Source organism: Glutamicibacter sp. Je.9.36 (assembly GCF_051129975.1).
Lineage (GTDB): Bacteria > Actinomycetota > Actinomycetes > Actinomycetales > Micrococcaceae > Glutamicibacter.
The window spans coordinates 1-57671 of sequence record NZ_JBCPSN010000005.1 but is presented as its reverse complement, the minus strand read 5'-3'; the positions used below and the strand labels follow the sequence as shown (position 1 = coordinate 57671).

Below are 57671 nucleotides of genomic sequence, written 5' to 3'. Positions count from 1 at the left end.
GGGAGTCGTGGACCTGTCGATCGGCACGCCGATCGATGGCACGCCGCAGCTGATCCAGCAGGCGCTGGCCGAGGCGGCGAACTCGCACGGATACCCGACCACGCACGGCACCATTGAAGTTCGCCAAGCCATCGTCGACTGGTTCGCCCGTCGCCGCAATGTCACCGGTTTGAGCACCGATGATGTCATGCCAACGGTCGGCTCCAAGGAAATGGTGGCATGGCTGCCGCTGTTCCTGGGCCTGGGTGCCGGCGACATCGTGGTCCGTCCAGAGATCGCCTACCCCACCTATGACATCGGCACCCAGCTGGTCGGCGCGACCCCCATCGCCACCGACGACCTTTCGGATTTGACTGCTGAGCAGCGTGAACGCGTGAAGCTCATCTGGGTCAACTCGCCAGGCAACCCGACCGGCAAGGTCCGTGCTACCGCCGAGCTGGCAAGCATCGTGGCCCAGGCCCGTGAAATGGGTGCCGTCGTGGCCTCTGATGAGTGCTACGCCGAACTGGGATGGGATGAATACGAGGGCCAGGTGCCAAGCATCCTGGACCCGGCGGTCAACGGAGGAAACCTCGATGACCTGTTCGCCCTGTACTCGCTGTCCAAGCAGTCGAACCTCGCCGGATACCGCGCCGCTTTCGTTGCCGGCGCCCCGAACCTGATGCCAACTCTGGTCAACAGCCGAAAGCATGCGGGCATGATCGTGCCCGGTCCAATCCAGCACGCCATGGTGGTGGCATTGAATGACGACGCGCATGTTGCGGCGCAGCGCGAGCTGTACCGGGCACGCCGGGCCATGCTGCGGCCAGCGCTGGAGAACTTCGGCTTGGCCATCGATGATTCGGTGGCAGGACTGTACCTGTGGTGCACCGATGGGCGGCCAAGCTTCGAAACCATCGGGGCGCTGGCGGAACTGGGCATCGTTGCCGGTCCTGGCGTCTTCTACGGCACCGCGGGGGAACGCCATGTACGCGTGGCCTTGACCGCCTCCGATGAGCGGATCGCTGCTGCCGTTGAACGGTTGAATTCTTCCGCCAACCGGTGAAGATGACACCCTAATTAGCTTGAATGGGTCAAATCGCGGTATGTTCTACGGTGACGACTGACCTTTCGGAACTACACGCTTTCCGGTTAGGAGATGCAATGACAGATACCACATCTGCACAGCTACACTTTGGAGAATCCAACCTCGAGCTGCCAGTAATTCAGGCAGCAGAGGGCAATGACGGATTTGGCGTAGCCCCACTTTTGAAGACTACCGGGAACGTGACCTACGATCCCGGCTTCATGAACACCGCGGCTACCAAGTCCGCGATTACCTACATCGACGGCGACGCGGGCATCCTGCGCTACCGCGGTTACCCAATCGAGCAGCTGGCCGAGAAGTCCAGCTTCATCGAGGTAACCTACCTGCTGATCTACGGCGAACTGCCGACTGCTGACCAGCTGGCCGAGTTCGACAATTCGCTGCGCCGCCACACCCTGCTGCACGAAGAGCTCAAGGGCTTCTTCGGCGGCTTCCCGCGCGACGCGCACCCGATGCCGGTATTGTCCTCGGCTGTTTCGGCCCTGTCGACCTGGTACCAGGATTCGCTGGATCCGAAGGATGACGCACAGGTTGAGCGTTCGACCCTGCGCCTGCTGGCAAAGCTGCCGGTATTGGCTGCGTACGCGCACAAGAAGTCCATCGGCCAGGCATTGCTGTACCCGGACAACTCGATGAACATGGTCGAGAACTTCCTGCGCCTGTGCTTCGGCACCGCTGCCGAGCCTTACCTTGCGGATCCGGATGTGGTCAAGGCCCTCGACTTGCTGCTGATCCTGCACGCTGACCACGAGCAGAACTGCTCCACCTCCACCGTGCGCCTGGTCGGTTCCTCCGAAGCCAACATGTTCGCTTCGGTTTCTGCAGGTATCCATGCACTGTCGGGCCCAGCCCACGGCGGCGCCAACGAAGCCGTGCTGAAGATGCTGCGCGAGATCCAGTCCTCCGGCATCTCCCCAGAAGACTTCATGCAGAAGGTCAAGAACAAGGAAGACGGCGTACGCCTGATGGGCTTCGGCCACCGTGTGTACAAGAACTACGATCCACGCGCCAAGATCATCAAGAAGACCGCTCACGACCTGCTGGCAAAGCAGGGCAAGAACGAGCTGCTTGAGATCGCGATGAAGCTGGAAGAGACTGCGCTGAACGATGAGTACTTCATCTCGCGCAAGCTCTACCCGAACGTGGACTTCTACACCGGCTTGATCTACACCGCCATGGGCTTCCCGGAGAAGATGTTCACCGTGCTGTTCGCCATCGGCCGTCTGCCAGGCTGGATCGCACAGTGGCGCGAAATGATCAAGGACCCTGAGCTGAAGATCGGCCGCCCACGCCAGCTGTACATGGGTGAAACCGCTCGCGACTATCCCGGCTACCAGGCCTAGGGCGAGTTTCCGGATCCCGGCGGAAGGACCTGTCTTCCCACGCAAGTGGGGCGACAGGTCCTTCCCTGTTTTAAGCGGTACTTCGGGAGTATCCTATGAGGCAGAGGGAACGACAAGTGTGCCGAAGAGTCAGGTGGTATGCATGTACCAACGTCGTGGAAATAATTGGTCGCTAGCCATAAATACCAATCAGAATATGCTGATGGCGTTGTACCTGCGCGAACTGTCAGGCGTCCACCCCGCGGAGGCCGGACCCAATAGCCGGCTGGCTTCCAATATCAAGAACCGCAACAAGATCGATGACTCGCATGGACAGCTCAAGCAGGAATGGAGCTCCTGGTGGGATTCGCTGACCGCAATAGCGCCGGCCAAGGAGCCGGCGGCCAGCGATGCACTGATTGAACGGCTTCAAGACGACGGCTACCCGGCACTGGCCCGGCTGGCCCGCGCGCACTACGGCCAGGCCACGGTTTTTGCCCAGCAGCATGCCCAGGACTTCGCAGAAAACAGTGGCAAGTACGTGCCGCACCGCATGGATGAGCTGGAAAGAATCCTCATCGACCACGGGGTGGAGCACGGCATGCAATCCACCCGCCAGGAAATCCAGCTCATTGACGTGCCCCTGGACGAGCCCAGGGCATGGCTGACCGGCACGGCTACCATCGTGGCCAGTACGTCGCTGCTACGCGACTCCAAGGCCTTCCACGGCTTCATCCAGCCGATGGTGACCATCATCTTCCCCGGCGGATAGCCGAGCAATAAAAAACTGGCAGATCACTTCCGTGATCTGCCAGTTGGATTGCAGGGCAAGAACTAGTTGGCGTGCAGTGCGCTGTTCAGCTCTACGGTCTGGCCGGCGCGCGGCAACGCCTCAACGGCGCCGGTGATGGAATTGCGGCGGAAGAGCAGGTTCGGCACGCCGGAAAGCTCCAGCGCCTTGACCTGCTTCTCGCCCAGAACCACTCGGGTGCCGGCGGTCACGTACAGGCCAGCTTCCACTACCGAGTCGTCACCGATGGAAATGCCTACACCGGCGTTGGCGCCCAGCAGTACGCGTTCGCCAATGACAATGCGCTCCTTGCCGCCACCGGAGAGGGTGCCCATGATCGAGGCGCCGCCGCCGACATCCGAACCATCGCCGACAACGACCGAAGCGGACACGCGGCCTTCCACCATCGAAGTGCCCAAGGTGCCGGCGTTGAAATTGACGAATCCTTCATGCATGACGGTGGTGCCTTCGGCCAGGTGGGCGCCGAGGCGCACGCGGCCAGCGTCGGCAATGCGCACGCCGGCTGGGACCACGTAGTCGACCATGCGCGGGAACTTGTCCACGCCGTACACGGTGACCGCTCCACGGGCGCGCAGCTTCAAGCGCGTCACCTCGAAGCCCTCTACCTGGCAAGGCCCGAAGTTGGTCCACACGACATTGGCGAGGTGGCCGAAGATGCCGTCGAGGTTGATGCTGTTCGGTTGGACCAGACGATGCGAGAGCAGGTGCAGGCGCAGCCACACATCGGCGGTGTCAGCTGGTGCTACATCAAGATTAATGGTCAGTGAAACGACCTTCTGGGTGGTGCCGCGGGCTGCATCGTCCTGCGCGGCGGCAGCGAGTTCACCGGAGAGCCCTTCAGCCTTGGCGAGTTCGCCCAAGACTGGAGCCGGGTACCAAACATCAAGGATCGTTCCATCGGATGCGACCGTTGCCAGGCCATGGGCTGAGGCTAAACGGACAGATGATTCGCTGGATGTCACAGATTCTGAAGTCATACACTGATCGTATCTTTGTTGCCCGGAGTAACGTTGATAAATGACAAAAAAGTGAAGCTAGAGACTCAGGACGTAGCCAGCCGTGAACGAATTGGACCTGCAGCAAGACGTTGCCCTGCTTACCGAGCAGATCATGAACATTGAATCCGTTTCCGGCAACGAGCAAGAGCTGGCCGACAAGGTGCACCAGGCGCTGCGGAAGCTGGCGCACCTTGAGGTGCACCGGGACCAGGACGCCATCGTAGCGCGCACCAACTTCGGCCGCGAACGCCGCGTCGTGCTGGCCGGGCACCTCGATACCGTGCCTTTGCCGCGCACCGAGGGCGCCAAGGGCACCGTGCCCGCAGAAGTCATCGACGGGGTGCTCTATGGCCGTGGTGCCACGGACATGAAAGGCGGGGTCGCCGTGCAGCTTGCGCTGGCTGCAGAACTGACCGAGGCCAAATACGATATCACCTACGTCTTCTACGACCACGAGGAAGTAGAAGCAGCCAAATCCGGTCTGGGCCGCCTGGCCAAGAACAGCCCGGAACTCCTGGAGGCCGACTTCGCGATCCTGCTGGAACCGACCGACGGCACCGTCGAAGGCGGCTGCAACGGAACCAGCCGCTTCGTCATCCGCACCCGCGGCAAGGCAGCCCACTCGGGACGTGCATGGATGGGGCATAACGCGATCCACGATGCGGGGGAGATCCTGCAGCGGTTGGCTGCCTACCAGCCCCGGACCATCACTGTTGAAGGCTTGGACTACCGTGAAGGCATGAACGCGGTCCGTGTCGCTGGCGGCATTGCCGGCAACGTGATTCCCGATTACTGCGAGGTGGAAGTGAACTACCGCTTCGCTCCGGACAAGACACTGGCCCAAGCTGAAGCCGTGGTCCTTGAGCTTTTCGACGGCTTCGACATTGAACGCACCGATGGCGCTGATGGCGCCAAACCCGGTTTGGACCAGGAGATCGCCGCAGACCTGATCAAGGTACTGGGCCAGGAACCGAAGCCGAAATACGGATGGACCGATGTTTCCCGCTTCTCTGCTCTGGGCATCTCTGCCGTGAACTTCGGCCCGGGCGATGCGTTGCTGGCGCACAGCGATGATGAGCATGTGCCGCAGCAGGCCATCCGCGATTGCCTGCAGACCCTGCGCACTTGGTTGGGCTAGCGCAGAGGCTGGGATGATCAGCCTTTGAAGAGACAAAAAATCTCCGTACCGCGTGAATCATGCGGTACGGAGATTTTTTTGTTTCAGCTGCTAGGCCTTGGGATCGGAAGGATCCTGTGGCGCTGGCACGTCGAGGCCGGCTGGGGCGCCGACTATGGCTGCGGCCGGGCCGGCCGGGGCATTCTTCTCCTTCTTCACCCGGCTGCTCAGCCGGCGCGAGACAATCACGGCAATCTTGCTCAAGGTGAAGTTGATGATGATGAAGATGGCTGCCGCCACAATCAGCGCCTGCAGGACGTTGCCGTTAGGCGAGGAGTAGGTGCGGGCGAAGAACAGCAACTCGTTGAAGCTGATGATGTAGCCCAAAGCCGAGTCCTTCAAGATCACAACGAACTGGCCGATCAACGCCGGCAGCATGGCGACCAGCGCCTGCGGGATCTCGATGTGGCGCAGCGACATGCCACGGGTCAGGCCGATCGCTATGCCTGCCTCGCGCTGTCCCTTGGGCAGATTGTGCACGCCGGAACGGACCAGCTCCGCTACGACCGAGCCGTTGTAGAAGATCAGCGCCGCGACCACGGCCCACATCGCCGTATCACCTGACAGCTGCAGGGAACGGGAGAAGAAGACGTTGAAGAACACGATCATCAGCAGCACTGGTACCGCGCGGAAGAATTCGACGATCACGGTGGAGATTCCGTTGATCAGCTTATTCTGCGCCAAGCGGCCGACACCGAAGATCAGGCCGAAGATCACCGAGCCGATGATGCCCAGGACTGCTGCCTTGGTGGTTTTCCACAAGCCCGGAAGCAGGTAGTTCTTCCAGGTGCTGCCTTCGATGAAGTCATCCCATTGCGAAGGCTGCATCTGGTCCTTGGCGGCCAGGCCGAGGACGATCCACGCCACGATGCCCAAGGCAATCAAGGCGCCGACTATGTTTACCGCCAAGATGCGGCGGCGGGCCTTTGGCCCGGGAGTATCAAAAAGAATCGACGCGCTCATCGTGCCACCGCCAGTTTCTTAGAAGCCCAAGTAGTCAGCAGGCCCACCGGAATGACGATGATCACGAAGCCCACCGCGAAGGTCAAGAAGATCGGGATCACGATATCTGCGCGGAACTCAATCATGGTCTTCATGACCGAGGAGGATTCCGTGGCAACCGAACCGACCGCTGCGACGGTGGAGTTCTTGATCAAGGCGATCAAGGTGTTGCCCAAGGGGACAATCGCGCCGCGGAAGGCCTGCGGCAGAATCACCAAGCGCGCTGCGGGCAAGAAGCTCAGGCCGATGGCGCGAGCAGCTTCTGCCTGTCCCAGGGGAACCGTGTTCACGCCAGAGCGGATCGCTTCGCACACGAACGCCGCGTGGTAAACCGCAAGGCCAAGGACGGCGAGGCGGAAGAAGTTTCCCTGGAAATCGCTGCTGAGCACGAATCCGAGCTGGCCGTAGAGGGCCAGCACGCAGAACAGGATGATGATGGTCAGCGGGGTATTGCGAATCAGGTTGACGTAGCTGGTGCCCAGGGCCTGGAAGCTCCCCACGGGGGAGATGCGCAGCAAGGCCAAGATGGTGCCCAGCACGAGGGCGCCAATGGCAGCCCAGAAAGTTAGTTGGATATTGACCCAGAAAGCTCCGGGAATGTCGTACTCAGTGAATATGGATAAGTAATTCTCCACTGCAAGCCTCTGTCTCGATGGCCGGAAAACCGGCCAAGCGGCTATGGGTCCGGTACCTGCATTAGCTGGTACCTGGGAAACGCAGATTGCAGATGGGGGCCAAACACGCTGCGTTTGGCCCCCATCGCATCAGATGCTGCTAGGCGCAGGAATCCGAAAGGGTTGGCGGGTTGGTTTCAGCGTTCGGCTTGTAACCGGTGCCTTCGGTGTTCTTGTCCAGGGCCTTCTGCCACTCGCCGGACTCGATCATCTTGGTGATTGCCGCATTGATGTCGCCGCACTTGTCGGTGCCATCAGGCAGGCCCACGCCGTAGTTCTCTTCGGTGAATGGCGCGCCGACAACCTTGAACTTGCCCTTGTAGGCAGGCTGCGCAGCCAGGCCGGCAAGGATGATGTCATCGGTGGTAACCGCGTCAATGGTGCCGCCACTCATCTGGGTGGTGCACTCTGCATAGCCCGGAAGTTCCTGCAGGTTGGTGTTCTGGGCGTAGTTGTCCTTGACCTTCTGGGCCGAGGTGGAACCGGTGACCGAGCACAGGTTCTTGCCATCGAGGTCTTCTGGGCCGGCGATATCCGAGTCGGATGGAACCAGCAGGTCCTGGCCGGCGACAAAGTATGGACCAGCGAAGTCGACAACCTTGTTGCGCTCATCGGTGATCGAGTAGGTTGCGAAGATCATGTCAACCTGGTTGTTCTGCAGCATGGTCTCGCGGTTGGCCGACGGTGCCGAAATGAATTCGATCTTGTCCTCGGTGTAGCCCAGTTCGCTGGCTACGTACTTGGCGACGTCAACGTCGAAACCGGTGTAGTTATCGCCGTCCTTGAAGCCGAGTCCCGGCTGGTCGTACTTGATGCCGATGCGGATCTTGTCGCCGTCGGCTTCGCTGTCGCCGGAGCCGCCACATGAAGTCAGGGCCAGGGCTGCGACGGCGGCCATTGCGGCTACAGTGCCGAAACGAGTCTTGCGCATTGTTCCTCCTATTGGATGCGTGATGATGAAATTAGTGGTTGGTGATCAACTTGCCAAGGAAATCCTTGGCACGGTCGGATTTGGGATTGGTGAAGAATTCCTCAGGAGTGGCCTGCTCGACGATCTGGCCGTCGGCCATGAAGATCACGCGGTCCGCCGCCTTGCGGGCGAAGCCCATCTCGTGGGTGACCACGAGCATGGTCATGCCTTCCTTGGCAAGACCCACCATGGTGTCCAGGACCTCGTTGATCATTTCCGGGTCCAGGGCACTGGTTGGCTCGTCGAAGAGCATCACCTTCGGCTTCATGGCCAGTGCGCGGGCGATCGCCACACGCTGCTGCTGGCCGCCAGAAAGCTGTGCGGGCAGTTTGCCGGCCTGGTTGGCCACGCCCACACGCTCCAGCAGCTGCATCGCCAATTTCTTGGCCTCCTCCTTCTTCATGCCCTTGACCTTCATCGGACCGAGGGTCACGTTCTCCAAGATCGACTTGTGGGCAAAGAGGTTGAAGGACTGGAAGACCATGCCGACATCGGCCCGGAGATTGGCCAGTGCCTTGCCCTCTTCGGGAAGGGTCTTGCCATCAATCTTGATGGTGCCTTCGTCGATGGTTTCCAGTCGGTTGATGGCGCGGCACAGCGTGGACTTGCCCGAGCCCGACGGGCCGAGGATCACAACGACCTCGCCCTTGGTCACTTCGAGATTGATGCCGTTGAGCACATGCAGCGCACCGTAGTGCTTATTGACCCCAGTCAGCTGGACGATAGGGCCTTCAGAAGAAGCTTGAGCCTGATGATCGCTTTTCATGTTGTAGACATTACTTGATGTGACGGCGACTACGCGACCCGTCGACCATGTCACACCTAGTTGTTATCAAACTGTTCTCCAATCAGCGGTAGGTCACATCCGAAGATGCGCAGGAGTAACCGATAGAGTGAAGTTATGGTTCATCAGCGTAAGAGTGAAGAAAATGCCCGGGTCGGGCAAAAGCGCCACATCGAAGCGAGCTGGCCAGGAAAGCAACCGGAAGATCAGCTTGACCACCATCTTCTGGAAAGCCCGCAGGTCGATGTCACGCATAGCGACGTGTGGCGCGTGTTGCGTATCCAATCGGAATTCGTCTCCGGCTTTGGAAATATGGCCGGCACCGGCCCTGCCATCGCGGTTTTCGGTTCCGCGCGCACGGATCCGGGCAGCCCGTACTATGCGATCGCCCAGCGTGTCGGCAGCCGCTTGGCCGAGGAAGGCATCACTACCATCACCGGTGGCGGCCCCGGCGCCATGGAAGCGGCCAACAAGGGAGCTGCTGACAAGGACGGCGTTTCCGTAGGCCTGGGCATTGAGCTGCCTTTTGAAACCGGGCTGAATGCCTGGGTCAACAAGGGCCTGAACTTCCGCTACTTCTTCGTGCGCAAGACGATGTTCGTGAAGTACTCGCAGGGCTTTATCGTGCTCCCCGGGGGTTTTGGCACTCTGGACGAACTGTTCGAAGCGTTGACCTTGGTCCAGACCAAGAAGATCACCAGCTTCCCGATTGTGCTCGTGGGCACCGAATACTGGGGCGGCTTGGTGGACTGGATGACCAAGACGCTCGTTGCTGAAGGCACCATTTCCCCCGGTGATCTGGACTTGTTCACTATCACCGATGATCCTGATGAAGCGGTGGATCTGGTGCTGCGTGCGCATGAAGAAAACCTGAAGGTCGGCGACCTGGCGAAGGGGCAGTAGGCGATGCCGTTCCTCCTTGTTGCCATCGCAGTATTGCTGGTGGGTGCTGTTGCGCTGCTGCTGTCCAGCCAGCGGAAGAATGTACCGGCAGGTCGCCACTTCGAATCCACTGGGGAGCCCATCACGGGATTGGTCGAGCACCAGGCTTCGTTGCCGCCGGTGCTGCTGGCCAAGAATCCGCGCGCTGAAGATGTGGAGAAAGTTCGCTTCTCCTTGGGCTTGCGCGGTTACCGCTGCGACCAGGTGGATGAGGTGCTCGATGTCCTCGCGGCAGAAATTACCGAGCTTGAGAATACGGTTCGTGACCTTGAGTCACGGCGTGTGATTAGCGACACGGGCGAAAATTAGTAATAATAAAAGATAAGTGTCCCAACTCAGCAGGGAATCCTTGCTGAGGATGGACTAGGCATTCGGTTGTATGCACGGCAAGCGCCAGTGCATGCGTTAGCCACAGACGAAGGGAACAGCTTAATGGCTGCTATGAAGCCACGCACCGGTGATGGACCAATGGAAGTCGCTAAGGAAGGCCGCAGCCTCATCTTGCGCCTGCCAATCGACGGAGGCGGACGACTGGTAGTCGAGTTGAACAACGACGAGGCAACCGAATTGCGTGAGTGCCTGCTCAAGGTAACTGAGTAAGCCTGCCCAAGTTCTAGCTTTGGCCGCACGGGTTGCTGGTGCGGCAATCGAGGACCGACAGAAATGTCGGTCCTTTGTCTTTCCCGAAATCAGCGGCTAGAGGCGGGTCGCGGCCTTGGCAGGAAGGACAGTGGCCACAAACAGGCCCTGCTCGGTAGGGAACAGGTGGGTCTGCAAGCGCGGGTCCTCGCGCAGCATGCGCAGCGCATCTCGGGTCGTGACGGTGGAGGGGCGGCGAACCGCGGGCTTGGCCAGGCGATGCTCGTCATAGGCGTTGTTCACTATGATCACCCCGCCGGTTCCGACCAGCCGCTTGGCCTCGGCCACGTACTCGAGCAGCAGCTCAGCGCCGGCGTCGATGAGTACCAGGTCGTAGGCGTGGTCGGCCAAGCGCGAGAGCACGTTCTCTGCGCGCTCATTGATAATGCGGGCGCGGGCCGTGGGGATGCCTGAATCGCGCAGGCCCTGGCGCATCGCGTTGGCGTGCTCCAGATCCGATTCAATCGCAGTCAACGTCATGGCGTTGCCCATGACCTCGAGCATCGCCAGCGATGCGACACCCACACCGGATCCGATCTCCACGATATTGCGCGGCTGGCGCAGGGTGCAGAGCATCTGCAGCATCGAGCGGCCGGCCTGATCGATGCAGCGCACGCCCAGGTCTTCCGCACGTTCGCGAACCGGGGCGACATGCTCTGGTTCGTTGACGTGGTTCTGGGTATAGGTCCAGCTCGCGAAGAGTTCTGGATTCATCGATGGCATCGGCGGAGGTCCTCAAGGGTTGAATTGGCGGGGCCAGTTCCCATCGTACCTACGTCGTTACCTGAAGTTGTTGAACTTGGAGGTTCTCGCGCAGGGTATTCTTAGCTTCAGCTCAGCTTCCCATTTCATACTTGGAGTGTGAACAATGCACGAAGTGAAACAGTTTCTTCTACGGTGACTGCCGAAACCACGACTCCGACATGGGATCAGATGGTCCAAGAACATGGGCAACGGGTCTTCCGTTTGTCCTACCGTTTGACTGGTAACCGCCAAGATGCCGAGGACCTCTCGCAGGAGGCATTCGTTCGCGCATTCAAAGCCTTGGAAAATTACACCCCCGGAACCATGGGCGGGTGGCTGCACCGCATTACCACCAACCTGTTCCTGGACCAGGCTCGGCGCAAGAGCAAGATCCGCTTCGACCGTTTCGCCGAGGGATCCGAAGACCGGATGCCCGGTACCGCGGTAACCCCGGAACGCTATTTCGAATTCAACAACTTGGATGTCGACGTGCAAGAAGCCTTGCGTGCGTTGTCGCCGGAGTTCCGTGCCGCTATTGTCCTGTGCGATATGGAAGGCTTCTCCTACGAGGAAGTCTCACGCATCCTGGATGTCAAGCTCGGGACCGTGCGTTCTCGCATCCACCGCGGCCGCGCCATGCTTCGTGATGCGCTCGCTCACCGCAATCCAGCCAACCGCCCTGCCAAGACCATGTCGTTGCCGCGCATCCCGCGAGGCTTGCGCGCCGCCAGCTAACCCCGTTCATCGCGTGTTCACCGTTGGCGTGGCGCGGTGACTTCGTTAGTGGCACCGGAACAAGGTAATCTTCTTACGTGGATCTTTTTGGTATTAATGGTGGCGAGTTTATCGTTCTCGCCGTGCTGGCGGTCGTTATTCTGGGCCCCGAAAAGCTTCCCGAGTACGCCAAAAAGCTAGCGAACCTGGTCAAGGAAGTGCGGCGCATGGCCAATGGCGCCAAGGAGCAGCTGCGCGAGGAAGTAGGCGACGAGGTTGCCGACATCGACTGGAAGAAGCTGGACCCGCGCCAGTATGATCCACGCCGAATCATCAAGGAGGCGCTTGTCGATGAATTCGACGACGCCGTGAATGCCGCAAAGGGTTCTCCAGCCAAAACTGTGGCCCCAGCCCCGGTGCGCACCGCGGTCCCTTCGGCTACCACGCAGCAGTTGCAGCTGGGCGCCAATGAACCGGCGCCCTTCGACTCCGAAGCCACCTAGGCCCAGAAGTCCTCAGAAAGACATCGGCAGCGATCGCCCGGCAAGCCCGCGCGGTCGCTGTTCCAACTTCCCGGCCAATTCACGCATCGCTGCCGCGGCCGGTGCCCCCGGGGTGCTGAGCACTACCGGCTGGCCCTGATCCGAACCCACGCGTACGGACTCTTCCAGCGGAATCTGGGCCAGCATCCCAACAGGGTAGCCCAGCTGCTGGCTCAGCGATTCGCTGAGCTTGGCACCGCCACCGGAACCGAAGACCTCCATGCGCGACCCGTCGGGCAGCTGCAGGAAGCTCATGTTCTCAACCACCCCGATCACCTTCTGATGGGTCTGCAAGGCGATGGTGCCGGCGCGTTCGGCAACCTCGGTAGCCGTGGACTGCGGGGTCGTGACCACCAGCAGCTCGCTATTGGGCAGCAGCTGGGACACGGAGATGGCCATGTCCCCGGTGCCTGGCGGCAGGTCCAGGAACAGATAGTCCAGGTCCCCGAAGTAGACATCCGAGAGGAACTGCTCCAGGGCCCGGTGCAGCATCGGGCCGCGCCAGATCACCGGCTGGTTGGAATCCAGGAACATGCCAATGGAAATGACCTTCACGCCGTGCGCCACCGGCGGCAGGATCATGTCATCAACCCGGGTGGGGTTCTGCGAAATACCCATCAGCGAGGGAATGGAGAAACCATGGACATCGGCGTCGATCAGGCCGACCTTCAAGCCCTGGGAGGCTAGCTGGCAGGCCAGATTCGCGGTAATCGACGACTTGCCCACGCCGCCCTTGCCGCTGGCCACAGCGATCACCCGGGTCAGGGAAGCAGGATCGGAGAACGGGGTGCGGCGGCTGGCCAGTGACTCGCGCAGCTCCGCGCGCTGCTGCGGATCCATAACGCCCAGGCTCACCTCAACGCGCTGCACCGCTGCTACGGTCAGCAAGGCCGCGGTGGCCTCTTCCTCGATGGTCGAGCGCATCGGGCAACCGGCGATGGTCAGCAAGATCTTGACCCTGGCGGTGCCATCGGCCAAGACAGCCGATTCCACCATGCCCAATTCGGTGATCGGCCGGCGAAGCTCCGGGTCGTTGACCTTTGCGAGGGCGGCTTGGAGTTCTGGCGTGGTGCTCAATGCTTATTTGCTCTTCCGGTGCTGGCCCTGCTGGGGCTTGACGGTTTCGATCATCCCGGTTTGCGGGTGCGAATTCTTATTGCCGCCCTTTTTCTTCGCGCGCAGGTGCAGCTCTTCGCCATCAGAGGTTTCCAGCAGCTCTTCAAGCACATTGCGCAGTTCGGAACGCACGTAGTCGCGGGTGGCAACATCGCGCAGTGCCAAGCGCAGGGAAGCCAGCTCGCGGGTCAGGTACTCGGTGTCGTACAGATTGCGTTCAGCGCGGGCGCGGTCCTCGGTCAGCGAGACGCGGTCGCGGTCATCCTGGCGGTTCTGCGCCAGCAGGAGCAGCGGAGCCGCGTAGGAGGCCTGCAAGGAGAGCATCAAGGTCAACGCGGTGAAGCCAATGGTGGCATCGTCAAAACGCCAATTGATCGGGGCGACCGAGTTCCAGATCAGCCAGAAGGCGCAGAACACCGTCATGTACAGCAGGAAGGTCGGGGTGCCCATGAAGCGGGCGAACTTCTCCGTGGCCGAACCAAAGAGGTCGGGGTTCGGGGAGAACCGGGGCCAGAAGCGTTGTCGTGCTGCAAGCGGGGTATCCAGGCCGTTACTCTTGCGCTGCTCAGCCATAGCTGGAACTCCTTTGCTGCTGATGGGTGGGTGGGGCGTTGGCTAGTCTTGGGAACGCCAGTCATCCGGGAGGATGTGGTCCAGCACGTCATCCACGGTGATGGCCCCTACAAGCCGGCCTTCCTTGTTGGTCACGCCTACGCTGGTGAGGTTGTAGGTGGCCAAATGGCGAACCACTTCGGTGATGTTGGACAGGTCCGACATCGGCTCCAGCTCCGTATCAAGGATATCGCCCAGCGGCTCCGGGGGAGCGGCACGCAGCAGCGCCTGGATGTGGACTTGGCCCAGGTAGCGTCCCGTGGGCGTCTCCAGCGGCGGGCGCACCACATATACGGTCGAAGCAAGCGCCGGGCTCAATTCCTCCAGGCGCACCGAGGCCAGGGCTTCAGCGACCGTGGATTCAGGGGTGAGAATCACCGGAACCGGGGTCATGATCGACCCGGCGGTACCTTCCGGGTAGGCGAGCAAGCGGCGGACATCCTTGGCCTCTTCCTCGTTCATCAGATCCAGCAGCTGGTGCTTGGTCTCTTCGCTGACTTCGGCCAGAAGGTCGGCCGCGTCATCCGGGTCCATTTCTTCAAGCACGTCCGCGGCACGTTCCAGGCCCAGGGCGGAAAGGATCTCCACCTGCTCGCGGTCCGGAAGTTCCTGGAGCACGTCGGCCAGGCGCTCATCTTGCAGATGGGCCGCGATTTCCAGGCGGCGCTTCTCATTCATTTCATGCAGGGCGTCAGCAAAGTCGGCAGGCTTCATCTCATCGTGGGCGGCCACGAAGGTGTCAGCGGACTGCGGTTCATTCTTCGAACCGTGGCTGACCTCGTCCCAGGAAACCAGCACCTTGTTGCGGCGGCGCGAACGCAGTCCCAGCAAATTGGCCGTTGGTTCTCCACGCTGGACATAGTATTCGTTGATTTCCCAGTCCCCGCGACGGGTCTGCGCCAAACCGATGTCCTCGATGACACCGCGACCGGAACCATCAACGAAGGTGATGGTCCGGTCGAACATTTCGGCGACAACCAGAATTTCCTGGCCGCGCTGCTGGAAACGGCGCATGTTCACCAGGCCGTTGCAGATCACCTGGTTGGCTTCCATGGACTGGATGCGGGTCATCGGAACGAACACCCGCCGTTTGCCGGGGACCTCGACGACCAAGCCCACGCAGGCGGCGGGTTTCTTGGGGCCGCGGGAGACCACCACGACATCGCGCAAGCGGCCTAAGCGGTCGCCCAAGGGGTCAAAGACATCAAGCCCGAGCAGCCGGGCGACGAAGATTTTAGACACTTGTGCGCTCACCCTCCTAGACTATCGCGTTTCAGCCCCGTTCCCGGTGTGCAAAGCCACAGGGCCAGTGCTGTTTCTTTCACCCTCAGCGATAGTTGCTTCACAACTAGGCAGGCTCACAGTAAACCTGTGCACAATATAGATATGACCTCGCCTCATGGAGTAAATTCGATTAGCACCAGCGGCCTGCCGCGCGGAGAACTGCTTGGACGTTACACCAGCTATCTCGACGCGCAGAAGCTCGTGGATTACCTGGCCGATAATGATTTCCCGGTCGCCGCGGTAAGCATCGTCGGCAATGACGTACGCACCGTGGAGCGAGTCACCGCGAAACTTTCCTACCCGCGCGTGGCGCTCGCTGGCGCCGCCCAGGGCGGCATGATGGGCCTGTTTGTCGGCCTGCTCCTGACCCTCTTCGGCGGTGGCGGCAACGGGCTGTACCAGATTCTCTCCGCCATCGGCCTGGGCATGGCTATTTGGATGATCGCTGGCGTGATCAGCTATTCGACCCGTCGCGGCAAGCGCGATTTCGCGTCCTCCAGCCAGTTCGTTGCCACCAGCTTTGACGTGGTGGTGGATTTCGAGCATGCGCAGTCGGCCCGCACGCTGGCCTCCAAGCTGCCCATGCGTCCGCAGCAGGCACCCGCGCAACCAGTTGCCCAGGCCGCCCCGCAGCAGCAGCCTGCCGCAGCTGCCGCACCGTCGGCCCAGGCAGCCGCTGCAGTACCGGCCACGCCTGCGCAGCCGGTTGCCGAGGAAGAGCGCAGCTCGCAGTTCCCCGACCTGCCAGACGGGCGTCCCCGCTATGGCGTGCGCGTCAACGAGGGCAAGCCAGCTGCGCCAGTCGAGCAGCCAGCCAATGACGAAGCGCAGGCACCGGCCGCCGAGGCCAAGGACACGCAGGACCTGTCGCAGGTAGAGCCGCGAGTGGATACCTCGCAGCAGCCTCAGGCCCCGGTCCAGGAACCAGCGCCTCGCAAGGATCCTGAAGCATAGGGACCAGCTAGGCCAAAGAAAGGCATGGGCGCAGTTACCTCGGTAACTGCGCCCATGCCTTTCGCTGGTTAACGCTGCGGGATGTCTTAGCCGCGCAACTTAGCCATCCACGCTTCAACTTCCTCAGGCTTGCGTGGCAGGGCAACGCTCAAGTTCTCGGCGCCATCGGCGGTGACCAGGATGTCATCCTCGATGCGCACGCCCAGGCCGCGGTACTCCTCGGGGATCGCCAGATCCTCGTCCTTGAAGTAGAGGCCCGGCTCGATAGTGAAGACCATGCCCTCCTCCAGCTCGGCATCCAGGTACAGCTCGGCGCGTGCCTGGGCGCAGTCGTGCACGTCCAGACCCAGGTGGTGGCTGGTGCCATGCGGCATCCAGCGGCGGTGATGCTGCCCCTCTGGATCCATGGCTTCTTCCACAGATACCGGCAAGATGCCCCACTCGGAGAGCCGCTCAGCCAAGACGCGGGTAGCCACCAGATGCAGGTCGCGGAACTTCAGGCCCGGCTTAGCCGCAGCGAAGGCGGCATCGGCGGCATCCAGCACGGCCTGGTAGACCTTGCGCTGCACTTCGGTGTACTTTCCGGACACCGGCAGCGAGCGGGTGATGTCTGCGGTGTACAGGGATTCGGCCTCGACACCTGCATCCAGCAGCAGCACCTCGCCCTGCTTGACGGTTCCGGTGTTGCGGATCCAGTGCAAGATGGTGGCGTTGTTGCCCGAGGCGGCGATGGTGTCGTAGCCCAGCTCGTTGCCCTCAAGCCGGGCGCGGGCGAAGAACGCGCCTTCGACAACGCGTTCGCCGCGTTCGTGCGCGACGGCCTTGTCCAGGTTGCGCACCACGTCTTCGAAGCCGTTGATGGTCGCGGCAACCGACTTGCGCAGTTCGGCGATTTCGTACGCGTCCTTGACCAGGCGGAGCTCGGAAACGAACTCGGACAGCTCGGTATCCAGGGCATCGCTGGCTTCCAGGTCCTGGCCGGTGTTGATGCGCGAGGTATCCACCAGCGCCTCGATGTTCAGGTCCACCTCGCGCACCAGGCGGATGCGGATGCCGCCCAGGGCCTGCGGGCCGGAATTCTTGGTGATCGCGATTTCCAGCTGTTCCAGCGAATCGGTGGGCATCCCGGTGCGCGCCGACAGCGAGGACAGGGTTGGGCGCGGGCCCACCCAGAATTCGCCGGAACGCGAGTCCAGGTAGAAATCGGTGGTGTCGCGGCCGGCCATCGGCGCGAAATACAGGGTGGAAACGTGGTTGGAGCCGTGCTCGCCCACGCCGTCATCGGTCGGTTCCATGACCAGTACGGCATCGGGCTCGTGGTCGACGCCCAGGCCGGTCAGGTGGGCGAACGCAGAATGCGGGCGGAAACGGTAGTCCGTGTCGTTGGAGCGGACCTTGAGCGGGCCTGCCGGAATGACGATGCGCTCACCGGGGAAATTCTCCGAGAGCTTGGCACGGCGAGCGGCTGCGTAGCTGGCCGCGGCATCTTGTTCTGGCAGATCAGAAGTGTCTTGCGCCCACGAGGAGGCCATGAAGTCCTGGAATGCCTTGGACGTTGGACGCTGGGAACGGTTGTTCACGCGGTCTTCCAACGGCTGATCAGTGCTTGGTGCAGATGAATCTTGATTGGTCATGTTCCAAGTGTGTCACCATCAGCTGTATCCCAGCAAAGAATCAGCGCAGGGGATAACCTAGGCATATGCGAATCGACCTGCACACCCACTCCAATGTGTCCGACGGAACTGAAACTCCGGCCGAGCTCATGCGCGCAGCTTCGGTTGCGGGCCTGGATGTCGTGGCGTTGACAGATCATGACCAGACCACAGGTTGGGCCGAAGCCGCGGCGCAAGCCGGGAAACTGGGACTGGGATTCATTCCGGGCATGGAAATCACCTGCCAGGATACCCACGGCATCAGCGTGCATCTGCTCAGCTACCTGCATGACCCCACCTACCAGCCGCTGCTCGATGAGCTGGATATTGCGCTGAACTCGCGGATCGTTCGTGCCCGCCGCATTGTCGACCTGCTGGCCGAGGACTATCCGATCAGCTGGGACCTGGTGGGGGAGCATTGCCTGCCGGGTTCAACCGTGGGCCGCCCGCATATTGCCGATGCGCTGGTGACCGCGGGGGTGGTGGACAACCGCAATGAAGCGTTCGCCAACATCCTCTCCTCGCGTTCGCGCTACTACGTTTCGCATCCAGCGGTGAATCCTGCCACCGCGGTGCAATTGGTGCGGGAAGCCGGCGGCGTTCCGGTGTTCGCGCATCCCAAGGCCTCTGCGCGCGGACGGGTAGTTCCCGATTCCACCTTCTACGAGATGATCGATGCCGGGCTAGCGGGGGTCGAAGTGCACCACCGGGACAATACCGCCGAGGGAAAGGCCTGGTTGCTCCAGCTGGCCGCCGATCGCGATCTGATTGTCACCGGATCTTCCGACTACCACGGCACCGGAAAGCTGAACCGGCTCGGCGAGAATCTCACCGAGCCGGAAATGCTGCATAGGATTATTGCCCAGGGGACCGGAACTCAGGCCTCGATATAGCTGGTGCTTCCAGGCAAACGAGCCTTCATCACCTCGATGGCCTCGGGGTTCTGGTCAATCAGCACATACTGGCGTCCCAGCTTCGCGGACACCGCACCGGTAGTGCCTGAGCCGGCAAAGAAGTCCAGCACCCAATCGCCCGGGCGCGACGACGCGGCCACAATCCGGCGCAGCACGCCTTCGGGCTTCTGCGTCGGGTAGCCGGTCTTTTCCTTGCCAGTAGGCGAGACGATGGTGTGCCACCAGACATCGGTCGGCAACTTGCCCAGGGCGCGCTTCTCCGGGGTGACCAGGCCGGGAGCCATGTACGGCTCGCGGTCCACCTCGGCCGAATCGAAGTGGTACTTCTTCGGATCCTTCACGTAGACCAGGATGGTGTCGTGCTTGGCCGGCCAGCGGCTCTTGGCGCGGGCACCATAGTCGTAGGCCCAGATCAGTTCGTTCAGGAAGCAGTCCCGGCCGAAAATCCCATCGAGCAGCACCTTCACGTAGTGCACCTCGCGATAATCGAGGTGCACATAGAGCGTGCCGTCCTCGGCCAGCAGGCGGTGGGCCTCGCGTAGCCGCGGCTCGATGAAGCTGAGGTAGTCGTCGAAGGTATCGTGATACGAACGGGCGATCCCCAGCTCGGTGTTGTACTCGCGTCCCTTGAATCCGGTGCGGTCGCCTTCGCCTTCGGCAGCGCGGACCATGGTGCGCTGGGCACGGGTCTGCTTGCGCCCGGTGTTGAACGGCGGGTCCACATAGATCAAGGTGAAGCTTTGATCGGGCAGGGTGCCAAGGATGGAGAGGTTATCACCGTGATACACGGTATTACCCGAGGCTGGAACGACGGACGCCGGGGCATCCTGCGTTCCAGCGTCGGGCAAAGCTGGTTCTTCGGGTAGAGCGAGCACCGCTGGTGTGGGTTCCTTTCGGAAAAGTTGGCTGACCGGTTGGACTGGGGATTAGTCCTGGCCGCCTGCTTCGGTGCTGCGGGTGCGGCGGCGCGGACGGCGTCGGCGGGCAGCGGATGCGCCCTCGGTCGCCGCCTGTTCCCCGCCGGAAGCATGGGTTTCGCGGTGGCGCTCGTTTTCGCGTGCCGGACGGTCCTGCTTGCCCTTGGAGTGGCCGTGGCGTGAGCCCTCCTGCTCGGCGCCGGAGTCCTGCGCACCGCGCTGCTGGGTCTGCTCGCCGTTCACGGTGCGGGTGCGGGTACGCGAATTGCTGCGGCGGCGCGGGGTGCGCGCCGAATCCTCGCGGCGTGGCGAGCCATCGCCCTCAGCTGCCGCGGTCTTCTTGGCACGCTGCAAGCGGCCCTTGGTGCCCTTGGGGATTCCCAAGTCGGCGAAGAAATGCGGCGAGGACGAGTAGGTCTCTACCGGCTCGGGAACGTTCAGGCCCAGCGCCTTGTTGATCAGCGACCAGCGGGGCACCGAATCCCAGTCCACGAAGGTGACCGCAATACCGGTGTTGCCGGCACGGCCGGTACGGCCTACGCGGTGCAGATAGGTGTTCTCATCATCCGGGCACTGCAGGTTGACCACGTGGGTGACGTCATCCACGTCGATGCCGCGGGCCGCGACATCGGTAGCTACCAGGATGTCGACCTTGCCGGCGCGGAAGGCCTTCAAGGCCTGCTCGCGGGCGCCCTGGCCCAGATCGCCGTGCAGCGAACCGGCGTTGAAGCCGCGGTCCACCAGCTCATCGGACAGCTTGGCAGCCGAGCGCTTGGTCTGGGTGAAGATGATGGTCTTGCCGCGGCCTTCTGCCTGCAGCAGGCGGGCCACCATCTCGTCCTTGTCCATGTTGTGCGCGCGGTAGACCAGCTGGCGGATGTTGCGCTTGGTCAGCGAGTCATCATCGCCGGGATCCTGGGCGCGGATGTGGGTGGGACGGGTCATGTAGCGGCGGGCCATGGTGATCACGGCGCCGGGCATGGTGGCCGAGAACAGCATCGCCTGGCGTACCGGCGGCAACGCGGCCAGAATGCGCTCGACATCGGGCAGGAAGCCCAGGTCCAGCATCTCGTCGGCCTCGTCCAGTACCACGGTGCGAACCTGCTTGAGGTTCAGCACGCGCTGGCGGTTCAGGTCGATCAAGCGGCCCGGGGTGCCGACAATCACGTCGGTGCCGGCCTTCAGGGCGTTGATCTGCTCTTCGTAGGGGCGGCCACCGTAGATCGTGGTGATCGAGATGTTCGAGTGCTTCGACGCCTGGGCCAGGTCGGCGCCGACCTGGATGGCCAGCTCGCGGGTCGGAGCGACGATCAGTGCCTGCGGGGCACCGGGGAATTCAAGATCCCCGTAGCCCTTGTCGCCCTCGCGGATCACGCGCTGCAGGGCAGGGATGCCGAAGCCCAGGGTCTTGCCGGTGCCGGTCTTGGCCTGGCCGATGATGTCGTTGCCGCCCAGGGCAACTGGCAGGGTCAGGGCCTGGATGGGGAACGGGTACTCGATCCCGGCTTCCGAAAGCGAAGCAACGATGTCTTCGCGAACCTTCAAATCGGCAAAGCTCTGCTTGACCGGCTCTGCGATGCTTGGCTCATTGTCTTGTGGTTCGGCCACTGGGGCCGAAAGCGTCGTGTCAGTCACGATGTCTTTGTTCTCGTTTCATGTGGGCACGGTACCTGCTCCATTCCGGCTTGCAACAAGCCAGGAGCATGCGGATACCGCACGAATCCAGCGGAGCCGATCGCTACTTTCACGTTAGGTGGCTTGGTCAAGCACCTGCGGGATGGCGGCCGCTGGGAAGTCGCCATAAAACTGTTTCATCTATCAGCCCATTGCGATCGGGCATCCTATTTACTAATAGGCCAAGCATAGCCGGTTTTGCCCGGAAACCCGGGTTTAGGAGTCTCAGGCCACGATTTCGAAGCTGATCTTGCGGGCCGCGGGATCAGCTTGGACCAGCTTTACGCGCACCAGGGTGCCCGGCTGGGCGGAACCGGAAAACTCTCCGGTGACCGGTTCATCGGCCAGCTGCAGCACTCCGGGACGAATCTTTCCATCTTCCTTATGCTCGGCTGACTTCAGCACGATGGCTTGGAATTCTTCCCCGACACGTGTTTTGAGCACATAGGCTTCGAGCAGGTCGACGGCCGCATTGTTCACCCGGTTGGCGGCAATGCTGCTGGTACGCATCAGCCCGGGCAGCTCTTCCAGGGCCGAGGCGAGCTGCTCGGGGATCGGCTGGCCGGTGGAAAGCAGGTGGCAGGTGAGCAGCACGAAGCGGTCCACGAGCCGGCGCAGCGGCGCGGTGGTGTGCGCGTAGGGTGCTGCCAGTGCCGCTTGGATCAGTTCCTCTTCAGGCTGCCCGGCGATGACCCGGTAGTCCGCACCGCGGAACAGGGCGGCGGCACGATGCATGATGACCAGTTGCTTCGGGTCGCTGACATCCAATGCATGCAGGTACTGCCCATAGCTTTGCGTTGCGTCCCACGGCGTGCCCAGCAACTGGGTCTGGGTGCGGAATTCCTGCTGGTCCGCTTCATCCGGTGCGGGCATGGTGCGCAGGATGCCCACACCGGCCTCGAGCATGATGCGGGCCGCGGCTATGCCGGTGAGCAGGGAAATCTGCGCGTTGTGCCCTTCCAGGGGCAGCGGGGTGCGGCTGGCCAGCTTGTAGCCGTCGCCTGCTTCTTCAATTTCCTGGTCCGGCAGGTTCAATGAGGCGCCGCCGCGCAGTTGCTCTTGCCGCAGGCGCGCAGCACCGATTTCGGCGAGCAATTCCAGCTGCTCATCGGGTTCCCCCGAATCCAGCCGGGCCTGGGCGGAGGCGTAGTCGAGCTGGGCGCGGGAACGGATGCGCGCGCGGTTCAGCTGGACCTCGCCCAGGGCGCCATCGGCATCCAGGGAAATTTTCCAGTGGAAGGCCGGCCGGTCCTGGTCTGGCAGCAGCGAGCCCTGGTCTTCTGAAATCAGGGGCGGGTGCAAGGTGATCTTGCGGTGCGGCAGGTAATAGGTCTGACCGCGTTGGCGGGCCACCTGGTCCAGCTGGCTGCCCAAGGTGACGAACGCTGGGACGTCCGCGATCGCATAGTGCACGGTATAGCCCTGGCCGTTTCGTTCAAGGAACATCGCCTGGTCGAGATCGGTGGCGCCGAGCGGGTCAATGGTGAAGAACGGGATGCCGGTGGCGTCTTCCTCCGGGTGCTGGACCTGGGCTACCGCCAGTTCCGCGGCTTTCAGGGTTTGCTCGTCGAAGGGTGCCGGTACCTCGAACTCTGCTTCAAGGCCAAGCAGTAGCTGGGCCAGCGAGTTGGCGGGAACCGGGCGGGGGCTGCGGATTCTTCGTTCAGTCACCCTTTAGCAATACCATGAATCGGTGAGTCAAATCACCATTTGGGCGAAGGAATAGCCGGTTTCGCTTCTAAGCGAAACCGGCCACTAGCTGCCGAGGCGATGCCTCGGCGCGCAACAAGCTCTACTGTGCGAAGCCGACGCGACGGACTTCTTCCGGGCCAACCTCAACGTAAGCGATGCCAGCAGCAGGCACCAGGACCTCGCGGCCCTTTGGATCCTTCAGTGCCAGAACGGTGCCGTCGGCGATCGCCTTCGAGACCAGCTCATTGACTTCGGCGTTGCTGAGCTCGGATTCAAGTACAACTTCGCGGGCTACATTCTGAATGCCAATGCGGATTTCCATGATTGTCGCAGATCCTCTCGAACGAAATAGGTGTCCCGTATGGGGCCTCTGAACACTAATTTATCTAGTTTTCTTTCGGGAACTGCGAAATTCCGCGCCAAGCTAAACGGGAGATGAGATCCACGGCGGCATTCTGGTCCACCGAGGAGCTGCTGGTGGCCCAGTAACGCGCCGAAACCTGGGAGAGGCCTGCCAGGGCACGGCCTGCCAGCAGGCCTTCCTCCTCGCTCATGTCGGTATCTTCAACCACGACGCGGGCGATGGAGGAAGCCAGTGAACTGTTGAACTGCTCGATGCGATGGGCGATCAGCGGGTCCGAGAGCACATCGGATTCAAAGATCAGGCGGTACGCCTGGGATTCGCCCTTGATGTAGCTGTAGTACGTGTTGATGGTGGCGAAGACGCGCTCGCGATTGTCGCTGGTGGAGCGGATCGCTTCATCCAGCTGCCGGCTGAAGTCGGCCAGGTGCGAATCCAGCAAGGCGAGGTAGAGTTCGCGTTTGCCGGGGAAATGCTGGTAGAGCACCGGCTTGGAAACCAGGGCGACTTCAGCGATTTCGTCCATGGACGCACCATGGTACCCATGGGCCACGAAAACCTGGTGCGCTGCCTGCAGCAGCTGGCGACGACGCGCTTCACGGGGCATCCGTTGCGGGCGGGTGCCTTTGATATTTTCGAGTTCCGTCATGTCGAATGGGGCCTTTCCAGCTGCAGAGTGATCAGCTCCCAAGTCATCAAAGGAATTCTCGGGTGGGTAATCTACTTGGAAGTAGTATTCCATGCTTCTGTGCGGAAAGTGGAAATATGCTGGGGGAAATCAGGTTTTCTACGCTGATTTGGCTTCCGGGGCGGCTGGACAGTTGCCCGGGGCCTGCGTAGTCTCCGATTTCCCGGGCTCCGGCTGCGAGAGCTCCAAGCCGTAGAGGGTTTCCAGGGCCGAGACGTATTCGCCGGTGCGGCCTTCGCCTGCCAGTTCGCGGGCACGCACGGTAGGCACATGCAAAAGCTGGCGCACCATGCGGCGCATGGCCAGCTCGACTTCCTCGGCCGCGGCGCTGCAGCCGTGCTGGGCACGGACCTTGGCGATCTCGGCATCCAGAACGGCTTTGGTGTGCTGGCGCAGCGCGACAATCGCGAAGTCGGCCTCGCGTTCACGCTGAGCGGCGGCAAATTCTGCGGTGGCGTTCTTGACGATGCGGCTAGCCGCGTGAACGGCCATGGCCTGCTCGGTCGGGGCGGCCATGCGCACCGATTCCAAGGTAATCAGTTCAACATCGGGCAGTTCGACCATGGTCGGATCGAAGTCGTGGGTGAGCGCCATGTCGATGGCGATCAGCGGGTGCTTCTTCACGCGCAGCGCTTCAAGCTCTGCACGGGCCAACTGGTGACCGCCGCCGGAGCAGCCAACGATGATGTCAGCTTCGCGCAGGGCCTGCGGCAGCAATTCGTCGCTGAGCGGGAAGCCGCCGCGCTTCGCGGTGAAATCTGCGGCGCGCCCGGAATGCGAGTAAACCGAAATGCGCTGGACGCCGCGTTCCTTGAGCAATGCCATGGTGGCGCCAGCGTAGGAACCGGTGCCAAAGAGCACAACATCCTGCTCGGACCAGTCGCGGCCTTCAGTGGCCAGTTCTTCGGCCAGATCGAGGGCCACCGAAACCACGGACTTGCCCTGGGTTCCAAGGTCGGTATTCGAACCGACATCCTTGGCCGCGCGGGTGGCGTTCTGGAACAGGCGGGTGAGGTTGCTGGTTGTGGTCTTCTCTTGCTGCGCCTGGGTCAGTGCTCGACGCACCTGGCCAGCGATTTCGCGTTCGCCGACAACGGCCGAGTCCAGTCCGGCGCCTACGGAGAAGAGGTGCTCAACTACCGGGTCGCCTTCCAGCGTGGTGAGGCGGCGGGCCAGGAATTCGGGGGAGAGGTCGGTGCTTGCTGCCAGCTCGTTGACCAGATGTTCTGCTGCGTCCTCCACGTGGTCCACGTCTGCGTAGACTTCGAAGCGGTTGCAGGTGGCCAGCACGACGGCGCCATTGATAGCCGCCGAACCGTTAACGGAGGCAGCTGCCAGCCCGTCGGCCGAAGCACTGATTTGTGCGACGGTCTCCAGATCGAGCTGGGAATGCGATGCGACAAGAGATAAGAAAACCACAGTGACCCCAGAATAGGCCGGAAAATACCGGCAGACAACGCAGGTGTGCCTAAATCCGCATGGTTCCAAGGGGTTAGTTTGCTCACCTTCCCCTGCGGGCGAACGCAGTAAATGGGCTTTTAATCTCAAGAGTTGGCAGAATTGGGGCATGACCCTGTCGCAGAACCATCCGTTGATTGATGGACGTACCCAAGATTCCGCTTTGATCCACGCTTTGACCGGCAAGAAGCCGTCGCATCACCCGGTGTGGTTCATGCGCCAGGCTGGCCGTTCGCTGCCTGAATACCTGAAGCTGCGTGAAGGGGTGAGCATGCTCGACTCCTGCCTTGACCCTGCCATGGCCAGCGAGATCACCTTGCAGCCGGTGCGCCGCCACAAGGTGGACGCCGGCATCTTCTTCTCGGACATCGTCATCCCGCTGCGCCTTGCAGGCATTGGCGTGGACATCGTGCCAGGCGTTGGCCCGGTGCTGGACACCCCGATTCGCACCAAGGAGCAGGTAGCTGCCCTTCCGGAGCTGACGGACGAGTCGCTGGAACCCATCCGCGAAGCCGTGCGCTTGACCGTGGCCGAACTGGGCAAGACCCCGCTGATCGGTTTCGCCGGTGCGCCATTCACCGTCGCCGCCTACATGGTCGAGGGCAAGCCAAGCCGAGACCACCTGGGTCCGCGCACCATGATGCACACCGACCCGGATGTCTGGGACGGACTGATGACCTGGGCTGCCGACGCCTCGGGCAAGTTCCTGCGGGCGCAGGTTGAAGCCGGCGCCTCGGCCGCGCAGCTCTTCGACTCCTGGGCTGGTTCGCTCTCGCTTCCGGACTACCAGAAGCACGTCGCCCCGTACTCGGTGAAGTCCCTGGACTACGTCCGCGACCTGGGCGTGCCGCTGATCCACTTCGGCACCGGCACCGGCGAACTGCTCACCGCCATGCGCGATGCTGGCGTGGATACCGTGGGCGTGGATTACCGCATCCCGCTGGAAACCGCGATTGAACGCTTGGGCCAGGACGTTTCGGTCCAGGGCAACATCGACCCGGCGTTGCTCGATGCCCCGTGGGAAGTTCTCGAGGCGCACGTGCGCGAAGTGGTTGCAGCAGGCAAGAAGGCCCGCGGACATGTGGTGAACCTGGGCCATGGCGTTCCGCCAACCACCGACCCAACCGTGTTGACCCGTGTGGTGGAGCTCATTCACTCGCTGTAATTCAACAGGTCTAAGCTAGGTTTAACGCTGTGTTCCAACTGGCCGTCGAGGCCATGGGCAGGGAACAGGGCATCGGCATATTGTGAAGGTAGAAGGTGCTAGGCACGTGAGCAAGGAACAGCGCAATCTGCGCGCAGGGGATTCAGCTGAAGCCACCGGCGCGTCCAAACCGCGACGCGATATTGCCAACGATGCCGCAGCGCATGCCTTGCGCCTGCTGGAAAAGGTGCGCAGCGCCAGCGAAGCACGCCTAGCGAAGAGCGAATCGGCCGATCAGGCCCAGAAGCCATTGGCCCCGCATGCGGTGGTGATCGGTGGCGGCATCGCAGGCCTGGTCGCTGCCCGTGAACTTCGCCAGACCGGACACGAAGTGACCGTGCTGGAAGCAACCTCGAACTTCGGTGGCTGCGTGCGCACCACCGAAGTTGCCGGCATGGAAATTGATGCTGGCGCGGAATCCTTCGCCCTGCGTGGCGGCATTGTTTCCTCCTACCTCGACGAGCTGGAGCTGGGCGGGCAGATCGCCAGGACCTCCGGAGAGCGGGCCTGGCTCATCCAGGGGGAAGAGCAGGAAATTCATGCTCACCAGATGCCTGCCACCGCAATGCTGGGCATCCCGGGCAATGTGCGCACCGACGAGGTGCGCGGCATCATTGGCCGACCGGCCACCGTGCGTGCCGCAGCGGATCTGATCACGCCAATGAACAAGAAGTGGGCCACGGAGAACCTGACCATCGCTGAAGTGGTCCGTTCCCGCATGGGACAGGCGGTACTGGACCAGCTGGTGGCCCCGGTCATCAACGGCGTCTATTCCACCGACCCTGCCAAGATTTCCATTGACGCCGCCGCGCCTGGCCTGCGCCAAGCCATGCAGGAGACCGGTTCGCTGGCCCGCGCCGTCACCCGGCTGCAGGCTTCGGCTCCGGCTGGTTCCCGTGTGGCTGGCCTCAACGGCGGCATGTACACCATGGTCGAAGCCCTGGTTTCCCAGCTGGAGCAGGCTGGCGTTGCGCTGGTGCGCAATTCGCCGGTGACCTCCTTGCGCCACGATGCGCAGTCGCCAACTCCGTATGCAGTCACGACCCTGGGCCATGAACTGCTCGCTGACCGGGTAGTTCTCGCGACGCCGGCCGAGCCGGCACTGGACCTGCTGAACCCCCTGCTGGCACCAGAAGAGCGGATCGCCGGCGAAAGCGGTGCCAATGCCATTGCCTTGGCGATCCTGGTGGTCGATAAGCCGGAACTCGATGATGCCCCGCGCGGATCGGGTGTGCTGGTCTCCAGGAACGCCCCGCTGACGGCCAAGGCGCTGACCCATTCCACGGCCAAGTGGCCCTGGCTCGCCGCAGAGGCCGGCCCTGGCACCCACGTACTGCGCCTGTCCTTTGGACGAATCGGCGAACATGAGCAACTTGTCGAATCCGGAGATGATTCAGCTCTCATCGACCAGGCAATCAAAGATGCTTCAAAGATTCTCGGTGTTCAATTGCATCTTGATGATGTCTTGGGAAGCACCGTTTCACGCTTCAGCGACATGGTTCCGCTGCAGGGCCAGGCCGCTACCGCGCGCCGCGCGCAACTGCAGCGCAGCCTGTCGGGCTTCGAAGGGCTCGATGTGGTTGGCGCATGGATTGCCGGCACCGGACTGGCGCGAGTTATCGCCCAAGCCCGCAGTGCCGTCGCGATCAGCGCCCGCTAGCCGTACCCGGGCCAACTATCCTGGACTTTTGTCCGAAACCAGATCAAGGAGAATATCAAGTGAGCAACGCACCGGAGCATAATTCCCCAGTAATTCGTGAACGCGAAAATGCAGGAGAAAACCCGACGTTCTTCTACACTCTCTGGACCATTTTCAAGCGTTCGGAAATTGTCGAGCGTTCCGAGGCTGCTGCCGCTGAATTCGATGCGCTGGTCGCCGAGCTGGCCGCCGAAGGCGCCACCGTGCGCGGCATCTACGACGTTTCGGCCATGCGCGAGGACGCTGACGTGATGTTCTGGGTGCACGGGCCGTCGGCCCAGCTGCTGCAGGCATCGATGCGCAAGATCCGCCGTTCGGCCCTGCTGGCCGGCACCGAAATCGTCTACTCCACCATGGCCGTGCACCGTGAAGCCGAATTCGCCAAGGACCACTCGCCAGCGTTCGCGCGCGGCCTGGATCCGAAGGAATGGATGACCGTTTACCCATTCGTCCGCTCCACCGAGTGGTACACCCTGGATCCAGCAGCCCGCGGCAAGATGCTGCGCGACCACGGCATCCTGGGCCGCGAATTCCCGAACGTGCTGGCCAACACCGTAGCGGCCTTCTCCTTCGGCGACTACGAATGGCAGATCTGCCTCGAAGCCGATGACATGATCGATCTCGTCGACATGATGCGCCACCTGCGCTACACCGAAGCCCGCCACCATGTGCGTGAGGAGACTCCGTTCTACACCGGCCGCCGCATCTCGGCAGCTGAGGCGCTAGAGGTACTGAAGTGAGCCAGGCCTTTGACCCCCGCGAGGGATATGACCGCAACGGCCAGATGATTCCCAAGTCCTACGATGCCATCTTGCTGGCATCCTTCGGCGGACCGGAAGGGCAGGATGATGTCATCCCGTTCCTGCGCAAGGTCACCGAGGGCCGCGGCATCCCGGACGAGCGCCTGGAAGAAGTTGCGGTGCACTACCGCAAGAACGGCGGCGTCTCGCCAATCAACGCGCAGAACCGTGCTTTGAAGGCCGCGCTGGAGGCCGAGCTGGCTACCCGCGGCATCGACCTGCCCATTTACTGGGGCAACCGCAACTGGCACCCGTTTATCGACGACACCCTCAAGCAGCTGGCCGCCGACGGCCACCGCAAGGTGCTGCTCATGGGCACCGGCGCCTACTCCGGTTACTCGGCCTGCCGCCAGTACCGCGAGGATGCGGGCATGGGCCTTGTCAACACCGGGCTGGACGGTGTGGTGGAAGTGGACAAGCTGCGCCAGTTCTTCGACACTCCTGCCTTCGTGACGCCCTTTGCGCAGTCCTTGCGTTCCTCGCTGGCCAATGTGCGTGCGCAGCTGGCCGAAGCAGGCAAGGAAGACGGGGCGATCAAGATCGTCTTCGTCACCCACTCCATTCCGATGGCCGACGCCGAGGCCGCAGGACCCGAAGGTATCCGGGCCGCAGGCTACGGGAATCTCTACACCAGCCAGCACCAGGCGGTGGCCAACTACATCCTGTCCCAGGTAGAGGAGGCCAAGGGCCTGGAGCACAGCCTGGTCTACCAGTCCCGCTCCGGGGCGCCGCATGTGCCGTGGCTGGAACCGGATATCAACGACGCGCTGGAAGAAGATGCCGCAGCCGGTGTCGCCGGCGTCGTGGTCGTGCCCATCGGCTTCATTTCGGACCACATGGAAGTCATGTGGGATCTGGATACCGAAGCCAAGGACAGCTGCGCCCAACTGGGCCTGGCCTTTGACCGCGTCGCCACCCCTGGCACCCACCAGGCGTTCATCTCCGGCCTGGTCGACTTGGTCGAAGAACGCCTGGCCGGTCCCGATGGCAAAGCCCTGCGCGCCGGCCGCACCTCGGTTCTCGAAGGCGGCCCATGGTTTGATGTCTGCCGTCCGGGCTGCTGCGAGAAGCGCGCCCTGGACGGAACCTTGCGTCCGACCATCGGCGCAGTCGATTCAGAAGTTGGTGTACCCCAGCCATGACCGAAGCATTTCGCGTAGGAACGCGCGGCAGCGCGCTGGCGACCACCCAGACCGGATGGGCCGCGCAGAAGCTGGTCGGGATTTCCGGGTTGGCCGTGCAGACCGTGCTGGTCAAGACCGAAGGCGATGTGGTGACCGGCTCGCTGGCCACCCTCGGTGGCACCGGCGTCTTCGCCGCCGCGCTGCGCCAGCACCTGCTCGATTCCGGCTGCGACCTGGCCGTGCACTCGCTCAAGGACCTGCCCACCGCGCAGCCCGAGGGCCTGGTCCTGGCCTCGATCCCGCCGCGCGAGGATGTCCGCGATGCCCTGTGCTCGCGCGACTCGCTGGGCTTGGACCAGCTGCCCCAGGGTGCGAAGATCGGTACCGGTTCGCCGCGCCGTGCAGCCCAGCTGCTGGCCTACCGCAGCGACTTCGAGATTGTCGATATCCGCGGCAACGTCCCCACCCGCTTAGGCCGGGTCAAGGGTGTCGGGAAGACGCTGGATGACGGCAGCGTGGGCCGTGGCACCCAGGGCGACCTGGACGCGGTGATCCTGGCAGCTGCCGGGATGCGCCGCCTGGGCCTGGACAAGCACATCACCGAGTACCTGGATCCTTCCATCATGCTGCCCGCCCCGGGCCAGGGCGCCTTGGCGCTGGAAACCCGTACTGCGGGCACCGGCCACGGCGCATTGGATGCGGCTCTGGCGCAGTTCGATGATGCCGCCACCCGCATGCAGGTGGAGGCCGAACGTGCGCTGCTCTCCGAATTGGAAGCCGGCTGTGCTGCCCCGATTGGCGCCTTGGCCCATATCGAGGGCGATGAACTGGTCCTCGAAGCGGTCGCCTGCAACCCCGATGGCTCGCAGACCATGCGCCGCAGTGCGCGGATCTCCTGCAGCACGGCGGATGCAGCACAGCAGCTGGGCCGTTCGCTGGCGCAGTCGATGATCGCTGATGGCGCCGCCGTAGTTGCCGGGCTGGCCTAGTTCCGGACCATGGCCTATCAAGCACTGATCCTGCGCAATCCGGCACGTGCCGCGGCCACCGTGCAGGAATTCGATCGGCTGGGCATCACGTCGTGGTGCGCCCAGCTGATCGAAACTGTTTGGCCCGCCGACCGCAGCGCGTTGCAGCGCATGGCCAGCGATCTGGTTGCCGGAGACTACTCCTGGCTGGTCTTCACCTCGGTGAATACCGTCAAGGTGGTGCAGCAGGTCCTGGCTGGAGCGCTCCTGCCGGAGCAACTGCGTCTGGCCTCGGTTGGGGAGAAGACCACCGAGGCCATCGAACGGCACTTGGGCCGCAGCGTGGACTTCGAAGCTGAAGAGCAATCGGCTGCCGGCATGCTTGCGGCATGGATCCCGGAGCCGGGTGCCAGGATCTGCTATCCGCACGGCGATCTGGCCAGCTCCACGCTGGCTGATGGGCTGGGCAAATACCCGGTGCAGGTCAACGAATTCATTACCTATGAAACCGTGGATGCCCCGGCGCCCGGCACCCCGGTGACTGAGCCGGAAGCGGCAGCCGGACTCAACGTCCTACCGGCGAACCGGATCGGTGACAGACTGGAAGAACAGGATTTGGTGGTCTTCTCGGCGCCCAGCGTAGTCCGCCGCTTCGTGCAGCTGGCAGGGACGCAGCTGCCCGGGAAGCTGCAGACCATCGCGATTGGCCATCCAACGGCCCGGGCCATGGAGCGTGCCGGGCTGCCGGTGCATGCCGTGGCCTCCGCTCCCACCCCGCAGGGCCTGGCCCGTGCGGCCCAAGATTTGCTCCGGCACCGGTAACTCCGGGTCCGGAAGTGTGCACAACGGAATAAGAAGTTATGAGAACTGGAGAAAGAGGAGCCATGGGTTTCCCTCAGCATCGCCCGCGCCGGTTGCGGCAGAATCCTGCCATCCGCCGCCTGGTGGCAGAAAATGAGCTTTCGGCACGCCAACTGATCTTGCCTGCCTTCGTGCGCGAGGGACTGGGCGAACCCAACGAGATCACCTCCATGCCGGGGGTCTACCAGCACACCATGGACTCGCTGAAGGCTGCCGCGGCGAACGCGGCCGAGCTGGGGCTGGGTGGCATCATGCTCTTCGGCATCCCGGAAGTACGCGACGAGAATGGCTCGGCCGGTCTGGACCCGCAGGGCATCTTGAACCGCGGCATTGCCGCGGTGCGCGCCGAGGTGGGCGATGAACTCGTAGTCATGTCCGATGTCTGCCTGGATGAATTCACCTCGCACGGCCATTGCGGCGTGCTCGATGCCCAGGGCAACGTGGATAACGATGCGACCTTGGAAATCTACGGCCAAATGGCCGTGGCCCAGGCCGAGGCCGGAGCCCACATGCTGGGCCCGTCGGGCATGATGGACGGCCAGATCGGCGTCATCCGCCAGGCACTGGATGCTGCCGGGCGCCAGGACGTCTCCATCCTCGCCTACAGCGCCAAGTACGCCAGCGCCTTCTACGGCCCGTTCCGCGAGGCAGTGGACTCCCAGCTGGTGGGGGACCGCCGCACCTACCAGATGGATTCGGCCAACCGCAGCGAAGCGGTGCTGGAAGCTGAACTGGATATTGCCGAAGGCGCGGACATGATCATGGTCAAGCCGGCCATGAGCTACCTGGATATCGTGCGCGATATTGCCGATATTTCCCCAGTTCCAGTCTCCGCCTACCAGATTTCCGGCGAGTACTCGATGATCGAGGCCGCCGCCGCCAACGGCTGGATTGACCGCAAGGCCTCCGTGCTTGAATCGCTGCTGTCGATCAAGCGCGCCGGCGCCCAGCAGATCCTCACCTACTATGCAGCCGAAGTTGCCGGCTGGCTCAAGGAAGGCAAGTAATAACATGTCGAACTCTGAAAAGCTTTTCGCCGAAGCCCGCGAAGTCATGCCAGGTGGCGTGAACTCCCCGGTGCGCGCCTTCGGTTCGGTCGGCGGTGTTCCTCCATTCATGGTCGGCGCCAAGGGCGCATACCTGACCGACGCCGACGGCAAGGAGTATGTCGACCTGGTGTGCTCATGGGGTCCGGCACTGCTGGGCCACGCCCACCCGGAGATCCAGGCTGCCGTGCACGCGGCCGTGGACCGCGGATTGTCCTTCGGCGCATCCACTCCGGATGAGGCCAAGCTCGGCACGCTGATCAAGTCCCGCATGGGCGGGGTGGAACGCGTGCGCATGGTCTCCACCGGCACCGAAGCCACCATGACCGCCGTCCGCCTGGCTCGCGGCTACACCGGCCGGGACCTGGTCATCAAGTTCTCCGGCTGCTACCACGGCCACCTCGACGGCCTGCTGGCCGACGCCGGCTCGGGTGTTGCCACCCTGGCCTTGCCAGGTTCCGCCGGCGTGACCGCTGCCACGGCAGCAGAGACCCTGGTGCTGCCCTACAACGACCGCGCCGCCATCGAGGCCGCCTTCGCCGAGCACGGTGCGAATATCGCTGCGGTGATTACCGAATCTGCTCCGTGCAACATGGGTGTCGTAGTTCCAGAGGACGGCTTCAACAAGTTCCTGAAGGAAACTACCGCCAAGCACGGCGCGCTGCTGATCCTCGACGAGGTCCTCACCGGCTTCCGCGCTTCCTCATCGGGCTACTGGGGCCTGACCGGCAAGGAGGAGGGCTGGAACGCAGACCTCTACACCTTCGGCAAGGTCATCGGCGGCGGTTTGCCAACGGCAGCCCTGGGTGGACGCGCTGAGGTCATGGACTACCTGGCACCATTGGGTCCGGTCTACCAGGCAGGCACGCTGTCGGGCAACCCGGTCGCGATGGCTGCCGGCATCGCCCAGCTGACCCACGCGACCGAGGACGTCTACGCGCACCTGGCCAAGCAGTCCGAGGCGCTGCAGGGTGCAATCACCGAATCCTTCAATGCTGCTGGCCTGGACCACTCGATCCAGCGCGCCGGTACCTTGTTCTCGGTAGCTTTCGGCACCTCCGAAAGGGGAGTGCGCAACTACGCTGACGCGCAGGGGCAGGAAGCCTTCCGCTATGCACCGTTCTTCCACTCGATGCTGGACTCCGGGGTGTACCTGCCGCCAAGCGTCTTCGAAGCATGGTTCGTCTCGGCGGCCCATGATGATGCCGCAATGGAGAAGATCTTCGCGGCCCTCCCAGCAGCTGCCCGGGCCGCTGCGGCCGCCACGGCCTAATCGCAGGCTCCCGAGGGCAACAGCCAGGGCCAGGCAGGCACCGTGAGGTGCTTGCCTGGCCCTGGCTTATTTAAGCCTGGAAAGACGGCGGGAAACGGAACTGCCCGAGTTCCGTATACGGAACTCGGGCAGTCAAGGTTCAAGCGTTCGGGAATGCCCCGTGGCTGGAAACCGGATTAGAAAGCGGCGATAACGCTGCCGTCGGTCCAGGTCTTCTCGATGTAGTCGCGGACCTCATCGGAGTGCAACAGCTCTTCAAGCTTCGCAACAGCCGGGGTCTCTTCGCCGTCGCGCCAGGTCAGGAAGTTAGCGTTGGGGTTGTTCTCGCCCGACTCCTGGGCAAGCATCTCTGCTTTGTCCAGCTTGGCCTGGACGATGTAGTTGCCGTTGATGACCGCCAAGCCGATGGAATCATCGGACTTGTAGTACTGGACGACCTGCTCGGCGTTGGCGTCAGTGATTTCGAGGTTTAGCGGGTTCTTGTCCGCGTTGCCGTTGACGGTCAGCAGGGAATCATCATCGCTGAGGTTCTGCAGCAGCCCTGCTTCTTCTAGGACGCGCATGCCGCGGATCTGATTCACCGGGTCGTTGTTCAGCAGTACCTTGGTGCCTTCTGCGACGTCCTTGGCGTCCTTGAACTTCTTCGAGAAGACGGTCATTGGCTCCACATGAACGCCAGCGCCGTGCGCGAACTCGTAGCCCTTTTCCTTCATCTCGGTAGCCAGGTAGGCCTCGGTCTGGAAGTAGTTGGCATCCAGCGAGCCGTCGGCAAGTCCGGTGTTCGGGGTGACGTAGTCATCGATCTCCATGACTTCCAAGTCGATGCCGGCTTCCTTCGCCAAGTTCTCATCGATGAAGTTCAGGATGTCTGCCTGTGGGACCGGGCTGGCGCCTACCTTGATAACCGTAGGGTTTGCCGGATCCAGGGTCGCTGCAGCATCAGCAGTTGGTTCGCTGCTGCCGCAAGCGGTCAGGGCGAATGCGGTGGCAACACCGGTGATGGCGAGTGCGAGTTTCTTGCGCATAACTTGTCTTTCCTTAGGTAGAGCCGTGAGGCACGATGCGAGTGGATTTGCCGTGTCCTCAGCGGTTCCACGGCTCCGCCGGATAGACCGGCGGAAGTTTTGACTAGCGGTGATCGACCTTGCGGGCGATCGCATCACCGATGACCTGCACCAGCTGGACCATGATCACGATAATCACGATGGTCGCAAGCATGATGGGCATGTTGTAGCGGACGTAGCCGTAGTTGTAGGCCAGACGACCCAAACCGCCACCGCCTACCAAGCCAGCCATCGCGGAGTAGCCGATCAAGGTCACCAGAGTGGTGGTGACGGCCGAAATGATGCCGGGCATGGCTTCAGGCACCAGGACCTTGCGAATGGTTTGCAGCTTGGTGGAACCCATCACCAGCGCGGCATCGACCTTGCCAGCGGAAACATCGCGCAAGGCGGTTTCCACCAGGCGGGCGAAAAATGGGACCGTGCCGATGGTCAAAGAGACCGAGGCAGCGATCGGGCCCAGCGCGGTGCCGATGAGCATCGCGGCGAACGGAATCAGGGCGACCATTAAGATGGCGAACGGGACGGAACGGGTGATGTTCACGATCACCGTGGAGAGAATCGCGTTTAGCCAGCGGACCGGCGCCAGTCCGCCTTTGCCAGTGACATGAAGCAAGATACCCAGCAGCAGTCCGATGATCACGGTGATCACACCTGAGATCAAGACCATTTGCAGGGTTTCGACGGTCGCTTGGCCTACGGCTTTGAGCACTGTGGGTGTAAAGAAATCCATTGCTTACTTGGCTCCCTTCACGGTTACGGCGATGCCGGTGGACTTCAGGTGGTTCACGATTGCATCCAGATCCGCGTCGGGAACCAGCTGCAGGCGCAAGTGCGCGTACTGCTGGTTGCCAAGCTGCTCGACCGAACCAGCCAAGACATTGACATCGGTATTGAACAAGCGGGCAATGGAAGAGATGACAGGCTGGGTCGCCTGGCCGCCGGTGTAGAGCAGGTCCAGGATCGGTCCTTCGCCCTCGACGCGTGGTGCATCGCCCGGAAGCGGAAGCAACGTGGAAGCCAATGTGCCTTCGGCGTTGGTGATGACCTGTTCGATATTGCCGTGCTCCACGATCTTGCCGCCTTCCAGCAGCGAAACGGAATCGCAGGCTTGCTTCACGACGTGCATTTCGTGGGTAATGATCAGCACGGTGATATTCAACCGATCGCGCAGCTTCTTGACCAAATCGAGGATTTCATCGGTGGTCTTCGGATCCAAGGCACTGGTCGGCTCATCACAGAGCAGGACATCCGGATCGGTGGCCAGCGCCCGGGCGATACCAACGCGCTGGCGCTGGCCACCGGAAAGCTGGGATGGGTACCCCTTGGCGAACCTGGTCAGGCCCACGAGCTCCAGGAGTTCAGCGACCTTGGCATTAATTTCGGCTTTGGGCATGCCACCAAGCTCCAGCGGGTATGCCACATTCTGCTCGGTGGTGCGCGAGTCGAAGAGGTTCGCGTGCTGGAAAACCATGCCAATTCGACGTCGCGCATTCCGCAACTCGTCGGTGCTGACGTTGGTCAGCTCCTTGCCGTTAACGGCAACGGTTCCGGATGTGGGCTGGTCGAGCAAGGTCAAGCATCGGACGAGAGTGGATTTACCCGCTCCGGAATGTCCGACGATGCCATGAATTTTCCCGGTAGGGACTTCAAGGCTGACACCATCAAGGGCAACAACATCCTTGCCGTCTTGCTGGTAGACCTTGCGCAGGTCACTGACTGTGATCACTAGGCGTGTTCCTTCAGATTCTCAAAGGGTGTAGAGAGTACCCTCCATTGAATCATCATCGAACAAAATCGCCCGAATCAAGGGGAAATTGCAGTCAAGATTCTTAGTATGAGGCCTTAATGGGGGAGTCTTCGAATATAATTTGTTGATTTGTGACAGAAAATGAACGATTGGCTTCCGCATGGTGGTCGCAAGGCCTGTTGACCCCATGTGAAACGGGGCACAAGAAGCTGATTATTTCAATCTTTACGACTCGGTGATAGGCCAAGCGCCGTCGACAACAGCTTCAGGCTTCGTCTTGCGCAAGTATTTCTGGAAACTTTCTGCTTGTTCTTTCGCCCAACCGATCTGCCACCCGTGCAGCACCATCGGATCTACTTGCAACTGCGGATAGCGTTCGCCCAGCTGGCGAGCGACCTCGACGCAGGCAACTGCATCAGCCAACGAGGTGTGCGCATTTTCGAGGACTACACCGTAGAACTCGCAAGCCGCCGCAAGGGTGCGCTTCCCCTTGCGGAACTTGTCAACCTGCTTGTCGATGATGAACGGATCGATCACATTGCCCGGGAAAAACGGCTCAAGGTCGTAGCGAACGGCTTCGCTGTAGAGCACTGAGAAATCGTACGAAGCATTAAAAGCAACGATTGGCGCTTGCTCCGAGGCGAACTTCAGCAAATTCAAGATCTCCTGAACGGACTGTTTCGCCGGGGCACCGTCGGCGCGGGCTTTCTCGGTGGAGATTCCGTGAACTGCGGCCGCGGCCTCTGGAATCTCGACCCCGGGGTTTACCAGCCACTCGCGGTTGTTCACCACTTTGCCATCTGCATCCAGCAAGACAACCGATGCCGTAACGATGCGTGCAGTATTGGTATCAACACCAGTGGTTTCCAAATCAAAGCCAATTGCCAGGCCCTTATGCCATTCAGTCATGGATACAACGCTACAGCCAAGGTGGGACAGGACGGCCCTGCGAATTGCGTGTTGTGGAGTCCTGCAAGCTAATTGGCAGAATAGGGCTATGACATCTGACGCAGCCGAAAAGCCCCTGGACTATTCAGAGGCGGTGCATCGCCTCGCAGCACTCGTCCCGGCAGGGGCGGTGCTCAGCTACAAGGACGTGGCAGAGCTTCTCGGAAGCGGGGGAGCACGCCAAACGGGCAAGGCGATGGCAAGCGCGCCGGAAGGGACACCATGGTGGCGGATTATCCGCTCCAACGGTTCCATGGCCGATGCGCTTGCCGAAGCAGCAGAACGGCACTGGATCGCAGAAGAACTGGCAGCACCTGGCCGTCACGTGAACATGAATAGATACCGCTGGAATCCCAACGACTGGGCGTGGGAAAAAATTGACGCGCTGCGTACGGCGCTGGGCAACCCCAAAATGTCCGAGATGGATGATCAACTATGAGTATGGAAGAGACCCGAAGCCAGCCCCGCGAAGAAGCCACCTCGGTCCGTGGCCAGTTGCATTCGGTGGAAAGCCCGGTCCTGGTCACCGGGGCTCCGGGTACGGGCAAGACCCATCTGCTCATCGACACCGCCGTTGCGCACCTTGACGCCGGGCTCGATCCGCAGGCCCTCTTGATCATCGGGCCAACTCGACTGACCGCTGCCTCGATCCGTGATGAGCTCAGCCGCCGAGCAGAACGGACTTTCACCGAACCGGTGGTTCGCACCTGGTCGGCTTATGCCTTTGATTTGATCCGCCGTGCCCGCGTTGAAGGACTCTTGCCCCAGCTCGAACGCGTTCCCCGCTTGCTCTCCGGTCCGGAACAGGACACCCTCATCGGCCACCTGCTGGAAGGCCATGCCGAAGGCCTCACCGAAGGACCGCAGTGGCCAAGCGAACTGGCGCTGGCAGTAGGGACTCGCGGCTTCCGCAAGGAAATCCGCGAGTTCTTCGACCGTGTTTCAGAGCTGGGATTGGAACCTGCAGACATCGCTGACCTCGGCCAGCAAGCCGACCGCCCCGAATGGCACGCTGCGGCGCTGTTCTACCAGGAATACCGCGACCTGCTGGATCTGGGCAGCGCCGAGGCTTTTGACCCGGCAGGGCTGATTACCCGGGCGGCGGAAATTCTGGAAGACAATGAAGCGTTCCTGCACGCAGAACAGGACCGGTTGGCCCTGATCCTCGTGGATGACCTGCAAGAAGCCACCCTGTCGCAGCACCGTCTCCTGGCTCTGCTCGGCAAGGACCGCGCCATGGTCGCTTTCGCTGCACCCGACAGCGTAGTTCAGGGATTCCGCGGTGCCCGCACCGATGAATTGCATCGTTTCGCACAAAATTACGCGAGTGCTGGCGAAGCGACGAGCCTCGAACTGACCCACGGCTATCGAATGTCTGGACGGATCACGGAGGCATGGAAACGGATCGTCAGCCGCGTGCCGTTGGCGGCAGGCTTGCGCGGACGAGCTATTGAGCCGTTGAACGTGCCGGAACACGAACTGTGCCAGGCATTGGTATTCGAGAATTCCACCTTGGAAGAACGTTTCATTGCCCAGCGGATAGTGCATCTGAACCTCTACGAGAACCGCAGCCTAGCTGAAATCGCGATTGTGGTGCGCAACGGTTCACAGGTGCGCTCCTTCAGCCGTTTTCTTGAAGGCCAGGGAATCGGCGTGCAGGTGCCACCGGCTGAAATTCCATTGAAGGATGAAGGTGCGGTCCGTCCGCTGCTTGACCTGTTGAACTTGGCGTTCAGCGATTCTGTCACCGATGACCCGCTCCTGATGCAGAACCTGCTGCTGTCGCGTTATGGGATGAGCACCGCCTTGGAAATCCGCCGGATCCGCCAGCTCCTGCGCCAGCAGGAAGCCGCAGCCGGCGGACGCCGCTCCAGCCAGGAGTTGCTTGAATCCTGCCTGCGTGAACCGGCAATGGCCGAGAAATTGGGCAAGCCGGGTTACGGACTGAACCGGCTGCTGAAAATGTACTCTGCGCTGCAAGACGAACTGGCCAGCGGAACCGCTACACCGGAAACAGCGCTCTGGGTGATGTGGGAGGCCTCGGGCCGGGCCAAAGCCTGGCGCGAAGAGGCCCTGGGCACCGGCACTGCCGCCCGCCGCGCCGATCATGACCTGGATGCTGTCCTGTCGCTTTTCCAAGCCGCAGAACGTTTTGTGGATCAGCTTCCCGGCGCCAGCGTCCAGCAGTTCATCGAGCACATCTTGCAGCAGGAATTGCCCATGGACTCCTTGGCAACCCGTGCTGCCGGTGGGCAAACCGTCACGGTTCTCACTACAGCTGCCGCTGCCGGAAAGCAATGGCCAGTGGTCTTTATCCCCGGGCTGCAAGAAGGCTCCTGGCCCAACCTCCGGCTCCGTGGCGAGCTGCTCGGTTCCAATGCGCTCGCCGACGCCGCGGAGCATGGCATTGAATTCCTGGCCACCCGAACGCCAACGCATCTGGTACGCCAAATCCGCAACGACGAATTGCGCAGCTTCAGCAATGCCGTCTCCCGTGCTGGAGACCAGCTGATTTGCACGGCGGTCGATAACGAGGACAGCCAGCCTTCCTCTTTCCTGGACCTGGTCGAGCCACCGGGGCCAGAAGGCAGGGAACCAACCGCGGTTCCGCGCATCCGTTCGCTTCCAACCTTGGTGGCAGAGCTGCGCAGCACCGCCGAGAGAGCCAGAGCCGCTGGCCTTGGGGCAGTGCCAGCGCCGGACGATGTGGAAGCAGGTAGCCTGTACCAGGACGCCACCCACGTGCTTGGACGCCTGGCTCACGCAGAGCGCCCGGTGCGAGGGGCGCATCCAAGTTCCTGGTGGGGGTTGCGCGAACTGACTACCCATGAACCGGTAATCCCGGAAGACCAGCCTCGGCGGGTGTCACCGTCGAAGGTGGAAACCCTGGTGAAATCGCCGCTGAACTGGTTTGTGCAAAGCGCTGGTGGAACCGCTGCCCGCGATTTCGCTGCCTCCTTGGGTACGCTGATCCACTCCATCGCCGAAGAGCATCCCGATGCAAGCGGAAGCGAGTACCAGCAGATCCTGGAGCAACGCTGGCCAGAGCTGGAAAAACTGGAGAACTGGGAAGGTCAAAGGGACTTCGACCGTGCCAATAGCATGCTCAAGAAGTTCGCCGCCTACTGCGTCACCATGCGCCAAGAAGGACGCGAACTGGTGGCTCGCGAGATGCCGTTCCAGATCGAGGTTCCAGCCCCTGACGGCACGCATATCCAGCTTCGCGGAATTATCGACCGCGTCGAAGCTGACGCCAACGGCAAGGTGAGGGTCGTTGATCTGAAAACCGGTTCCACTGCGCCATCCAAGGACGCAACCTTGGAACACCCGCAGCTAGGCGTCTACCAAACCGCAATCCAGCTCGGTGCATTGCAAGATCACGAGGAAACTGCAGGACTCCCGGATGAGCCAGCCGGCGCATCCTTGGTCTACGTCGGTACCAGCACCAAGGGCGCCTCGGTCCGTGAACAACCATCAATTGGTGAAGAGGACTGGGCCCGCACGCTCATCTTCGAAGCTGCCTCGCTGATGGGAAACAGTGAATTCATTACCCGGCACGTTTCGGGAGCCGCAGGGATCCTCGGCAACTGCACGCTGCCTGAAATCTGCCCTTTGTGCGCCCAAGGACGACAGGTCACCGAACCATGAGCAATATCAGATTCACTCCAGAAGAACTCTCCGCAGCCCTGGGCGAGCAGTTTCCGCCCACCGCGCAGCAGGCTGAGATAGTCGCTGCGCCATTGGAACCGATGCTGGTCATCGCCGGCGCCGGCTCGGGCAAGACCAAGACCATGGCGGACAAAGTCGTCTGGCTGGTAGCCAACCAACTGGTCCGACCGGAAGAGATCCTCGGGGTGACCTTTACCCGCAAGGCAGCGGGAGAGCTTTCCGTGCGTATCCGTGCCAAGATCGCGCAGCTTGTGGCCACCGGTCTGCTCAGCCCAGAAGAAACCCGGGACTTCCTGGACCCTGCGGTATCCACCTACCACTCCTACGCCAACACCCTGGTCCAAGACCATGGGCTGCGGCTTGGCCTTGAAGAAGACAGTGCCTTGTTGGGCGCGGCCCAATCATGGCAGGTGGCCCACTCGGTGCTGGAAAGATACACCGGCAACTACGAGCACCTGAACAGTGCCACCAGCACACTGATTGATGCCATCGTTTCCTTCAGTTCGGAAGCATCCGAGCACTTGGTCACCGCACCGGAGGCCCATCAGTGGATTGATGACCTGGTGGCACGCCTGCGCACCTTGCCGATGGACGCAGAGAAGCCCAAGAAAACTACCCAAGTAGCCCTCAAGCTCATCGACAAGCTGGCTTCACGTGCCACCATCGCTGAGTTGGCTGAAGAGTACGCCCGGGAAAAGAAGCGCCTCGGGGTGATGGACTACGGCGACTTGGTGGCCCACGCAGCGCGTATCGCCCAGGAGGTGCCGGCAGCTGCGCTCGCCGAACGGGCTAGCCACAAGGTGGTGCTGCTGGATGAATTCCAGGACACCTCGCACGCGCAGATGGTGCTCTTCTCTCAACTCTATGGCGAAGGCCATCCGGTCACCGCGGTGGGTGACCCTAACCAATCCATCTACGGATTCCGCGGGGCCAGTGCCGGTCAGCTGTTCCGATTCCCAGAAGTCTTCCCGATTGTTCGGGACACAGGCCGGGACGTCGCCCACGTGAAGCACCTGACCATCGCATGGCGCAATACGGTCAACGTGCTCGCGGCAGCGAATAGCATCACTGCCGGCGGGCCGCAGCATCAAGGCCCGGTCTCGGTCAAGCCCTTGGATTCCTCGGCGCATGCCAAGCCAGGCCGTGTGGTGCTCAACCGTTGCGCGACGGTTCGCGACGAGGCAGAAGCCATAGCCGACATGATTGTTGCCGAGAATAGGGCATCTTCCGAGCTGAAGACCAGTGCGGTGCTCTCGCGAAATCGTACCCAGTTGAGCATCATGGGCGAGGTGCTCGCTGAGCGGGGCATCAAATACCAGCTCGTGGGACTATCCGGATTGCTGAGCACCCCTGAGCTCACCGACCTGGTCTCGTACCTGCACGTGCTGGTTGACCCGCTGCGCTCCGACAAGCTCATGCGCTTATTGGCCGGAGCGCGCTGGCGGCTGGGTGCCGCAGACTTGATGGCCTTCGCCGATTGGTCCCGCCAGCTGGAACGGCGGCGAGCCCGTGGCCTGCAGCCAGACCCGGCAGAAAACGAAGAGGCGCAGAGCCCCGAAGAAGCAGTGACCGAGGCGGCACGCGCCGAACTCAATGATGCGGCCAGCCTCGTCGAAGCACTGGACTTCCTGCCCAGGGAAGGGTGGACCAGCAATGACGGCAGGACCATTAGCGCAGCGGGCTACGAGCGCTTGGCGGCCCTGCGCGATGAACTCGCAGGCCTGCGGCTGCTGGCCAATGATGACCTTGAAACGCTGATTCGCGAGACCGAACGCGCCATGAATCTGGACATCGAGGTGGCTGCCCGTCCGTGGATATCTCGAGACAAGGCGCGAGCCAACCTCGATGCCTTCGCCGATGTGGTGCGCGAGTACTGCCGCAATGCGCCACGCGTTGAACTGTCCGGCTTCTTGATGTGGATGGAACAGGCCGCCGAAAAGGAAAAGGGACTACCGCTGCCAAGCGAAGATGCTGACCCCGCGGCAGTCCAATTGCTGACGGTTCACGCGTCCAAGGGATTGGAATGGGACATCGTGGCGGTGATGACCTTGAACGACGGGGTGTTCCCGGGTTCCAAATCCGACCGGTGGACCAGCGGTGACAAAGCGCTGCCCTGGGAAATCCGTGGCGACGCCCGCGACCTGCCCCAATGGGACACCGACCAGCCGGCCTTGAAGGAACTGCTGGAAGCCGAATCGGTCTTCAAGGACCAGGTAGAGGACCACCACATTGCCGAAGAGCGTCGCCTGGCCTATGTCGCGGTGACCCGCGCCAAGTCATTGCTGATTTGCAGTAGCAGCGTCTGGACGAGCACCCGTACCAAGCCAACCGAGCCATCAGAATTCTTCACCTGTTTGCTTCCGCTGGCCGAAGGCGAGGAACCCCAGGCGGAGATCGGGGTCTGGGTGAAGGACGAGGAAGCGCCGGAACAAAACCCGAGCACTTTGACGCCCCTTGAAGCGCTGTGGCCGTACGATCCATTGGAAGGCCCCGTCGTCACGGGGGGAGTGCAAAAGACTCCATACCCGTATTCACGGCGCAATGTCATTGCGGATGTGGCGAAGGATCTCGAATCCGTTCCAGCAGATCATGAGCCGCTGACCAGCTTCGGGAGGCAGTGGGCTGAAGAAGCGGAGAAACTTCTAAGCCAGCGCGAGTTCTTGGCTGGCCGTGAACGCAGCATCGAGGCACCTGAGCATGTGCGTGCTTCGTTGTTTGTCGAGCTGGCCGAGGACCCGGTTGGGGTACTGGAAAACCTTCGACGCCCGGTGCCGCGTCGACCGGGACTGGCTGCACGGCGCGGTACCGCGTTCCATGCCTGGATTGAAGAGTTCTACGAGAAGACGTCAATGCTTGATCTGGGAGACCTGCAGGATCCGGCAGATGGCTATCTTGATGAGGCGCTGGACCTTGAATCCATGAAGGAAGCGTTCCTATCCAGCGAATGGTCCAAGCTGCAGCCGGCCTATGTCGAGGTTCCATTGGAGACCCGTGTGGGTCCGGTGGCTGTGCGTGGCCGCATTGATGCCGTCTTCCGGATGGACGACGGTACGTGGCTGATGCTGGACTGGAAAACCGGTCGAGTTCCTAGCGGCAAGGATCTGAAGAGCAAGCTGGTCCAGCTCGCGGTGTATCGTCTGGGCTGGTCACGCCTGCACGGAATCCCGCTAGAGGAGATCAAGGCCGCCTTCTACTATGTGGCGGCGGGCATTACGATCCACGCGGAGTATCTCTCCGATGAGCAAGAACTGGAACTGATGATCAGCAGCGCGTTTGAACAGCTCGAAGGCTAGCCGCACAGGGCGCCGGGAAATCTTTACTTCCCGGCGTCCTGAACAGGCTTGTTGTTCTCTTCAGCAGGCTCAGGCGTGCTGACTGGCCGTGCGGCAACTGCCTCGGTTTCCGCTGCATCAGTATCGTGTTCGGCGGCCTTGGAGGCGGGTTCATCCTTCGCAGGCGAACTGTTTTTGGCATCAGCCTGAACAGCATCAGATTTTGGCTGGTCACCAGACTTCTCTGGCGCGGCCTGGACCTTGGACGCTGTGCTTTGGGGCGACACGGAGTTCGGCGATTCCGCAGCCAGGGGAGTGACCTTGTCGGTGTTAATGCTCGGCGCGGCGACGACGGCCGGCTTTTCCGGAGCCTTCTGGGCCGGCGCTTCTGGCTGGGGAGCCAAAGGGCGCGGAGCTTCCACGACCGACAATGGCTGGCCACCGTACTCCGCGATGTTCTGGTCCAATTCGCGTAGCATCTCTTCGGCCTCGGCGATGCGCTCGTAGTCCTTGGAATCCAAAGACTTCACCAGCCACTGCGCCAGCGCGAATTCGGCGGCCAGCGCGGCGCGACGCATGATGTGCGGATCCGCAGCCTTGCCACGGGCTTCGACATAGGCGGTGAAAACGCGCTCGCTGAAGCTCTGGTCTTCTATGGCCGAAAGCCAAGCGAAGTCATCGGCGGGATCGCCGACGTGCAAATCTGTCCAGCCCTTGACTGCAGTGATGCTGGAATGGGAAATCTGCAGCTGCTCTTCATCGAAGTCGCCGTGAACTACGGCAGCGTTGAAACGCCACAGTGCCACGTCCTCCATGGCGTGTTCCCAACGGCGCAGCAAACCGCTTGGCACCTTGCCCGTAGCCGCGGCGGTATCCAGTTCGTTGAGTTTGCGCTGGCGAATCTCGTCGGCAGTGTAGGTCGGCAGGCCTGCCACTTCAACAGCTTCATCTGGGATCTGGTGGATGGCAGCCATGCACTGGCCCAGCGACTTGGCCAGGTTGCTGCCCACATCAACCAATTCATCGAGGGTCGGAACGTGTCCAGGCATGTCTTTGTAGACAAAGGTGCGCAGTGGGCCCTGGCGCACGGTGCCGGCTACGGCAGGCAAGGAAAACGGCAGTGAAGCGCGGACCTTGGCGGAGAAAGCACGCAAGGCCGAAAGCTCTGCTTCCAGACGCATGCTTGCCTCGTCATGCCGAGGTGAACGAACGCGCCAGCGATGCTTGAGTGCGTCGACGATCAATGCTGAATCAAAGTCTTCTGCATCGTCGGACAGCGCCGCGAAGCCTACCGGAGTCAATCCGGGGACGGCGGCGGTGGCAATTGCGGCGAGTTCCATGGCAGTGCGTTTCACAAGTTCCACCGTATGCGAGATTCCCTTTTCTATCGTTGAATGACGCACGGAATATGGCGGGATTCACCGGCAACATTCAGAGTTGCGACGAATCTCATTGATCAACAGCTATCCACATTGAGCAAGCATCAAGATTCTGGAGCGCTACGTGCATTAGGTTAGAGGTATGGCTCTGGCAGAAACTTATCGAACCCCACTTACCGGACTTCACTTCGGACAGTCTCTGATTGAGCGCCCACTGACCGAAAAGCAAGACCCGATGCTTTTGCCTGGCCTATTTAAGCAGCGCAGCACCAAGGTGTTGCTGATCAGTGGTGGTGGCGCGGCAACTACCGGCTCTGATCTCTTCTTTCTCAACGGCACGGACTACCTCGCAAAAGACTCCGAGCGCCAGGTGTACCTGGGGCGTGCATCAGGCACGGAATACGTCCTGGCTCTCGTTGATTCCGAGGACTATGCCTCCAGCGGCATCGAGCGCTGGACGACGCTACGTGAAGGCTTCAACCTGCTCAATGAACTGCATGCAGAACTCTTTGTTGAAGCGCAGGCGATCGCCAATTGGATCCGTTCAGAGATATTTTGCCCACGCTGCGGTTCACCCGTTAGGGCTGCCACCTTCGGGTGGGGCCAGCGTTGCGTGAACAATGACCACGAGCTTTTTCCACGTACCGACGCGGCAATCATTGCCTCGGTGATCGACAGCCAAGATCGATTGCTGCTCGGATCCAACGCCGCCTTCAAGCACCGGATGTACTCGGTGCTTGCGGGATTCGTCGAAGCAGGGGAGTCCCTGGAGTCGGCCGTGCGCCGCGAGATCTTTGAAGAATCCGGTGTGCGTATTGGAGAGGTTGCCTATCGCGGTTCCCAGCCTTGGCCAATGCCGCGATCGCTGATGCTCGGTTTCGCTGCTGAAGCCTTGAGCGAAGAGCTGGTTCCGGATGGTGCAGAAATCATGGACCTTCGCTGGTTCACACGAGCAGAACTGCGTGAAGCTCTGGAATCAGGAACAATAGATATACCGCGCGGAGTCTCGATAGCCCACGCATTGATCCGTACCTGGTACGGCGAACCCCTTCCGGAGGCCCTGAGCAAGTGACCGAATACGACAATCCGCCAGCAGACAATTTGCTAGTGGGACTGGATGCTGAACAGCGGCAAGCAGCTGAAACCCTCAGCGGTCCACTGTGTATTCTGGCGGGCGCAGGAACCGGCAAGACCAGAGCAATTACCCACCGGATCGCCCACGGCGTGCATACTGGCATCTACAATCCGACCAGTGTTCTCGCGCTGACTTTCACCACGCGTGCAGCCGCGGAGATGCGTACCCGCTTGCGTCAGCTCGGCGCACCCGGCGTGCAGACGCGTACTTTCCACGCAGCGGCCTTGCGCCAGCTGCAGTATTTCTGGCCGCAGGCCGTTGGCGGAACCTTGCCGAACTTGGTGGAGCACAAGGCCCCGCTCATTGCGGAGGCGGCGCGTCGCCTGCGCATTTCCAGCGACCGCGCCATGGTCCGTGATCTGGCTGCGGAAATCGAATGGGCCAAGGTGTCCATGCATACCCCGGAAAGCTACGCCAAGATCGCGTCTTCCCGAGAACTGCCCAACGGTCTCGAAGCAGTGAGCATGGCCCGCATCTTCCAAACCTATGAAGAGCTCAAAGATGACCGCGGAGTTATCGACTTTGAAGACGTACTGCTGCTGACCATTGCAATTCTTGAAGACAATGAAAAAGTCGCAGCCAGTGTACGCCAGCAGTACCGCCACTTCGTCGTCGACGAGTACCAGGACGTTTCGCCGTTGCAGCAACGGCTCCTGGATCTCTGGCTTGGCCAGCGCAACGAACTGTGCGTGGTGGGCGATGCCTCCCAGACCATCTACTCCTTCACCGGTGCACGCCCAGACTTCTTGCTGAACTTCGGCACACGGTTCCCGGAAGCAAAGGTCGTGAAGCTGGTACGCGATTACCGCTCCACTCCTGAAGTCGTGAACCTGGCGAATAAGGTGCTTGCTAATCGGCGCATTGAATCCCAGGTCCCTGACCGTAACGTGACCTGGCCCGAACCACTGGAACTCATCGCGCAACGCGATCACGGTCCGGCCCCTGAATTCTTTGAAGCGACGGATGACGAAAATGAAGCCGAGGAAGTCGCCCAGCGCATCAAGCAGCTGCTCATAAACGGCCAGGACATCTCCGAGATTGCCATCTTGTACCGCACCAACGGGCAGTCCCAGGCTTTTGAGCAAGCACTGACGGCGTATTCCATCCCCTACGTAATGCGTGGTGCCGAGCGGTTCTTCTCCCGTCGTGAAGTCAAGGAAGGGATGCTGGCCTTGCGGGCCGGCTTGAGCGTCGCCGCAGATACTCCGGTTGCGCAGATGGTGCGCGATGTGCTTTCTTCGCACGGCTACTCGGTGAATGCCCCGAGCGGCGGCACTGGTGCGGTGCGCCAGCGTTGGGAATCGATGTCGGCACTGGTTCGCCTGGCCGACGAAGTCGTTGCGCTCAAAAAAGAACAAGACATTGATGCCACATTGCACGATGTGGTCAAGGAATTGGAAGACCGCGCAGCGATCCAGCACGCGCCAACTCTGGATGGCGTCACCTTGGCATCATTCCACGCAGCCAAGGGGCTGGAATGGGATGCCGTATTCCTGGTTGGATTGAACGAAGGCCTGGTCCCGATCTCCTATGCCAAGGACCAAGCGGGCTTCGATGAAGAACGGCGGCTGCTGTACGTGGGTATTACCCGCGCACGGAAGCACCTGTACCTGTCCTGGTCGCTGGCAAGGACCCCGGGCGGACGCGCGCACCGATACCCATCACGATTCCTCGATGGGATTAAATCGGTACGCCAAGCCAGCAGCAGGCAGCAGACCACCTACCGCAAACGCGAACAGAAAATCACGCCCGCAGTCTGCATGACCTGTGGATCCTTCTTGACCAGTGCGAAAGAGCGGAAGCTCAAGCGTTGCGCCTCGTGCCCTGCTGCCTATGATGAAGCGTTGTTTGAGACTTTGCGTGAATGGCGATCAGAAATTGCCCAATCCCATTCGGTCCCCGCGTTCGTGATATTCACCGATGCAACCCTCATGTCCATCGCGGAGCACCAGCCGGATTCAATCCAGGGATTGTCGAAGATTCCAGGGGTGGGACGTAGCAAGCTTGAACGATATGGCGAGGCGGTACTTGCGGTCGTTGGAGAGCGCCGAGCATAGGGTTCTCCACAAATTGGCGAATTGGCCCGAAGCTGTTCAGGCTAGGACGTAGCTTAGAGAGATGACGTAGTGAGCGGTCGGGAAGATCCGCGGCCACTGCCATAGATGAGGAAAGAGGGGCAATGCAATGCCAGCTTTTCCAAACTCCGTCGACTTCGTAGCGCCGGATGAGATTCCAGTGCGGGTTCTGCGCTCGGCCAAGCGCAAGAAGACCATTTCCTCCCAGTGGCGCGATAACCGGCTGATTATCCAAGTCCCTGCAGCGCTGGACGAAAAAACGGAACGCGCTTTCGTCGATGAGATGATCTCGAAGTATCGCAAGGGACGCCAAGCGCGCACCGCGGGTCATACCGATGATGCGCTGGAGCGCCGAGCGGCATCTCTTGACCAGCAATATTTCGCAGGCGCAGCCGCGCCGCAATCCGTGCGTTGGGTAGCCAACCAGAATAAGCGTTGGGGTTCGGCTTCATATCGGCAGCGCAGCATCCGCTTATCGGTCACGTTGCAGCATATGCCCAGCTGGGTGCAGGACTATGTTCTAGTCCACGAACTGGCGCATCTGGTGGCCCCGCGGGCCGGCCACGGACCTAGGTTCCAGGCTTTGCTGAACCGGTTCGAACGCCGAGCGCAGGCGGATATTTTCTTGGAGGCATTCCACGCAGGCTACAACGCTCACGCCAAGGAATTGGGCCGGGCCCAGGATGAACTTTCGGGTTTCGGCCATGACGAGGAACAGTAGTTCAATGCAAGAAGGAGGGATGTGCACTCGTGCACATCCCTCCTTCTTGGTTTCGATCTAATCAGTTCTTCGGATCCTCTGGATTCCCTGAGCCGTCATCGCCTTCGGCTTCGGGTTCAGCGTTGTCGAAGCCGCCGTCCAGAAGCTTACCCAGTGCTGCGTCGAAGTCGTCGAACTCGGTCGCGGCAACTTCACGGCGATGCGTGAAGCCCTTGGGATCGGTGAGGTCTTCCGCAGTAGGCATCAGATCTGGGTGATCCCATACGGCATCACGGCCCTCGATACCACGTTCGTCGTACAAGTGCTCCCACAGGGCAGCCGCTTCGCGCAGCTTGCGTGGGCGCAATTCAAGTCCCACCAGAGATGCGAAGGCAGTCTCAGCTGGGCCACCCGAAGCGCGGCGGCGACGCATCGTCTCGCGCAGGTGACCAGCAAATGGAAGGTTCTGAGCGGCCAAGGAGACCACATGATCAACCCAGCCCTCGATCAATGCCAACGTCAGTTCTAGGTTTTCTAGAGCCTTCTCCTGAGCGGGGGTGCGCTGCGGGGTGAACAATCCTTCACCCAGCATCGATTGCAGCGCTTCGGGGTTGGACGGATCGATACCGCGTACTGCTTCTTCAATGCGCGACATGTCGATATGGATGCCCCGAGCATAGGATTCCACGGCACCAATCAGCTTGGAGCTTAGCCAAGGGACCCGGTTGAACAATCGTGCGTGAGCGTTCTCCCGCAGAATCACATACAGCAGGACTTCCTGCTCAGGGATTTCAAGGCCATCGCCGAACTTGCTGACGTTGGTCGCGATAATGCCTGGAGTGGTTCCTGCCAAAGGCAGGCCGATGTCGGTGCCGCCAAGCACATCGGTTGCCAAACCGCCCAGCGCAGTGCCCAGCTGCATGCCGAACATGCTGGCTCCGAGATTGCGGAACATGCCATCGGAGTTGCCGAGCATGCCCTTCATCTCTTCGGGAATCTGTTCCTTCATCGCGGTGGTGATTGCGCTAGCTACCGACTCGGCGACAGGTTCGGTGACCTGCTTCCAGGTGGCCAAGGTCTTGTCATACCATCGTTTACGGGTCCATGCCTCGGTTGAGTGGCCGTTCGACTCGAACACCGTAGCGTTGTTCAGCCACAGCTCAGAAAGGTTCGAAGCATCGCTGATGGCTTTGCTGCGCGCCTCCGATACCGCCGGATCATCGCTGGCGTATGCCTGCAAAGCGGTGTCGGATGCAAGCTTCCAGTTCACCGGACCGGAAGAGGCGTTATTGCTCATCATCGCGGACATCATGGCCTGGGCCTGCTGCATCATTTTCTGCATCGCAGCCGGATCGCCTTGAGCACCAAGGGCATCACGAAGCTGCGGCGGAAGGTCATTCGGGTCGAATCCGCCACCGAAGAGCTGACCAAACATTGCAGACAATGGGTCCTGCGGATTGTTCTCGTCGTCATCGCCGTTAGGGCGGTTATTCGGGGGGTTCTGTGCCATGCCTTTAAAACTACCGCGAGCAGCTGGTAGTTCCCATGAATCTGGGCTTCAGTTCGCTTTCGGCACATCGAATACGCCTTGATGCTGATGCTTTTAAACCCAGGGCTTCAGTAGGCTAAGGGTGGGGATGTCTGCAAGGACGGATCCGCGTATTTTTTGACAGTTGGCGGGAGCAGGATCAGTGCACGTACAGGAACCACAAGACTCGACTTTGGAGCCAGGCGATTCCGGCCGCACTCCGCGAGGTTCCAAAACCATGAGACGCACCAGCTCCGGCGTCGTTGCGCTGCTCCTGATCGGCGTCATGATGTTTCTTCCCACGAATTTCATGATCCGGTCGCCTGGCCCAGTGTTTAACACACTTGGCGAAGACAACGGGCACGATGTCGTCTCCATCAAAGGAGCCCCGTCGTACCCTTCGGAGAGCGTCTTGGATCTGTTGACTATTTACGTCCAGGGTGGCGGGCAGAACCGAATCACCATACCTGTCGTACTTGAAGCATTGTTCAATCCGACCAAGGATCTTGTCCCGGAAGAAACCATCATTTCTCGTGGCGTCTCTTCGGAAGAGAAGAATGAACAAAATGATTTCATGATGACTTCTTCGCAGGACTTGGCTGTGGCAGCGGCTTTGACCGAGCTGGATCAGGGCTTTACCGAGTGGCTTACGGTCGCTGAGTTCTCCACCGACACCAATGAAAAGGTCCTTGAGCCCAAGGACCGCCTTCTGAAATTCGAGGGAGAGACGATCACTTCGCTGGAGCAGCTGAAGGAAGACTTGAATTCCCGCGGTGCGGAACCAGCAACATTGACCGTTGGCAGACCGGATAAGCATGGTGTCTACAGTGACGTAGATGTCACCGTGAACACCAAGGAAGCCGAGAATGGCGAACGCCAGTTGGGTGTCTTCCTGGGCAACGAATACGAATTCCCTATCGACGTGAGCTTCGGGTTGGAAAATGTTGGCGGTCCGAGCGCCGGCATGATGTTTGCCTTGGCCATCATTGACCGCCTGACCGAAGACTCCTTGGCAGGGGACCACCACATCGCAGGCACCGGTGAGATTTCAGCCGAAGGCAAGGTCGGTCCAATCGGTGGAATCGCCCAGAAGATGGTGGCGGCGAAGAATGCCGGAGCGACCGTCTTCTTGGCCCCGGCTGATAACTGCGCTGAAGCCATAGGGCGTATTCCTGCCGGACTGGATGTCATCAAGGTTGCAACCCTGTCAGAAGCTCGCCAGGCATTGGAGAAGATCGCCGAAGGTGAAGACCCGGCGACTTTCACGACATGCGAATAGATTTAGCCGGGCATCAAGGGAACAATGTGATGCAAGGAAACCAATCTAGTACACAACACCCGTACAAGAATTAGGTAAACGAGTTCTCTTGTTGGGAACAACGGGAAGAACCCAAAGTAAGGAATAGATAGTGTCTTTCGGATCGGATAGTCCGTTCGGGGGTCCGCCGCGGCCCCAAGAACCACAACGACCTTCCAACCCTTCGGGCAAGAAAGCCTCGCCGCTGACCCTGACCATCTTCGCGGTGGTCATTCTCGTCGCAGTCTTCGTTTTCTTGTCGAATTTCTACGCTGATATCCTCTGGTTCAACCAGCTGGGTTTCTCCGAGGTCTACTGGACTGAGCGGATCTCCAAATTAGTGATCTTCCTGATCGCTTTGGTGCTGATGGCGGTTCCAATGTGGTTCTCGATGCGCAGTGCCTACAAGCACCGCCCTGTCTATGCACCAAACACGACCCGGCCTGATTCCATGTCGCGCTACCAGGCCCAGCTGGAACCAGTCCGCCGTTTCCTGATGGTCGGCATTCCATTGGTGATCGGCATTTTCGCTGCCGTAGCCGTGGCCGGACAGTGGCAGACCATCTTGCTGTTCTTCAACCAGGTCGGCTTCGGTAGCGCTGACCCCCAGTTCAACATGGATCTGGGCTTCTTCGTTTTCTCCCTTCCGTTCATCGCATTGGTCAACGGCTTCTTGATCTCGATTGTGCTGCTCAGCGGCGTTGCTGGTCTGCTGACCCACTACCTCTACGGCGGAATCCGTGTTGAAGAGCGCGGCGGCATAACCGTTGGCAAGGCCGCCCGGGTGCACACCGCGGTTGTTGTCGGAGTCTTCTTGATCTTCCAGGCTGTGAACTTCTGGATTGGCCAGTACGAGACCCTCACCGACCAGTCCGGCCGTGTCGCCGGTGCGTTGTACAAGGATGTCCACGCTGTCATCCCCGCACAGATGATTCTGGCCATTGTTGCAATCCTCATCGCCATCACCTTCGTGATTGCGGCGATCAACGGACGCTGGCGTTTGCCATTGATTGGCACCGCCATGCTGGTGGCAACGATGATCGTTGCCAGCGGCGTCTACCCGTTCCTGATCCAGCAGTACAAGGTGGTCCCTTCCCAAAGGGCGCTGGAGAGCGAATATATTGAGCGCAACATCGAGATGACGCGCTTGGCTTTCGGTCTCGATGATGTTGAAGTTACTGGCTACGACGCAAAGATCTCGACTGAGAAGAATGCGCTGGCCGAGGAAACCTCAACCACCGCGAATATCCGCCTGCTGGATCCGAACCTGGTTTCGGCTGCTTTCGCGCAGTTGCAGCAGTTCCGCGGCTACTACACCTTCGCCGAGACCCTTAACGTCGACCGTTACGAGATCGACGGCAAGGTGGAAGATACCGTTATCGCCGCCCGTGAAGTGAACGTGGACCCAACCGACACTTGGGTGAACCAGCACATCAACTACACCCACGGCTACGGCCTGGTGGCTGCCTACGGTAACCGTGTGGCTGCCGGTGGTCGTCCGGACTTCATGCTTGGTGGCATCCCGACCTCCGGTGATTTGATTACCGACGAGGATTACGAGCCGCGGATCTACTTCGGTGAGAATTCTCCGTCCTACTCCATTGTCGGTGGACCGGATGAGGGGTGGACCGACCAGGAGCTTGACCGTCCAGGTACCGGTGGCGAGAACCAGGACACCCGCTATACCTTCCAGGGGGATGGCGGTCCGAACGTTGGCAACATGTTCAACCGCTTGGTCTACGCACTGAAGTTCGCCTCCACCGACCTGTTGCTCTCGCAGAACGTCAATAGCGAATCGCAGATCCTCTACGATCGTGATCCTCGCGATCGCGTGAGCAAGGTTGCTCCATACCTGACGCTGGATTCCCAGGCGTACCCTGCCATCATTGATGGACGCGTGCAGTGGATCATCGATGGCTACACCACCTCGAATGACTTCCCGTATTCGCAGCAGCAGCAATTGGACTCGGCAGTGACCGACTCGCTGACTAATGCGCAGGACCTGTCGCTGACCGGCCGGGTGAACTACCTGCGTAACTCGGTGAAGGCCACCGTCGATGCCTATGACGGAACGGTCAAGCTCTACGCCTGGGACACCGAAGATCCGATCCTGCAGTCCTGGAACAAGATCTTCCCTACGGCATTGAACCCGTTGGACGACATGTCGGCTGAGCTGATGGAGCACGTGCGTTACCCCGAGGACATGTTCAAGGTGCAGCGCGAAGTGCTAACCACCTATCACGTGGATAACCCGGATGCGTTCTACGAGTCCAACGATGCGTGGGCTGTGCCGGATGATCCGACCTCGTCCGCCGCTGGCGTGAAGCAGCCGCCGTACTTCATGTCCTTGAAGATGCCGACCCAGGATGAAGCGTCGTTCTCGCTGACCTCGACCTTTATCCCTGCGGCAGCGGCCAATGGCCAGCAGCGCAACGTGCTCTTCGGCTTCCTTTCGGCTAATGCCGATGCCGGCTCCGAGCCCGGAGCGAAGGCCGAAGACTACGGCAAGCTGCGCCTGCTCGAGCTGCCACGAGATACTGCGGTACCTGGTCCAGGCCAAGCGCAGCAGAACTTCGATACCAACACTCGAGTGACCACTGAACTGAACCTGCTGCGTCAGGGTGCTTCGGAGGTCAAGAACGGCAACCTGCTGTCGCTGCCAGTTGGTGGCGGAATCCTCTACGTCCAGCCGGTCTATGTTCAGTCCTCGGGCCAGACCAGCTACCCGACCTTGCGTAAGGTTCTGGTTTCCTTCGGTGACAAGGTTGGCTTCGCCGATACCTTGGCTGAAGCGCTGGATGAGGTCTTCGGCGGTGAGTCCGGTGCAGTGACTGGCGAGACCGAAGGCGTTACGCCAGAGGGGGATCCAGAGGACGAGAATGAACCGGCCAAGACTGATACCCAGCAGCTCTCCGAGGCTCTGGCTGACGCGAATGAAGCCATCAAGAATGGCCAGGAAGCGCTGGCCAAGGGTGACTTCGGAGCCTACGGCGAATCGCAGAAGCAGTTGGAGGATGCCTTGACTCGTGCGATGGACGCAGATGCGGCCATCAATGGCACCGAGGTTGAAGGGGATGTGAAACTGGACGACGGACAGAATCCGGACGCAACCCAATCGCCAGCACCCCAGGACGGTGCTGAAGGCTAAGCAGCAGCACCAGCAGCCCGATTTGCTTTCACTCCGCGATGATGCAAGAATTGTCTAGTCATCGCGGGGTGGAGCAGTTCGGTAGCTCGCCGGGCTCATAACCCGGAGGTCGCAAGTTCAAATCTTGCCCCCGCCACGAATGGCGAAATGGAGATCCTAACGGATCTCCATTTTGCGTTAAGCTGCAAGTTGCCCGTTGCCGGATCAGTACCCGTGAATTGATGCGGGAAGCACCGTCAACCCATGTACGGAAGGGGGCGGTCGCCGGCATATGTGTAAGTTGGGGCCGAAGGCTGACGCAGTTCCAGGCCGACCGCAGGGCCCCGGGCGCTGGAAGGCCCGAATCTTCCCCTTGAGCGGGCTAGGGTGATTGCAGCAGGCTCTCAGGCACCTTGTGATGACGACTACCCGCCGGAGTGTGCAATCATGTGGCGGAAGACCTCTAGTATCTTTGAAACCCGGGTGGCGCCGGACCGAGACGTATGGATGTAGCCAAAGAATAATTCGGCTCAGGCGGGGCATTTGGGTGCAGTGCGACAAAGGACACTCTTTTCGATTCGCTATTGAGTTCACCAGTTGGTAATGTTGTATTTACCGACGCGGGGTGGAGCAGTTCGGTAGCTCGCCGGGCTCATAACCCGGAGGTCAGAGGTTCAAATCCTCTCCCCGCCACGAAAGTGGAAACGGAGATCCAGAAGGGTCTCCGTTTTTGGTTTAACCGGACTTCTCGGACCGGCTCCAATGGGTGACCGTGGCGTTGATTTTGTTTCGAGGTCGCCGGATGGACCTGAAAAGCTGTCCCTTCACCCCTGGGAGAGCCTGTGCAGAGTTGGGCGGTTTACCCCGCTGCACGAGCCAGAGGCCTCTTGGTGACGCAACGCACTATCCCAGGATTAGCCAAGTCATTCACTGATTGGTAATGTTGTATTTACCGACGCGGGGTGGAGCAGTTCGGTAGCTCGCCGGGCTCATAACCCGGAGGTCAGAGGTTCAAATCCTCTCCCCG

The 57671-nt window shown here is 61.2% G+C and carries 49 protein-coding genes and 2 tRNA genes (1 of these 51 running past the window's edge); 29 read left to right on the top strand and 22 right to left on the bottom strand.

Features of this window, described 5'->3' with window-relative positions:
- The 3 genes from dapC to AAZQ98_RS12950 all read left to right on the top strand — a co-directional run.
- Positions 1–1045, top strand: partial view of a succinyldiaminopimelate transaminase gene (gene dapC / locus AAZQ98_RS12960; protein WP_434692804.1) — the 3' portion only. 71 nt of this gene lie to the left of the window's left edge; 1045 of the gene's 1116 nt are visible here — the last part of the coding sequence; its start codon lies off the left edge, out of view; its stop codon occupies positions 1043–1045.
- A gap of 98 nt (positions 1046–1143) precedes the next feature.
- Positions 1144–2430: a citrate synthase gene (locus AAZQ98_RS12955; RefSeq protein WP_105657537.1), complete on the top strand. Its 1287-nt coding sequence runs from the start codon at positions 1144–1146 to the stop codon at positions 2428–2430.
- 202 nt (positions 2431–2632) lie between these two features.
- Positions 2633–3181, top strand: a complete 549-nt coding sequence (locus AAZQ98_RS12950; RefSeq protein ID WP_133833694.1) for a hypothetical protein — start codon at positions 2633–2635, stop codon at positions 3179–3181.
- Between the two features lie 62 nt (positions 3182–3243).
- Here AAZQ98_RS12950 and dapD read toward each other — a convergent pair whose 3' ends face one another.
- Positions 3244–4197 carry a 2,3,4,5-tetrahydropyridine-2,6-dicarboxylate N-succinyltransferase gene (gene dapD / locus AAZQ98_RS12945; RefSeq protein WP_105657535.1) on the bottom strand — a complete coding sequence of 318 codons (954 nt, stop codon included), beginning with the start codon at positions 4195–4197 and terminating at the stop codon, positions 3244–3246.
- Positions 4198–4279: 82 nt separating this feature from the next.
- Between dapD and dapE the strand changes: the two genes are divergently transcribed.
- The gene (gene dapE, locus AAZQ98_RS12940) at positions 4280–5356 is read left to right on the top strand and encodes a succinyl-diaminopimelate desuccinylase (protein WP_105657534.1); all 1077 of its coding nucleotides are present in this window, start codon (positions 4280–4282) and stop codon (positions 5354–5356) included.
- A gap of 90 nt (positions 5357–5446) precedes the next feature.
- Here dapE and AAZQ98_RS12935 read toward each other — a convergent pair whose 3' ends face one another.
- From AAZQ98_RS12935 to AAZQ98_RS12920, 4 genes are all read right to left on the bottom strand, one after another.
- Positions 5447–6358 carry an amino acid ABC transporter permease gene (locus AAZQ98_RS12935; RefSeq protein ID WP_434692800.1) on the bottom strand — a complete coding sequence of 304 codons (912 nt, stop codon included), beginning with the start codon at positions 6356–6358 and terminating at the stop codon, positions 5447–5449.
- The gene (locus tag AAZQ98_RS12930) at positions 6355–7032 is read right to left on the bottom strand and encodes an amino acid ABC transporter permease (protein ID WP_105657532.1); all 678 of its coding nucleotides are present in this window, start codon (positions 7030–7032) and stop codon (positions 6355–6357) included. The genes AAZQ98_RS12935 and AAZQ98_RS12930 overlap by 4 nt, the downstream gene beginning before the upstream one ends.
- 139 nt (positions 7033–7171) lie before the next feature.
- Positions 7172–8002 carry a glutamate ABC transporter substrate-binding protein gene (locus AAZQ98_RS12925; RefSeq protein WP_105657531.1) on the bottom strand — a complete coding sequence of 277 codons (831 nt, stop codon included), beginning with the start codon at positions 8000–8002 and terminating at the stop codon, positions 7172–7174.
- A gap of 31 nt (positions 8003–8033) precedes the next feature.
- Positions 8034–8765 (bottom strand): amino acid ABC transporter ATP-binding protein, encoded by a 732-nt coding sequence (locus AAZQ98_RS12920; protein ID WP_434693192.1) that lies wholly within the window; start codon positions 8763–8765, stop codon positions 8034–8036.
- A gap of 177 nt (positions 8766–8942) precedes the next feature.
- On the opposite strand from AAZQ98_RS12920, the gene AAZQ98_RS12915 reads away from it, so the two are divergent.
- From AAZQ98_RS12915 to AAZQ98_RS12905, 3 genes are all read left to right on the top strand, one after another.
- Positions 8943–9728, top strand: a complete 786-nt coding sequence (locus AAZQ98_RS12915; protein ID WP_434692795.1) for a TIGR00730 family Rossman fold protein — start codon at positions 8943–8945, stop codon at positions 9726–9728.
- A gap of 3 nt (positions 9729–9731) precedes the next feature.
- Entirely contained in the window at positions 9732–10076 is a 345-nt protein-coding gene (locus tag AAZQ98_RS12910) for a DivIVA domain-containing protein (protein ID WP_105657528.1), read from the top strand.
- Positions 10077–10199: 123 nt separating this feature from the next.
- Positions 10200–10367, top strand: a complete 168-nt coding sequence (locus AAZQ98_RS12905; RefSeq protein WP_013349509.1) for a DUF3117 domain-containing protein — start codon at positions 10200–10202, stop codon at positions 10365–10367.
- 96 nt (positions 10368–10463) lie between these two features.
- Here the strand turns inward: AAZQ98_RS12905 and AAZQ98_RS12900 are convergent, their stop codons facing one another.
- Complete coding sequence (locus tag AAZQ98_RS12900) at positions 10464–11129, bottom strand: O-methyltransferase (protein ID WP_105657527.1); 666 nt, start codon at positions 11127–11129, stop codon at positions 10464–10466.
- A 138-nt stretch (positions 11130–11267) separates the two neighbouring features.
- Here AAZQ98_RS12900 and sigE point away from each other — a divergent pair, with 138 nt between their 5' ends.
- Entirely contained in the window at positions 11268–11885 is a 618-nt protein-coding gene (sigE, locus tag AAZQ98_RS12895; RefSeq protein ID WP_105657526.1) for an RNA polymerase sigma factor SigE, read from the top strand.
- A 77-nt stretch (positions 11886–11962) separates the two neighbouring features.
- Positions 11963–12367 carry a sec-independent translocase gene (locus AAZQ98_RS12890; RefSeq protein WP_434692791.1) on the top strand — a complete coding sequence of 135 codons (405 nt, stop codon included), beginning with the start codon at positions 11963–11965 and terminating at the stop codon, positions 12365–12367.
- A 12-nt stretch (positions 12368–12379) separates the two neighbouring features.
- Here AAZQ98_RS12890 and AAZQ98_RS12885 read toward each other — a convergent pair whose 3' ends face one another.
- From AAZQ98_RS12885 to AAZQ98_RS12875, 3 genes are read right to left on the bottom strand one after another with little or no spacing between them, the layout of a single operon-like run.
- On the bottom strand, positions 12380–13483 hold the full coding sequence (locus AAZQ98_RS12885; RefSeq protein WP_434692788.1) for an Mrp/NBP35 family ATP-binding protein: 1104 nt from the start codon (positions 13481–13483) through the stop codon (positions 12380–12382).
- 3 nt (positions 13484–13486) lie between these two features.
- Positions 13487–14095 carry a DUF1003 domain-containing protein gene (locus tag AAZQ98_RS12880; RefSeq protein ID WP_105657523.1) on the bottom strand — a complete coding sequence of 203 codons (609 nt, stop codon included), beginning with the start codon at positions 14093–14095 and terminating at the stop codon, positions 13487–13489.
- A gap of 42 nt (positions 14096–14137) precedes the next feature.
- Complete coding sequence (locus AAZQ98_RS12875) at positions 14138–15388, bottom strand: magnesium transporter MgtE N-terminal domain-containing protein (protein WP_434692786.1); 1251 nt, start codon at positions 15386–15388, stop codon at positions 14138–14140.
- Between the two features lie 132 nt (positions 15389–15520).
- Between AAZQ98_RS12875 and AAZQ98_RS12870 the strand changes: the two genes are divergently transcribed.
- On the top strand, positions 15521–16372 hold the full coding sequence (locus tag AAZQ98_RS12870) for a general stress protein (RefSeq protein ID WP_434692783.1): 852 nt from the start codon (positions 15521–15523) through the stop codon (positions 16370–16372).
- A gap of 86 nt (positions 16373–16458) precedes the next feature.
- Here AAZQ98_RS12870 and AAZQ98_RS12865 read toward each other — a convergent pair whose 3' ends face one another.
- Entirely contained in the window at positions 16459–18006 is a 1548-nt protein-coding gene (locus AAZQ98_RS12865; protein ID WP_434692780.1) for an aminopeptidase P family protein, read from the bottom strand.
- Positions 18007–18071: 65 nt separating this feature from the next.
- On the opposite strand from AAZQ98_RS12865, the gene AAZQ98_RS12860 reads away from it, so the two are divergent.
- Positions 18072–18917 (top strand): PHP domain-containing protein, encoded by an 846-nt coding sequence (locus AAZQ98_RS12860; RefSeq protein ID WP_332594818.1) that lies wholly within the window; start codon positions 18072–18074, stop codon positions 18915–18917.
- On the opposite strand, the gene AAZQ98_RS12855 is transcribed toward AAZQ98_RS12860, so the two are convergent.
- The 6 genes from AAZQ98_RS12855 to AAZQ98_RS12830 form a co-directional block, all read right to left on the bottom strand.
- A complete protein-coding gene (locus AAZQ98_RS12855; protein ID WP_105657678.1) occupies positions 18902–19786 on the bottom strand; it encodes a DNA-methyltransferase in 885 nt (294 codons plus the stop codon). The genes AAZQ98_RS12860 and AAZQ98_RS12855 overlap by 16 nt on opposite strands.
- Before the next feature lie 78 nt (positions 19787–19864).
- Complete coding sequence (locus AAZQ98_RS12850) at positions 19865–21490, bottom strand: DEAD/DEAH box helicase (protein ID WP_434692778.1); 1626 nt, start codon at positions 21488–21490, stop codon at positions 19865–19867.
- A gap of 264 nt (positions 21491–21754) precedes the next feature.
- The gene (locus tag AAZQ98_RS12845; protein ID WP_434692775.1) at positions 21755–23200 is read right to left on the bottom strand and encodes an RNB domain-containing ribonuclease; all 1446 of its coding nucleotides are present in this window, start codon (positions 23198–23200) and stop codon (positions 21755–21757) included.
- Positions 23201–23321: 121 nt separating this feature from the next.
- Positions 23322–23543 carry a DUF3107 domain-containing protein gene (locus AAZQ98_RS12840; protein ID WP_105657517.1) on the bottom strand — a complete coding sequence of 74 codons (222 nt, stop codon included), beginning with the start codon at positions 23541–23543 and terminating at the stop codon, positions 23322–23324.
- 64 nt (positions 23544–23607) lie between these two features.
- On the bottom strand, positions 23608–24231 hold the full coding sequence (locus AAZQ98_RS12835) for a TetR/AcrR family transcriptional regulator (RefSeq protein WP_105657677.1): 624 nt from the start codon (positions 24229–24231) through the stop codon (positions 23608–23610).
- 138 nt (positions 24232–24369) lie between these two features.
- Positions 24370–25689 (bottom strand): glutamyl-tRNA reductase, encoded by a 1320-nt coding sequence (locus AAZQ98_RS12830; protein WP_332498431.1) that lies wholly within the window; start codon positions 25687–25689, stop codon positions 24370–24372.
- Between the two features lie 148 nt (positions 25690–25837).
- On the opposite strand from AAZQ98_RS12830, the gene hemE reads away from it, so the two are divergent.
- The 8 genes from hemE to hemL all read left to right on the top strand — a co-directional run bounded on the left by hemE (position 25838) and on the right by hemL (position 34703).
- Positions 25838–26893 (top strand): uroporphyrinogen decarboxylase, encoded by a 1056-nt coding sequence (hemE, locus tag AAZQ98_RS12825; RefSeq protein ID WP_434692770.1) that lies wholly within the window; start codon positions 25838–25840, stop codon positions 26891–26893.
- A gap of 106 nt (positions 26894–26999) precedes the next feature.
- Positions 27000–28592, top strand: a complete 1593-nt coding sequence (gene hemG, locus AAZQ98_RS12820) for a protoporphyrinogen oxidase (RefSeq protein WP_434692768.1) — start codon at positions 27000–27002, stop codon at positions 28590–28592.
- Between the two features lie 92 nt (positions 28593–28684).
- A complete protein-coding gene (gene hemQ, locus AAZQ98_RS12815; protein WP_105657676.1) occupies positions 28685–29371 on the top strand; it encodes a hydrogen peroxide-dependent heme synthase in 687 nt (228 codons plus the stop codon).
- Positions 29368–30573, top strand: a complete 1206-nt coding sequence (locus tag AAZQ98_RS12810; RefSeq protein WP_332488642.1) for a ferrochelatase — start codon at positions 29368–29370, stop codon at positions 30571–30573. Before hemQ ends, AAZQ98_RS12810 begins: the two co-directional genes overlap by 4 nt.
- Positions 30570–31544, top strand: coding sequence for a hydroxymethylbilane synthase (gene hemC / locus AAZQ98_RS12805; protein WP_434692766.1), 975 nt, complete (start codon positions 30570–30572; stop codon positions 31542–31544). Before AAZQ98_RS12810 ends, hemC begins: the two co-directional genes overlap by 4 nt.
- Before the next feature lie 9 nt (positions 31545–31553).
- Positions 31554–32345 (top strand): uroporphyrinogen-III synthase, encoded by a 792-nt coding sequence (locus AAZQ98_RS12800; protein ID WP_434692764.1) that lies wholly within the window; start codon positions 31554–31556, stop codon positions 32343–32345.
- Between the two features lie 62 nt (positions 32346–32407).
- Positions 32408–33391: a porphobilinogen synthase gene (gene hemB / locus AAZQ98_RS12795; RefSeq protein WP_400288343.1), complete on the top strand. Its 984-nt coding sequence runs from the start codon at positions 32408–32410 to the stop codon at positions 33389–33391.
- 4 nt (positions 33392–33395) lie between these two features.
- Positions 33396–34703, top strand: coding sequence for a glutamate-1-semialdehyde 2,1-aminomutase (gene hemL / locus AAZQ98_RS12790; protein ID WP_434692762.1), 1308 nt, complete (start codon positions 33396–33398; stop codon positions 34701–34703).
- 176 nt (positions 34704–34879) lie between these two features.
- Here hemL and AAZQ98_RS12785 read toward each other — a convergent pair whose 3' ends face one another.
- The 4 genes from AAZQ98_RS12785 to AAZQ98_RS12770 all read right to left on the bottom strand — a co-directional run bounded on the left by AAZQ98_RS12785 (position 34880) and on the right by AAZQ98_RS12770 (position 38423).
- Entirely contained in the window at positions 34880–35728 is an 849-nt protein-coding gene (locus AAZQ98_RS12785; RefSeq protein WP_332489383.1) for a MetQ/NlpA family ABC transporter substrate-binding protein, read from the bottom strand.
- A gap of 103 nt (positions 35729–35831) precedes the next feature.
- The gene (locus tag AAZQ98_RS12780; RefSeq protein ID WP_105657507.1) at positions 35832–36497 is read right to left on the bottom strand and encodes a methionine ABC transporter permease; all 666 of its coding nucleotides are present in this window, start codon (positions 36495–36497) and stop codon (positions 35832–35834) included.
- A 3-nt stretch (positions 36498–36500) separates the two neighbouring features.
- Positions 36501–37493, bottom strand: coding sequence for a methionine ABC transporter ATP-binding protein (locus AAZQ98_RS12775; protein WP_434692760.1), 993 nt, complete (start codon positions 37491–37493; stop codon positions 36501–36503).
- A gap of 246 nt (positions 37494–37739) precedes the next feature.
- Positions 37740–38423, bottom strand: coding sequence for a 3'-5' exonuclease (locus AAZQ98_RS12770; RefSeq protein WP_105657505.1), 684 nt, complete (start codon positions 38421–38423; stop codon positions 37740–37742).
- An 88-nt stretch (positions 38424–38511) separates the two neighbouring features.
- Between AAZQ98_RS12770 and AAZQ98_RS12765 the strand changes: the two genes are divergently transcribed.
- Genes AAZQ98_RS12765 through AAZQ98_RS12755 form a run of 3 tightly spaced genes read left to right on the top strand, consistent with a single transcriptional unit; the run spans position 38512 to position 45424 of the window.
- Positions 38512–38901, top strand: coding sequence for an MGMT family protein (locus AAZQ98_RS12765; RefSeq protein ID WP_166650728.1), 390 nt, complete (start codon positions 38512–38514; stop codon positions 38899–38901).
- A complete protein-coding gene (locus tag AAZQ98_RS12760; RefSeq protein ID WP_434692756.1) occupies positions 38898–42110 on the top strand; it encodes an ATP-dependent helicase in 3213 nt (1070 codons plus the stop codon). Before AAZQ98_RS12765 ends, AAZQ98_RS12760 begins: the two co-directional genes overlap by 4 nt.
- The gene (locus AAZQ98_RS12755; protein ID WP_434692755.1) at positions 42107–45424 is read left to right on the top strand and encodes an ATP-dependent helicase; all 3318 of its coding nucleotides are present in this window, start codon (positions 42107–42109) and stop codon (positions 45422–45424) included. Before AAZQ98_RS12760 ends, AAZQ98_RS12755 begins: the two co-directional genes overlap by 4 nt.
- A 23-nt stretch (positions 45425–45447) precedes the next feature.
- Here AAZQ98_RS12755 and AAZQ98_RS12750 read toward each other — a convergent pair whose 3' ends face one another.
- A complete protein-coding gene (locus AAZQ98_RS12750) occupies positions 45448–46758 on the bottom strand; it encodes a phosphotransferase (protein ID WP_434692753.1) in 1311 nt (436 codons plus the stop codon).
- A gap of 259 nt (positions 46759–47017) precedes the next feature.
- Here AAZQ98_RS12750 and nudC point away from each other — a divergent pair, with 259 nt between their 5' ends.
- From nudC to AAZQ98_RS12735, 3 genes are all read left to right on the top strand, one after another.
- Positions 47018–47854 (top strand): NAD(+) diphosphatase, encoded by an 837-nt coding sequence (gene nudC / locus AAZQ98_RS12745; RefSeq protein ID WP_434692751.1) that lies wholly within the window; start codon positions 47018–47020, stop codon positions 47852–47854.
- Positions 47851–49974 carry an ATP-dependent DNA helicase UvrD2 gene (locus AAZQ98_RS12740; RefSeq protein ID WP_434692748.1) on the top strand — a complete coding sequence of 708 codons (2124 nt, stop codon included), beginning with the start codon at positions 47851–47853 and terminating at the stop codon, positions 49972–49974. The genes nudC and AAZQ98_RS12740 overlap by 4 nt, the downstream gene beginning before the upstream one ends.
- Positions 49975–50101: 127 nt before the next feature.
- Positions 50102–50713, top strand: coding sequence for a SprT-like domain-containing protein (locus AAZQ98_RS12735; protein WP_434692746.1), 612 nt, complete (start codon positions 50102–50104; stop codon positions 50711–50713).
- Positions 50714–50774: 61 nt separating this feature from the next.
- Here the strand turns inward: AAZQ98_RS12735 and AAZQ98_RS12730 are convergent, their stop codons facing one another.
- Positions 50775–52202, bottom strand: a complete 1428-nt coding sequence (locus AAZQ98_RS12730; RefSeq protein WP_434692744.1) for a zinc-dependent metalloprotease — start codon at positions 52200–52202, stop codon at positions 50775–50777.
- Between the two features lie 256 nt (positions 52203–52458).
- On the opposite strand from AAZQ98_RS12730, the gene AAZQ98_RS12725 reads away from it, so the two are divergent.
- The 4 genes from AAZQ98_RS12725 (at position 52459) to AAZQ98_RS12710 (ending at position 57337) form a co-directional block, all read left to right on the top strand.
- A complete protein-coding gene (locus AAZQ98_RS12725; protein WP_434692742.1) occupies positions 52459–53499 on the top strand; it encodes a YlbL family protein in 1041 nt (346 codons plus the stop codon).
- A 130-nt stretch (positions 53500–53629) separates the two neighbouring features.
- Entirely contained in the window at positions 53630–56665 is a 3036-nt protein-coding gene (locus tag AAZQ98_RS12720; RefSeq protein ID WP_434692740.1) for a UPF0182 family membrane protein, read from the top strand.
- A gap of 62 nt (positions 56666–56727) precedes the next feature.
- Positions 56728–56801: transfer RNA gene (locus AAZQ98_RS12715), tRNA-Met, on the top strand.
- 462 nt (positions 56802–57263) lie between these two features.
- A tRNA-Met gene (locus AAZQ98_RS12710) sits at positions 57264–57337 on the top strand.
- Positions 57338–57671: the final 334 nt, after the last annotated feature.

Bases quoted from the DNA above. Each gene is read 5' to 3' on its own strand.
- AAZQ98_RS12955 (WP_105657537.1), top strand. From the start codon at position 1,144: ATGACAGATACCACATCTGCACAGCTACACTTTGGAGAATCCAACCTC.
- AAZQ98_RS12950 (WP_133833694.1), top strand. From the start codon at position 2,633: ATGGCGTTGTACCTGCGCGAACTGTCAGGCGTCCACCCCGCGGAGGCC.
- dapD (WP_105657535.1), bottom strand. From the start codon at position 4,197: ATGACTTCAGAATCTGTGACATCCAGCGAATCATCTGTCCGTTTAGCC.
- AAZQ98_RS12935 (WP_434692800.1), bottom strand. From the start codon at position 6,358: ATGAGCGCGTCGATTCTTTTTGATACTCCCGGGCCAAAGGCCCGCCGC.
- AAZQ98_RS12925 (WP_105657531.1), bottom strand. From the start codon at position 8,002: ATGCGCAAGACTCGTTTCGGCACTGTAGCCGCAATGGCCGCCGTCGCA.
- AAZQ98_RS12915 (WP_434692795.1), top strand. From the start codon at position 8,943: ATGGTTCATCAGCGTAAGAGTGAAGAAAATGCCCGGGTCGGGCAAAAG.
- AAZQ98_RS12910 (WP_105657528.1), top strand. From the start codon at position 9,732: ATGCCGTTCCTCCTTGTTGCCATCGCAGTATTGCTGGTGGGTGCTGTT.
- AAZQ98_RS12905 (WP_013349509.1), top strand. From the start codon at position 10,200: ATGGCTGCTATGAAGCCACGCACCGGTGATGGACCAATGGAAGTCGCT.
- AAZQ98_RS12900 (WP_105657527.1), bottom strand. From the start codon at position 11,129: ATGCCATCGATGAATCCAGAACTCTTCGCGAGCTGGACCTATACCCAG.
- AAZQ98_RS12880 (WP_105657523.1), bottom strand. From the start codon at position 14,095: ATGGCTGAGCAGCGCAAGAGTAACGGCCTGGATACCCCGCTTGCAGCA.
- AAZQ98_RS12870 (WP_434692783.1), top strand. From the start codon at position 15,521: ATGACCTCGCCTCATGGAGTAAATTCGATTAGCACCAGCGGCCTGCCG.
- AAZQ98_RS12865 (WP_434692780.1), bottom strand. From the start codon at position 18,006: ATGACCAATCAAGATTCATCTGCACCAAGCACTGATCAGCCGTTGGAA.
- AAZQ98_RS12860 (WP_332594818.1), top strand. From the start codon at position 18,072: ATGCGAATCGACCTGCACACCCACTCCAATGTGTCCGACGGAACTGAA.
- AAZQ98_RS12840 (WP_105657517.1), bottom strand. From the start codon at position 23,543: ATGGAAATCCGCATTGGCATTCAGAATGTAGCCCGCGAAGTTGTACTT.
- AAZQ98_RS12835 (WP_105657677.1), bottom strand. From the start codon at position 24,231: ATGACGGAACTCGAAAATATCAAAGGCACCCGCCCGCAACGGATGCCC.
- hemE (WP_434692770.1), top strand. From the start codon at position 25,838: ATGACCCTGTCGCAGAACCATCCGTTGATTGATGGACGTACCCAAGAT.
- hemC (WP_434692766.1), top strand. From the start codon at position 30,570: ATGACCGAAGCATTTCGCGTAGGAACGCGCGGCAGCGCGCTGGCGACC.
- AAZQ98_RS12800 (WP_434692764.1), top strand. From the start codon at position 31,554: ATGGCCTATCAAGCACTGATCCTGCGCAATCCGGCACGTGCCGCGGCC.
- hemB (WP_400288343.1), top strand. From the start codon at position 32,408: ATGGGTTTCCCTCAGCATCGCCCGCGCCGGTTGCGGCAGAATCCTGCC.
- hemL (WP_434692762.1), top strand. From the start codon at position 33,396: ATGTCGAACTCTGAAAAGCTTTTCGCCGAAGCCCGCGAAGTCATGCCA.
- AAZQ98_RS12785 (WP_332489383.1), bottom strand. From the start codon at position 35,728: ATGCGCAAGAAACTCGCACTCGCCATCACCGGTGTTGCCACCGCATTC.
- AAZQ98_RS12780 (WP_105657507.1), bottom strand. From the start codon at position 36,497: ATGGATTTCTTTACACCCACAGTGCTCAAAGCCGTAGGCCAAGCGACC.
- AAZQ98_RS12770 (WP_105657505.1), bottom strand. From the start codon at position 38,423: ATGACTGAATGGCATAAGGGCCTGGCAATTGGCTTTGATTTGGAAACC.
- AAZQ98_RS12765 (WP_166650728.1), top strand. From the start codon at position 38,512: ATGACATCTGACGCAGCCGAAAAGCCCCTGGACTATTCAGAGGCGGTG.
- AAZQ98_RS12760 (WP_434692756.1), top strand. From the start codon at position 38,898: ATGAGTATGGAAGAGACCCGAAGCCAGCCCCGCGAAGAAGCCACCTCG.
- AAZQ98_RS12755 (WP_434692755.1), top strand. From the start codon at position 42,107: ATGAGCAATATCAGATTCACTCCAGAAGAACTCTCCGCAGCCCTGGGC.
- nudC (WP_434692751.1), top strand. From the start codon at position 47,018: ATGCTTTTGCCTGGCCTATTTAAGCAGCGCAGCACCAAGGTGTTGCTG.
- AAZQ98_RS12735 (WP_434692746.1), top strand. From the start codon at position 50,102: ATGCCAGCTTTTCCAAACTCCGTCGACTTCGTAGCGCCGGATGAGATT.
- AAZQ98_RS12730 (WP_434692744.1), bottom strand. From the start codon at position 52,202: ATGGCACAGAACCCCCCGAATAACCGCCCTAACGGCGATGACGACGAG.
- AAZQ98_RS12725 (WP_434692742.1), top strand. From the start codon at position 52,459: ATGAGACGCACCAGCTCCGGCGTCGTTGCGCTGCTCCTGATCGGCGTC.